This is a genomic window from Microcoleus sp. D2_18a_B4 (assembly GCF_036702475.1).
Lineage (GTDB): Bacteria > Cyanobacteriota > Cyanobacteriia > Cyanobacteriales > Microcoleaceae > Microcoleus.
Map to the genome: position 1 here is coordinate 164,895 of NZ_JAUBTL010000003.1, position 57,671 is coordinate 222,565.

The 57,671-nt window shown below is 45.8% G+C and carries 48 protein-coding genes (2 of these 48 cut by a window edge); 17 read left to right on the forward strand and 31 right to left on the reverse strand.

The window, feature by feature from the left end; all coding sequences use genetic code 11:
* Both QUB04_RS03180 and QUB04_RS03185 read right to left on the reverse strand, forming a co-directional pair.
* Positions 1-71, reverse strand: the beginning of a protein-coding gene (locus QUB04_RS03180) for an isoprenylcysteine carboxylmethyltransferase family protein (RefSeq protein WP_333280881.1). The gene continues 445 nt to the left of window position 1, outside the view; the window shows 71 of its 516 coding nt (coding positions 1-71); it begins with the start codon at positions 69-71; the stop codon falls past the left edge of the window.
* A 162-nt stretch (positions 72-233) separates the two neighbouring features.
* Positions 234-1,178, reverse strand: a complete 945-nt coding sequence (locus tag QUB04_RS03185) for an aldo/keto reductase (protein ID WP_333281026.1) — start codon at positions 1,176-1,178, stop codon at positions 234-236.
* A 150-nt stretch (positions 1,179-1,328) separates the two neighbouring features.
* Here QUB04_RS03185 and QUB04_RS03190 point away from each other — a divergent pair, with 150 nt between their 5' ends.
* Together QUB04_RS03190 and QUB04_RS03195 are read left to right on the forward strand one after the other, a co-directional pair.
* Positions 1,329-2,762 carry a BCD family MFS transporter gene (locus QUB04_RS03190; protein ID WP_333280884.1) on the forward strand — a complete coding sequence of 478 codons (1,434 nt, stop codon included), beginning with the start codon at positions 1,329-1,331 and terminating at the stop codon, positions 2,760-2,762.
* Positions 2,763-2,858: 96 nt separating this feature from the next.
* Positions 2,859-3,692 (forward strand): inositol monophosphatase family protein, encoded by an 834-nt coding sequence (locus tag QUB04_RS03195; protein WP_333280888.1) that lies wholly within the window; start codon positions 2,859-2,861, stop codon positions 3,690-3,692.
* 505 nt (positions 3,693-4,197) lie between these two features.
* Here the strand turns inward: QUB04_RS03195 and QUB04_RS03200 are convergent.
* The 6 genes from QUB04_RS03200 to QUB04_RS03225 all read right to left on the reverse strand — a co-directional run bounded on the left by QUB04_RS03200 (position 4,198) and on the right by QUB04_RS03225 (position 9,533).
* Positions 4,198-4,779 carry an NAD(P)H-dependent oxidoreductase gene (locus QUB04_RS03200; protein ID WP_333280892.1) on the reverse strand — a complete coding sequence of 194 codons (582 nt, stop codon included), beginning with the start codon at positions 4,777-4,779 and terminating at the stop codon, positions 4,198-4,200.
* A gap of 314 nt (positions 4,780-5,093) precedes the next feature.
* Positions 5,094-5,726, reverse strand: a complete 633-nt coding sequence (locus QUB04_RS03205) for a retron system putative HNH endonuclease (protein ID WP_333280894.1) — start codon at positions 5,724-5,726, stop codon at positions 5,094-5,096.
* Positions 5,723-6,976 (reverse strand): AAA family ATPase, encoded by a 1,254-nt coding sequence (locus QUB04_RS03210; protein WP_333280897.1) that lies wholly within the window; start codon positions 6,974-6,976, stop codon positions 5,723-5,725. The genes QUB04_RS03205 and QUB04_RS03210 overlap by 4 nt, the downstream gene beginning before the upstream one ends.
* A 52-nt stretch (positions 6,977-7,028) precedes the next feature.
* Positions 7,029-7,904 (reverse strand): ChaN family lipoprotein, encoded by an 876-nt coding sequence (locus QUB04_RS03215; protein WP_333280900.1) that lies wholly within the window; start codon positions 7,902-7,904, stop codon positions 7,029-7,031.
* A gap of 561 nt (positions 7,905-8,465) precedes the next feature.
* On the reverse strand, positions 8,466-8,627 hold the full coding sequence (locus QUB04_RS03220; RefSeq protein WP_333280903.1) for a cupin domain-containing protein: 162 nt from the start codon (positions 8,625-8,627) through the stop codon (positions 8,466-8,468).
* Positions 8,628-9,257: 630 nt separating this feature from the next.
* Positions 9,258-9,533 (reverse strand): hypothetical protein, encoded by a 276-nt coding sequence (locus QUB04_RS03225; protein ID WP_333145777.1) that lies wholly within the window; start codon positions 9,531-9,533, stop codon positions 9,258-9,260.
* Positions 9,534-9,693: 160 nt separating this feature from the next.
* On the opposite strand from QUB04_RS03225, the gene QUB04_RS03230 reads away from it, so the two are divergent.
* The 4 genes from QUB04_RS03230 to QUB04_RS03245 all read left to right on the forward strand — a co-directional run bounded on the left by QUB04_RS03230 (position 9,694) and on the right by QUB04_RS03245 (position 12,953).
* Positions 9,694-10,332 carry a peroxiredoxin gene (locus tag QUB04_RS03230; protein WP_006632618.1) on the forward strand — a complete coding sequence of 213 codons (639 nt, stop codon included), beginning with the start codon at positions 9,694-9,696 and terminating at the stop codon, positions 10,330-10,332.
* Positions 10,333-10,632: 300 nt separating this feature from the next.
* Entirely contained in the window at positions 10,633-11,217 is a 585-nt protein-coding gene (locus tag QUB04_RS03235; protein ID WP_333280906.1) for a Uma2 family endonuclease, read from the forward strand.
* Between the two features lie 210 nt (positions 11,218-11,427).
* A complete protein-coding gene (locus QUB04_RS03240) occupies positions 11,428-12,402 on the forward strand; it encodes a cysteine synthase A (RefSeq protein WP_333146687.1) in 975 nt (324 codons plus the stop codon).
* Between the two features lie 251 nt (positions 12,403-12,653).
* Positions 12,654-12,953 carry a (2Fe-2S) ferredoxin domain-containing protein gene (locus tag QUB04_RS03245; protein ID WP_333280909.1) on the forward strand — a complete coding sequence of 100 codons (300 nt, stop codon included), beginning with the start codon at positions 12,654-12,656 and terminating at the stop codon, positions 12,951-12,953.
* A 14-nt stretch (positions 12,954-12,967) separates the two neighbouring features.
* On the opposite strand, the gene QUB04_RS03250 is transcribed toward QUB04_RS03245, so the two are convergent.
* The 8 genes from QUB04_RS03250 to QUB04_RS03285 all read right to left on the reverse strand — a co-directional run bounded on the left by QUB04_RS03250 (position 12,968) and on the right by QUB04_RS03285 (position 22,042).
* Positions 12,968-14,200, reverse strand: coding sequence for a hypothetical protein (locus QUB04_RS03250; RefSeq protein ID WP_333280913.1), 1,233 nt, complete (start codon positions 14,198-14,200; stop codon positions 12,968-12,970).
* A 62-nt stretch (positions 14,201-14,262) separates the two neighbouring features.
* Positions 14,263-15,540 (reverse strand): transposase, encoded by a 1,278-nt coding sequence (locus QUB04_RS03255; RefSeq protein WP_333280916.1) that lies wholly within the window; start codon positions 15,538-15,540, stop codon positions 14,263-14,265.
* 233 nt (positions 15,541-15,773) lie between these two features.
* Positions 15,774-16,154, reverse strand: coding sequence for an HNH endonuclease (locus tag QUB04_RS03260; protein ID WP_333280920.1), 381 nt, complete (start codon positions 16,152-16,154; stop codon positions 15,774-15,776).
* Positions 16,155-16,291: 137 nt separating this feature from the next.
* Positions 16,292-16,915, reverse strand: coding sequence for a heme-copper oxidase subunit III (locus QUB04_RS03265; protein WP_333201321.1), 624 nt, complete (start codon positions 16,913-16,915; stop codon positions 16,292-16,294).
* Positions 16,916-17,058: 143 nt separating this feature from the next.
* A complete protein-coding gene (gene ctaD, locus QUB04_RS03270) occupies positions 17,059-18,864 on the reverse strand; it encodes a cytochrome c oxidase subunit I (RefSeq protein ID WP_333280923.1) in 1,806 nt (601 codons plus the stop codon).
* A gap of 78 nt (positions 18,865-18,942) precedes the next feature.
* Positions 18,943-19,944 (reverse strand): cytochrome c oxidase subunit II, encoded by a 1,002-nt coding sequence (locus QUB04_RS03275; protein ID WP_333280926.1) that lies wholly within the window; start codon positions 19,942-19,944, stop codon positions 18,943-18,945.
* A gap of 221 nt (positions 19,945-20,165) precedes the next feature.
* Positions 20,166-20,924, reverse strand: coding sequence for a class I SAM-dependent methyltransferase (locus tag QUB04_RS03280; RefSeq protein WP_333280929.1), 759 nt, complete (start codon positions 20,922-20,924; stop codon positions 20,166-20,168).
* 104 nt (positions 20,925-21,028) lie between these two features.
* Entirely contained in the window at positions 21,029-22,042 is a 1,014-nt protein-coding gene (locus QUB04_RS03285; RefSeq protein ID WP_333281028.1) for an LD-carboxypeptidase, read from the reverse strand.
* A 73-nt stretch (positions 22,043-22,115) separates the two neighbouring features.
* Here QUB04_RS03285 and QUB04_RS03290 point away from each other — a divergent pair, with 73 nt between their 5' ends.
* Together QUB04_RS03290 and QUB04_RS03295 are read left to right on the forward strand one after the other, a co-directional pair.
* On the forward strand, positions 22,116-23,549 hold the full coding sequence (locus QUB04_RS03290) for a carotenoid oxygenase family protein (RefSeq protein WP_333280933.1): 1,434 nt from the start codon (positions 22,116-22,118) through the stop codon (positions 23,547-23,549).
* Between the two features lie 713 nt (positions 23,550-24,262).
* A complete protein-coding gene (locus QUB04_RS03295) occupies positions 24,263-25,084 on the forward strand; it encodes an SDR family NAD(P)-dependent oxidoreductase (protein ID WP_333280936.1) in 822 nt (273 codons plus the stop codon).
* A 502-nt stretch (positions 25,085-25,586) separates the two neighbouring features.
* On the opposite strand, the gene QUB04_RS03300 is transcribed toward QUB04_RS03295, so the two are convergent.
* Together QUB04_RS03300 and QUB04_RS03305 are read right to left on the reverse strand one after the other, a co-directional pair.
* Complete coding sequence (locus QUB04_RS03300; RefSeq protein ID WP_445301029.1) at positions 25,587-29,006, reverse strand: CHAT domain-containing protein; 3,420 nt, start codon at positions 29,004-29,006, stop codon at positions 25,587-25,589.
* An 85-nt stretch (positions 29,007-29,091) separates the two neighbouring features.
* The gene (locus tag QUB04_RS03305; protein WP_333280942.1) at positions 29,092-32,271 is read right to left on the reverse strand and encodes a CHAT domain-containing tetratricopeptide repeat protein; all 3,180 of its coding nucleotides are present in this window, start codon (positions 32,269-32,271) and stop codon (positions 29,092-29,094) included.
* A gap of 150 nt (positions 32,272-32,421) precedes the next feature.
* On the opposite strand from QUB04_RS03305, the gene QUB04_RS03310 reads away from it, so the two are divergent.
* Positions 32,422-32,685 carry a hypothetical protein gene (locus QUB04_RS03310; RefSeq protein WP_333280946.1) on the forward strand — a complete coding sequence of 88 codons (264 nt, stop codon included), beginning with the start codon at positions 32,422-32,424 and terminating at the stop codon, positions 32,683-32,685.
* A 278-nt stretch (positions 32,686-32,963) separates the two neighbouring features.
* Here QUB04_RS03310 and tsaB read toward each other — a convergent pair whose 3' ends face one another.
* Genes tsaB through QUB04_RS03330 form a run of 4 tightly spaced genes read right to left on the reverse strand, consistent with a single transcriptional unit; the run spans position 32,964 to position 36,075 of the window.
* Complete coding sequence (gene tsaB / locus QUB04_RS03315; RefSeq protein WP_333280948.1) at positions 32,964-33,863, reverse strand: tRNA (adenosine(37)-N6)-threonylcarbamoyltransferase complex dimerization subunit type 1 TsaB; 900 nt, start codon at positions 33,861-33,863, stop codon at positions 32,964-32,966.
* Between the two features lie 2 nt (positions 33,864-33,865).
* The gene (locus tag QUB04_RS03320; RefSeq protein WP_333280951.1) at positions 33,866-35,578 is read right to left on the reverse strand and encodes a serine/threonine-protein kinase; all 1,713 of its coding nucleotides are present in this window, start codon (positions 35,576-35,578) and stop codon (positions 33,866-33,868) included.
* Between the two features lie 27 nt (positions 35,579-35,605).
* On the reverse strand, positions 35,606-35,866 hold the full coding sequence (locus QUB04_RS03325; protein WP_333280955.1) for a hypothetical protein: 261 nt from the start codon (positions 35,864-35,866) through the stop codon (positions 35,606-35,608).
* Complete coding sequence (locus tag QUB04_RS03330; RefSeq protein WP_333055539.1) at positions 35,827-36,075, reverse strand: Ycf34 family protein; 249 nt, start codon at positions 36,073-36,075, stop codon at positions 35,827-35,829. Before QUB04_RS03330 ends, QUB04_RS03325 begins: the two co-directional genes overlap by 40 nt.
* Positions 36,076-36,183: 108 nt before the next feature.
* Between QUB04_RS03330 and QUB04_RS03335 the strand changes: the two genes are divergently transcribed.
* Together QUB04_RS03335 and QUB04_RS03340 are read left to right on the forward strand one after the other, a co-directional pair.
* Positions 36,184-37,437 carry a CCA tRNA nucleotidyltransferase gene (locus QUB04_RS03335; RefSeq protein ID WP_333280958.1) on the forward strand — a complete coding sequence of 418 codons (1,254 nt, stop codon included), beginning with the start codon at positions 36,184-36,186 and terminating at the stop codon, positions 37,435-37,437.
* A 241-nt stretch (positions 37,438-37,678) separates the two neighbouring features.
* Positions 37,679-38,659, forward strand: coding sequence for a site-specific DNA-methyltransferase (locus QUB04_RS03340; protein WP_333280961.1), 981 nt, complete (start codon positions 37,679-37,681; stop codon positions 38,657-38,659).
* A gap of 11 nt (positions 38,660-38,670) precedes the next feature.
* Here the strand turns inward: QUB04_RS03340 and QUB04_RS03345 are convergent, their stop codons facing one another.
* The 5 genes from QUB04_RS03345 to QUB04_RS03365 form a co-directional block, all read right to left on the reverse strand.
* Entirely contained in the window at positions 38,671-39,264 is a 594-nt protein-coding gene (locus QUB04_RS03345; RefSeq protein ID WP_333280964.1) for a restriction endonuclease, read from the reverse strand.
* 6 nt (positions 39,265-39,270) lie between these two features.
* The gene (locus QUB04_RS03350; RefSeq protein WP_333280967.1) at positions 39,271-39,630 is read right to left on the reverse strand and encodes a DUF952 domain-containing protein; all 360 of its coding nucleotides are present in this window, start codon (positions 39,628-39,630) and stop codon (positions 39,271-39,273) included.
* 19 nt (positions 39,631-39,649) lie between these two features.
* On the reverse strand, positions 39,650-41,242 hold the full coding sequence (locus tag QUB04_RS03355) for a CocE/NonD family hydrolase (RefSeq protein ID WP_333280970.1): 1,593 nt from the start codon (positions 41,240-41,242) through the stop codon (positions 39,650-39,652).
* Positions 41,243-41,587: 345 nt separating this feature from the next.
* Positions 41,588-42,040, reverse strand: coding sequence for a cupin domain-containing protein (locus tag QUB04_RS03360; protein ID WP_333280973.1), 453 nt, complete (start codon positions 42,038-42,040; stop codon positions 41,588-41,590).
* 211 nt (positions 42,041-42,251) lie between these two features.
* Positions 42,252-43,022 (reverse strand): cysteine hydrolase family protein, encoded by a 771-nt coding sequence (locus QUB04_RS03365; protein WP_333280976.1) that lies wholly within the window; start codon positions 43,020-43,022, stop codon positions 42,252-42,254.
* A gap of 209 nt (positions 43,023-43,231) precedes the next feature.
* Between QUB04_RS03365 and QUB04_RS03370 the strand changes: the two genes are divergently transcribed.
* From QUB04_RS03370 to QUB04_RS03395, 6 genes are all read left to right on the forward strand, one after another.
* Positions 43,232-44,641: an amidohydrolase gene (locus QUB04_RS03370; RefSeq protein ID WP_333280979.1), complete on the forward strand. Its 1,410-nt coding sequence runs from the start codon at positions 43,232-43,234 to the stop codon at positions 44,639-44,641.
* A gap of 113 nt (positions 44,642-44,754) precedes the next feature.
* On the forward strand, positions 44,755-45,888 hold the full coding sequence (locus QUB04_RS03375) for a serpin family protein (protein WP_333280983.1): 1,134 nt from the start codon (positions 44,755-44,757) through the stop codon (positions 45,886-45,888).
* Positions 45,889-46,019: 131 nt separating this feature from the next.
* Entirely contained in the window at positions 46,020-47,222 is a 1,203-nt protein-coding gene (locus QUB04_RS03380; protein WP_333280987.1) for a glycoside hydrolase family 10 protein, read from the forward strand.
* 155 nt (positions 47,223-47,377) lie between these two features.
* Positions 47,378-48,052 carry a TIGR02117 family protein gene (locus tag QUB04_RS03385; protein WP_333280989.1) on the forward strand — a complete coding sequence of 225 codons (675 nt, stop codon included), beginning with the start codon at positions 47,378-47,380 and terminating at the stop codon, positions 48,050-48,052.
* Between the two features lie 126 nt (positions 48,053-48,178).
* Entirely contained in the window at positions 48,179-48,952 is a 774-nt protein-coding gene (hisA, locus tag QUB04_RS03390; protein WP_333280992.1) for a 1-(5-phosphoribosyl)-5-[(5-phosphoribosylamino)methylideneamino]imidazole-4-carboxamide isomerase, read from the forward strand.
* A gap of 184 nt (positions 48,953-49,136) precedes the next feature.
* Positions 49,137-50,507 (forward strand): cation:proton antiporter, encoded by a 1,371-nt coding sequence (locus QUB04_RS03395; protein ID WP_333280995.1) that lies wholly within the window; start codon positions 49,137-49,139, stop codon positions 50,505-50,507.
* Between the two features lie 309 nt (positions 50,508-50,816).
* Here QUB04_RS03395 and QUB04_RS03400 read toward each other — a convergent pair whose 3' ends face one another.
* The 4 genes from QUB04_RS03400 to QUB04_RS03415 form a co-directional block, all read right to left on the reverse strand.
* Positions 50,817-51,824, reverse strand: a complete 1,008-nt coding sequence (locus QUB04_RS03400) for an ADP-ribosylglycohydrolase family protein (protein ID WP_333280998.1) — start codon at positions 51,822-51,824, stop codon at positions 50,817-50,819.
* A 227-nt stretch (positions 51,825-52,051) separates the two neighbouring features.
* Positions 52,052-54,883, reverse strand: a complete 2,832-nt coding sequence (locus QUB04_RS03405) for a PAS domain S-box protein (RefSeq protein WP_333281002.1) — start codon at positions 54,881-54,883, stop codon at positions 52,052-52,054.
* Positions 54,884-54,924: 41 nt separating this feature from the next.
* Entirely contained in the window at positions 54,925-55,929 is a 1,005-nt protein-coding gene (locus tag QUB04_RS03410) for a BMP family protein (protein ID WP_333281005.1), read from the reverse strand.
* A 203-nt stretch (positions 55,930-56,132) separates the two neighbouring features.
* Positions 56,133-57,671 carry the 3' portion of a glutamine synthetase III gene (locus tag QUB04_RS03415; protein WP_333143841.1) on the reverse strand. It continues 636 nt past the right edge of the window, so only the last 1,539 of its 2,175 coding nucleotides appear in the window; the start codon falls outside the window, past its right edge; its stop codon occupies positions 56,133-56,135.

Below are 57,671 nucleotides of genomic sequence, written 5' to 3' on the forward strand. Positions count from 1 at the left end.
ACTAAATATTCGCCACGGCTGTTGTTGCGCCAGCCTTCGCGCGTGAAGCCCCAGTCAGTTAAGATTTTCATAATTGAAGGAAGAGGGAAGAGGGAAGAAGGAAGAGGGAAGAGGGAAGAGGGAAGAGGGAAGAGGGGAGAAGAAAGTGAACTGTAGGTTGGGTAGAGTGAAGTAAAACCCAACCTACGGCGAACAGTCAACAGCGAACAGTCAACAGTCAACAATTAACAAATTTATTCTCGCCAGGGACGTGTCATTAATTCTAATTGATTGACTTCATCTTGGCTCAAATTCCAGCCTAAAGCGCCTGCATTTTCTTGGGCTTGTTTGGCGGTTTTGGCGCCGGGAATGGGGATGACTCCGTTTTGGCATATCAACCAGTTTAGGGCAACTTGGGCGGGCGTGCGATCGCGCTTTCTGCCCATTTTCCGCAGGGTGGACATGACTAATTCGATTTTTTCGAGGCCGCTTTTACTGAAGCGGGAGTCCATTTTGCGGGCTCCTGTAGGTGGTTCTTGGGCTGTATATTTGTCGGTAAGCAATCCTTGGGCTAAGGGGCTGTAAGCTAAAATTGTGACGCCCAATTCGCGGGCTGCACTCACAATTCCTTGTTTTTCTACTTGCCGCGACAGCAATGAGTAACGGACTTGATTTGTTGCTAAGGGAACGCCTCTGGCTGCTAGTATTTTGTGGGCTTGGCGCATCTGTTCTACTGAATAGTTGCTGACTCCTACTGCTTGAATCCTGCCTTGTTTTACTTCATCCGCTAAGGCGTTCATCAGGGTTTCTTGACTCAGCAAAAAAGTGAACGGCCAGTGCACTTGGTAGAGGGCTATTTGTTCTACTTGCAAGCGTTTTAAGCTGGCACTCAAGGCTTCGGAAACTGATTTTCCTGTAATCCGCCAAGGTACGGGGCCGAATTTGGTGGCTATTTGCACGGGTTGGGTGGTTTTTTTGAGAAACTGCCCCAGCAATTCTTCTGACAAGCCGTTACCGTAGACTTCGGCTGTGTCGAAGAAGTTGACTCCGCTGTCTAGGGATGTTTTGAATGCTGCTTCGACTTCGGCGGCGCCGTAGTTGCTGCCGTAGTTCCAAAATAGTTTGTCGCCCCAAGCCCAAGTTCCGACGCACAGGGGAATGACGGCTGGGCCATTTTGTCCTAGGGTAATGGTTGTCACGGTTGGTAAATCCACAGTTATTGATTCTCTTTATTTTTATATGAATTTATACGAATAATCCCGATCGAGCTTCTAGCCGGGGGAGGAAAGGCGGCTGGTGGCGATATCTCAGTTACTATAAGTGCAAATGATGTGTTTATTTGAGTAGTTATGTCGATCGACCGTTTGCCAGATTCAAGATTAACAGATTCCGCGACTCCTGCTATCAAGAGAGTTACCCTGCTGACTATGTTCCGGTTGGGTTTGTTTCAGATGGGATTGGGCATGATGTCGATTTTGACCCTGGGGGTGCTCAATCGCGTCATGATTAAGGAGTTGGCGATTCCGGCTACTGTGGTGGCTGGTACGCTGGCTATGCACCAGTTTGTCGCCCCGGCTAGGGTGTGGTTCGGGCAAATGTCTGATGCTAAGCCTTTGTTTGGCCATCACCGCACGGGTTATGTGTGGATGGGCGGGGTTTTGTTTGTGATTTCTGCTTTTTTGGCGGTACAAGTGATGTGGCGCTTGGGCAGCAGTTTGGAGGCTGTGGGGTGGACTACTCCTACTTACGGTTGGGTGGGTTTGTTGGGTTTGACTTTTGCGCTTTACGGTATTGCTATTTGTTCGAGTTCGACTCCTTTTGCTGCTTTGTTGGTGGATGTTTCGGATGAGGAGGATCGATCTAAGTTGGTGGGTGTGGTGTGGTCGATGCTGATGGTTGGTATTATTATCGGGGCGATTATTAGCAGTGGTTTGCTGAAGCAAATTGATGGGGATGTGCCACGGGAAGTGTTGCAGGCTTCGATTAATGGTTTGTTTGTGAAGGTGCCGGCGCTGGTTTTGCTGTTGGTGGGGATTGCGACATTTGGGGTTGAGAAAAAGTATTCGCGGTACGGGGCGCGATCGTCCGCAGTGAATCGAGAAGATAAAATTACTCTGGGAAGTGCGCTGCGGATTTTGACTGCTAGCCGCCAAACTGGTTTGTTTTTTACTTTCCTGCTGATTATGACAATTTGCTTGTTTATGCAGGATGCGGTTTTGGAACCTTACGGCGGGGAAATTTTTAAAATGTCGATTTCGGAAACAACTCGGTTGAATGCTATTTACGGTACTGGTACTCTAATCGGTTTGGCTACAACTGGTTTTTTAATTGTGCCGCGCATTGGCAAGCAAAATACGATTAGGTTGGGCTGTTTGTCGGTGGCGACTTGTTTTGGTTTAATTATTTTATCTGGATTTACTGGTAATCCAATTGTGTTTAAGTCGGCTTTAATGTTTTTTGGTTTTGCTTCGGGAATTACGACGACTGGTGCATTGAGTTTGATGTTGGATTTGACTGCTGCAGAAACTGCTGGGACTTTTATTGGTGCTTGGGGTTTGTCGCAGGCGATGGCGCGGGGTGTGGCGACGATTAGTGGCGGTGCTATTTTGGATTTGGGCAGAAGTTTGTTTGGGGTGCCGATGTTGGCTTATGGGTTGGTTTTTGCTGTGCCTGCGGTGGGTATGATTCTGGCTGTTTGGTTGTTGGGTAGGGTGGATGTTCGGGAGTTTCAGGATAATGCTAAAAGTGCGATCGCGACTATTCTGGAAAATGACTTAGACTGATATTTTGTCAGTTGGCAGTTGGCAGTTGTCAGTTGGCAGTTGGCAGTTGTTATTGCAATAACGAATAACGAATCAGGAACCAATAACCAATAACTAATGACTAATTTTTGGAATTCAATTTTAACTTTTTCTCAGACTACTGTCCAGACAGTCGGCGAGCAGTTTTTGAAAGATTTCGGTTCTGCACAAGCAGATGAGAAGGATGATGGGAGTTTGGTTACGCAGTCTGACAATTGGGCGGATGCGGAAATTAGAAATGCGATCGCATCTGCTTTTCCCAGTCACGGAATTTTGAGCGAGGAAGGAGAACACGTTTTCCCAGATACGGAATGGTGTTGGGTTGTCGATCCTCTGGATGCTACGACTAATTTTGCTCGGGGAGTTCCGATTTGGGGGATTTCTTTGGGCTTATTGTATCGCGGAACTCCGGTTTTTGGCTGCGTGCATTTGCCACCAGTTAATCAATCTTTTCACGGTTTTTATGCAGGGGATTTGGCGGGCGACAATGTATTGGCAAATATGCCTCAAGGTGCGTTTTTGAACAATCGACCGATTTGTCCCACTGCTGATAAAATGAGCGGAAATCATATTTTTAATTTGTGTTCCCGGAGTGTGGGAATCGGGCCTCATCTTCCGAGTAAAATTCGGATGTTGGGCATGGCTAGTTACAATTTTTTGACGGTGGCTTCGGGTGTGGCTATGGGAGGGGTGGAAGCGACTCCGAAAATTTGGGATATTGCCGGGAGTTGGGTAATTGTGAAAGCTGCGGGTGCGGTTTGGCTGCCGCTAGAATCGCAGGGGATTTTTCCGCTGGAAGTGGGGAAGAATTACGGGAGGATTTCTTATCCGACTTTGGTGATGAATCGGCAGGAGTTGGTGTCGGTGTTTTTGCCGTTTGTGGAGGCTTGGAAGAAGAAAAAAATGGGGTAATTTAGGTGAAGCAAAGCTATCCCGTAGGAAATCGAACAATTATTAAATAAAACTGCAGGGCAGGCGTGACGGAGGAGTCTCCCACGTCTGCCGTGCTGTTTGGAAGAAATATACCGACCGATGACCGATGGTTCAAGTATGCCTACTCTTGTCTATTTCTGCCAATCTGCGATCGGGTGGTTTTATTTTACGTCGATAGGGTGATGCGGTTTCGGTACAATTTGTGGTAATGTTTTCACGAGCTATTATCTCTCGGAAATAAAATTATACCCGTTTTCAAGTAGAGGCACAAGGGAAAATAGATTTACTGCGGTGTTGGAAAAAGTAGATGAGTGGTATGGCTAGGTCGAAGAGTTAGCCTGTGGGAAGATACAAGGATAAACTTTGGCAGAAACTCGGAAAAGTCTGCGGTTGGCGATCGCACTTGATGCAGCCAGCCAAATAACAGATACTGGGATTGGGACACAATATTGCTGTGTCCCTACTGCAAAATGAATTTATTGCCTCATGCGATTAATTTCGACAGCACATTAGACAACTTAGCACCGAGATTTTCAACAGAGTCCTGCTGTTTGGCATCTTTCATCGTACCGTCAGCATTAAATGCTTCAAAAGCTTGGGGAATTGCTTTCTGATCCGGGAGCACCAATACGTTAATATTCCCCAGGATCGATCGCAAATGCACTAATCCCCGCAAACCGCCCATTCCGCCTGGGGAAGCACTCATAATTACCGCTACTTTGCCAGTAAATGCCACCAATCCCGGTTCACCCGGTGCTGGGCGCGATACCCAATCGATCGCATTTTTCAACACAGGCGTAATTGAACTGTTATACTCAGGAGAAGCTATCAAAAACCCGTCATGCGCTACCATCAATTCCTTCAATTTATGGGCATTTTCTGGCACTCCCTCTTTTGCTTCTAAATCTTCGTCAAATAGCGGCATCTGCAAATCGCGCAAATCTACATAAGTAACTTCTGCACCCGCCGCCGTAGCCCCAGCCGCCGCAACTTTTACCAGCAGTTTGTTATAGGATGCTTCGCGGGTACTTCCGGCAAATGCAAGTATTTTTGGTCGAGTGTTCACGGTATTTCCTGATATTTTGACAAGATAATCTTGACATTTCCAAGCTAAATTTTAGCAAAGGAAGGGGCTCGCTGTCTCTTTCATTAAGATATATTAGTTAAATAAATTGTCGCCACTAAAAAACCGGGCAGGCGTGACTGAGGAGTCTCCCACACCGGGCGCGCGGTTTGTAGTAAATATAACCGACCGATGACCGATATGTAAAGTGTGCCTTGGTGCATCGAGTTCCTGCAATCTGCGATCGGGTGATGCGGTGGGGTTTAATTTTTATTAAGTCCGATTATCGATCGCGCAATCTTTAGGTAACATTAAACTTAAGAAACACCAAAATAATTTTTTAGAAAACACAAAACAGCAGTACAAAAAGGCTGGTATCGCCCTTCCCCATTCATTTGTTGACAAACTTGAGCTAATAATTCTGCCTCTTCCTGTGTTATTCCTTCCAGTGCTTCAAATGCTTGCTTTCGTCCCTCTGTTAAGTCAAAATGATTGAGTCCCAAAACTTTAATGGTTGTTTGAGCATCTTTTTGATGAGCTAAATTATTTGCAGTTGGCAGTATCTCACCAGTGCTAGAGTAATCAAAAAATTCTTCACAGTTGGCTTGTAGTGGCGAAACCCCGATCGCAAGATTCTTCTTCTTATTGCCACAATACTCTGGCCAATTTGGATATCTGCCACAAGAGCCTAGCATATTTGTGTAATCAAGAGATAATTCGGAATCAGTCTTGCTCTGGGGGGCTAGATGTTCAATATGGCTATTGCTTTGCTCAACTCTCATACAGCAGTAGCAGCAAATATAGCCTTGTTCACTTAGCAAAGAAATGTGTACCGCTTTTTTCTCAGGGTTGGAAAGATATTTGTAATCATAGTTGACACCGAGAGACTTCTGTGTAGCCTTCCAGTCGGAAAAATTTTTAGGTTCTTTCCCCTTTTGAATATATTTCATTTAGTGAGAATTTCCTTGCGTTGAATTAGCCAATCTGCTCTCACAAATTCAGGATCTTCTTCTCCCATTCTGTGTGCTAATTCTTGGCGAAATTGCCGTGCCTCTCCGAGTTCGCCATTGTCTATCAAGCGAAACAATTCACGTAAAGATTCTATAATTTGCTGCGGACGTTCGGGAGTTCCCATAAGCGTTTCTAGAATCCGATTGCTATCTTTCCCAAAGGATGGTACTCGATCGATCGCAATTCCTTCAGATGTTGACCTCAAAAGATGAACCCATTTGAGATCGCTGATTACCTGTGGCGAATGAGTCGTAATTATAAACTGGCAATTTGGGAATGTTTTTTTCAGATTCGGAATAATCGCCCGTTGCCATTTTGGGTGCAAGTGTAGCTCAATCTCGTCAATCAAAACAACGCCGGAACCCTCAAGCGGATTGCAATCTGGATTCGGATTTGCGATCGCCAAACGCCTTGCTAAATCTCCTGCTAGTGCTAACAAGCATTTTTCACCATCGGATAGTTGATTGACGATCAGTTCATCGCCTTGTTTGTCTGCCGTCATTCGCAAAGGCGATCGCCTAACCCGTAAATTTGAAAAGCCGTCTAGTAAGTTAGCGATCGCATATCTGACTGCTTCTAGTTCGCGATCGCGATACTGATCGGAATCATTTAGTCGTACTTCGTTTTCTAAATCTTCCCGATCTCTAAACCATTCAAAAAAGCGCCTAAAATCGATTTGCCCTCCCGTGAGAACCTCGTCATAAACAGTTATCTGCTCAAACGAATGTTTCGTCCTAATCTTCAAAGGAATATCAAGTACGGCACGGTTAGTTGGGTAGTAAACAGCCAGAGGCAATGCTGCGTAAGAATTAGCCTCTAACTGACTGTGTATGCGATCGACAACTCTTTTTAATTCCCCAAGGTTGCTGCTAGTATCCTTGCTTCGCCCTTTACTGACCTTGGTTAAAGACCATACCACTTCCGACCAGTCATTGATTGAAATTGTAATTTCGTTGTGAGTTTCTTTGCATCCTTTTTTGATATCATCTTCGTTGAAAGAACGTCCATTACTATTGGGAGTTTGAATTCGCTTTGTCAGCCACGAGAGAAGAATAGCCAAACACTCAAGTATGCTGGATTTTCCCACACCGTTGATACCGATGAACACGGTCGGCTCATCTGTATCAAACTCCAGGGTCAAATCGCTGATGCCTCGGAATGAGTTCATTTTTAGACGCTTGACTTTCACGATTTGGTTCTCGCTCTGGCTTAGTGGGTTATATTTTTGAGATCATATCAAATCAATGCTTCCAAACAAAGTCAGCAATGGGTCTATCTGCCGACAAAGGAAGATTTTCAGTGTAATTGAATAAAACCGATCGCACTTTTACATTCCCGACTCCCAAACGCCTCTCGACGCGACTGGGAATGCCGTAACCGTAAATAATGTGCCCTTTTCCCGCCAACACCACAACTTGATAGTCGGGGTTTGCTTGGACAAATTCAGCTATTTTTTCCGCCATAGTTTCGTCCCACAAAACTTGGGCTTGCAAGAATCTTTCAAAAGCCGTACTATTTCCCTGTGCTGCCTTTTGGTGTTGCTGGAAAACTTCTAGCAGCAGTTGCCGATATTCGGCGTTGTCGGTGCGAATTTCGGATATTGGCGGAATGTGCTTTTTTTCCTCCGCAGTGAGGCTTTCTAAACCTTGACGGGCAACTTTTCTCGTTACTTCGGATGGTGTATTTAAGGCGAGGACGGGTAGTTGATTTTCTTTGGCAAACCGCAAAATGGGGGCGTAAGATTCCCAGGGAAAACGCCATCTGCGATCGTACTCTGTTTGCTCGACTAATTGCTGTTCAGTCAGTTTACCTGCTAAGTAGTTGTCGATCGCACTTTGAAAGGGACGCTGAAACATTTCCATCGCGATCGCAATTTTCCGATTTTGCCGCTGCATTTCTCGGATAATCGCCAGTTGAGCTTGGTGGTCTTCCGCGCTATCGTGGGTTTCTCCCAGATACACGACTTTTGCCTTCACCAACTGTTGCAGAATCTCTTGGTTCGTGTAAGTCTGTCCAGGTTGAGGGTTCGCCGTCGTTTGGGCTGTCACTGCACTGCTGCACAGCAGAAAGATACTCAGCGACAAGGCGCATAGTTTGATGAGTTTGGTTGTTTTCATACAGATATTATGCCGTTTCTCGCAGCAGCAAGCACAGCCGGACTCTACTATTTTACCTGAGCAGCTAGAAAGCTCAATGCTTAATTTAACTTCATAATTATCCGCAGTTACTTCTAAAAATGTAAAGTTTAGTTGCAGGTACTTGCGCTTCTAGAAGAAGGTGATAAATTAATAATATGAAGCGAACAAAAAGCTTCTCCGACAGATACCAAATCTAGATACCGCAGCGAAGTTCACAATAGAATCTAAGGAGTAAAAACGCTGTTTAATCTCACATCTGTCTCATCAAAAACCAATAGCAGCACCCACCAACAAAGCTGATACTTCCTCAACTAATTAGAGGGGAGCAATGCAAATGAATCCGAGGATTATTGCAACTCCACATCGAAGTTGAAAAAAGAGGAAATCACTCGGTACATATGGCTGGGTGCTGTTGTTGTTAAAGTTGTTGTTAAAAGAGATTTTCGGTTTGTGATGTTTTTTTCAGTAGAGGCACAGCCTCTAGATATGCGTTACCGGGCAGAGCCTGGTAACAAGCATACAAGGAGAAAAACTAGAAAATTACTGGAAAATTGTCTCGTCTTCCTTTCGCCACGCGGGATCGACAATACAAATAAATATTAGTGGCTTTGTGCCACAGTTGTAAATAAACTGCTTGGCGTTTGGGGGAATGTAAACTGCATCTCCGGCTTCCACGAATTGATTTTCGTCGTCGATGTGCATTTCTGCTACACAAAACTTGGCTAAACTTATTAAGTCTCACCATTCAATCAGAATTACTTCTGAAGGGTCTGCTTCCTGTTTCATCCAAGGGAGTCGGCCCGCAACTTGTCCACAGGCGTTAATTCGGGCGTAGCCCACCCTAATTGGTTGAAGCTTTTAGCTATGAGTCATCCACTATTTTCAACCAATTTAACGAAGCGCGGACTCCCGTTCGACCTTGTAACAGGCTGGTCAGTTTTGACAAAACCGTGGTTTACAAACCAGATAATTAAGCCTTTTGTAGGCATTGGTGTAATCATACTGCCCAAAATGTTAATCAGTCAAGTTAAGTATGACCAATTTTTGTAAACTGACTTTCTGAGTAAATGCGCTGGTTCAAGAGTGTTCTGTCAGGGATTAACTTGCCTTCACTTTCAAAGGCGCCGTAACTAACGAACATGAGGACTCCTACTAATGCGTGCGAACTCTGCCACTTTCCACATAGAACTTTCTCTCAGCGCTCAACTGTGGATAAGTTTGGGAAACTATTTGGCACTTAAGTTTTGCTCCTTAAAATCTCTTTACCACAACTTAAGTTTAATTGAAAGAGCAAGAGATGTTAAGAAATATGTAAAGCGGCGGCCGGATTTTTTAACCGTAAATTCCCGAATGCCCTCGATAATCAGGACAGTCGATCGCATCTTCAGATAAAGCTATAGTAGGCTGAACGGGACACTTGAGGTGGTAGTCGCCGGTGAAAAATACGCAGTTAGCACAAGGGATTTGGTGCATCCGCTGAGCTCGGCGCATGGAGTCGGTGACAGTACGCCCGACACTCAAACACAGCAAAAAAACTATGCCCCAGGCGGACACAAAACACAGCGGGACTAAAATAGGCTGTATTGCCTTAAGCAAAAAGTAAAGCATAGCAAGAAAATTTAGCGGTATAAGCCACACATACATTACAGTAGTGGAATTGCCGATCGATCGACCAAAAAGTTTAGAATCCTTTACAGCTCGATCGAGAAACCGGGCAATTATGGGATGATAAGGAACAGTCCTTAAATAAAATTAGAGGAAATCCGTTATGACTCTGCGATTAGGCGACACAGTTCCCAACTTTACCCAAGCTTCGTCTGAAGGCGAAATCAATTTCTACGACTGGGCTGGCGATAGCTGGGTCGTGTTATTTTCTCACCCGAAAGACTATACTCCAGTTTGCACCACAGAACTCGGTGCAGTGGCCCGTCTAAAGTCTGAATTTGAAAAGCGGGGCGTCAAAACCATTGCCCTCAGCGTCGATGATGTGGATTCTCACATGGGCTGGATTAAAGATATTGAGGAAACTCAAAATGTTACCCTCAATTATCCGATTTTAGCAGATGGCGATCGTAAAGTCTCCGACATTTACGACATGATCCATCCCAACTCGCTAAACAACTTAACAATCCGCACAGTTTTTGTGATTGACCCGGAAAAGAAATTGCGTTTGAGCATTACTTATCCGGCGAGCACTGGTCGGAATTTTAATGAAATTTTGCGAGTAATTGATTCCTTGCAACTTACCGACAAATACAGCGTTGCGACTCCGGTTGATTGGAAAGACGGCGACGATTGCGTCATCGTACCTTCGATTACCGACCCGAAAGAGTTGGAAGAGAAATTTCCTAAAGGTTATACGCCGATTAAGCCTTATTTGCGGATGACTCCTCAGCCGAATAAATAGGTTTAGCATTCCTGGACGCAGAACCTAATTAGGTAAGGTGTGCACTGCACACCTTACCTCTATAATTCGCACGTAATATCAAATCCGTTGACATCGGAATTATTATCTCTCTCTTCTCTTTCTCTGTGTCCTCTGTGCCCTCTGTGGTTTAATCATTCCGATACAACTGGAATTTATCACACACCAGCTTGTAGCTAGGACTTGAGTCCTTAATCCTGATTTTTGAGCACTCAAGTGCTAACTACAAACAAAGAAATTGTGCAATCTTGTGTAAACACTTTAGATTGGAGGAAAGGCCAAATGCTGTCATCAACAATTGTGTTGCGAATACCGCCAAAATTGCAAATGACAGACGACGAGTTTTTCGAGTTCTGTCAAATCAATAGTGAGTTACGAATTGAACGCAACAAATCGGGAGAATTGCTAATTATGCCCCCTACTGGTTCGGAGACGGGAAACCGAGAAGGTAATATATTTGGGCCGCTGTGGGTTTGGGCAGAACAAAATGGTACTGGTTTAGCGTTTACTTCGAGTACAGGATTTACTCTGTCCACAGGTGCCCAAAAGTCGCCGGATGCTGCTTGGATAAAATTGGAAAGATGGAATGCTTTGTCACTAGAACAAAAGCAAAAATTTGCCCCTATTTGCCCGGATTTTGTAGTAGAACTCAGGTCGGCTTCTGACAATCTCAAGCCCTTGCAAGAAAAAATGCAAGAATATATGAGAGAACCCGGAGTGCAGTTAGGCTGGTTGATTGACCGAAAAAATCGCAGAGTTTATATTTACCGTCCTGGTTTGCCAGAGGAATGTTTGGAGAATCCTGCTACCGTTAGCAGCGACCCCGTTTTGCCGGGATTCATACTCAATATGAGCAAGATTTGGTAGAACTGGTAGCAATAAATATCAACTTCTTGTAAAAATTAATAATATAGCAATCCTAAATGATTCAGATAAATTTGTAGGGGTAGTGCTACCCCTACTCCCCGTGCCTACCCCCTATCTATCGGGCAACCACGGGGAGTAGGGGTCGGATTGCCCCTACAATAATTATGAGAATGATTTAGGATTGCTATAGGATACACACACGCAAAAAATATGGATATTAAAAACGGCTTTGTAGGCACAATCGGCAACACACCACTAATTCGCTTAAACAGCTTCAGCGATGAAACTGGCTGCGAAATTCTCGGTAAAGCAGAGTTTCTCAATCCCGGCGGTTCTGTAAAAGATAGGGCTGCTTTATACATCATCAAAGATGCAGAAGAAAAAGGCTTGCTGAAACCGGGCGGCACTGTTGTTGAAGGCACTGCGGGCAATACTGGCATCGGTTTGGCCCACATTTGCAACGCTAAAGGTTACAAATGTATGATTGTGATTCCCGATAACCAATCTCAAGAAAAAATCGATGCTTTGAAAACCTTGGGCGCTGAAGTTCGGACTGTTCCCGCTGTTCCTTACAAAGACCCGAATAATTATGTCAAATTGTCGGGAAGATTGGCGGAGGAAATGGAGAATGCAGTCTGGGCAAATCAGTTTGACAATTTAGCCAATCGCCGAGCTCATTACGAGACAACTGGGCCGGAAATTTGGGAACAAACAAACGGGAAAATTGATGCTTGGGTAACAGCTACTGGTACTGGCGGCACTTTTGCTGGGGTAGGAATGTTTTTGAAAGAAAAAAATCCTGCTGTTAGAATTGTCTTGGCAGACCCGATGGGCAGCGGGCTTTACAGTTATTTCAAAACTGGGGAAATTAAGACTGAAGGTAGTTCGATTACTGAGGGAATTGGCACTACCCGCGTCACTGCAAATATGGAGAATGCCCCGGTAGATGACGCCATCCAAATTCACGATACGGAAGCTGTCCGCGTGATTTACCAACTGCTGAGGAAAGAAGGGCTGTTTATGGGCGGTTCTGTGGGGATTAATGTGGGGGCGGCTGTGGCTTTAGCGAAGCAAATGGGGCCGGGACATACGATTGTTACGGTACTCTGCGACGGCGGGGCTCGGTATCAGTCGCGTTTGTTCGATCGACAATGGTTGGCTTCCAAAGGTTTGTCACCAGATTAACCGTAGGGTGCGCTGAAGTCTTAAGCTGTCCCGCATCTAAATTGTATTTTTCGGGCGGGCGGGACGCCCACGCCACGATAATTTGAGGAATTCAAAGCGATTGAATGCAATTCAAGTTTAATGAGTTGTGGGATGGGCTTCTAGCCCGTCCAAAGTTTTTAACGACTTTCCTACAATCTGGGCATATATGGCTACACCTATTCCCATGATAAAAAGGTAGCATATATTCAGCCGACTGTCAACTAAAAAATATGAAAATTATCCAATCTTCTAGACAAGTTCTCGTTTGCCAGAACCGCACTTGTCGCAAGCAAAATTCAGCAAAGGTACTGGCAGCTTTTCAGCAATTGTCGCCCTCAGAAGTTGAAGTGGTTGCTAGCAGTTGTTTGGGACAGTGCGGCAACGGGCCGATGGTATTGGTGCTGCCAGAAGAGGTTTGGTACAATGGTGTTTGCCCTGAAGAAGTTGCGGCCATAACTGAGCAACATTTGCGGGGAGGAAAGCCGGTGGAGAGGATGCTTTATCGCAAGTTTCACCGACTTTCTAAGTAGTCGATCGCCCTCGTTTAAAATTCTTCCGCAAACAACCGGCGGAGAATTTCCGTGACTTCGGCGCAAAATCTGGCGTCGAGTTCGATCGCTAGGCGATCGACACTGCTGGAACCGCCTACAGGTTTTTCTGCCCGCAAACTCATGGCTAAAGTTCTGAGTTTTGCCGGCTTTCCCGCCGCTTTCGGCCGCTCGTCAACAAACCGCACTAAAGCCACATAAACTGTTTCTAGGGTTCCCCTGATCGAGCTGAGTCCGTAACCCAATTTTGAGATAATTACTGGAGAAGTGATAAGGCTATCCATCCCCAAAGTTTTAATTGCTACGTCCACATATCGAGCGCTGTCATGTCCCATTGCTCTGACAATGCTTTCTAAGCTGTTCCACTGAGATGCTTTCATGCGCGATCGCTGTTCGATGTGGAAGTGCCATCCTAACATGGAAATTAGCCTGGTCAAATCATAAGCAGATACGGTATTACTTTGTTTGGTACTGTTTAATGCCGCACTTAGCAGCACTTGTTTTTTGGTGAGATCGAAGATTTTTGGGTTGTTGTGATAAGGATTTTCGCCGTAATCGCCGCGAAAAATTAGGTCATTATTGCCAGTAGCGCTCTTCAGCCATTGCTCTAATCCTATGCGAGTATCGAAGCGTTTGAACATCGCAGCTAAGGAGTTTGAACTACCTATATTTGAGGCATAGCTAATCATGTCTTTTGCTACATCGTAAAAGTAAAAATCGTGTCTTAGCCCGTTGCCATCTCTAACAACGCAGTTGTCAATGTCGCAGTCGGGATATTTGCTATTTACTTGACTGACGATATTAAGGAGTGGGATAATTTTAGTGGCACTCCACTGCTCAGCTTTGGTAAGTGCGTTTTTTCCCAGCCACTGCGCCTGAATTTTGCCGTCTACAAAAGTACCAATGCAAACGCAGGCTTCCTTAATATCTGCGTGCAAAAAATTTAAAGCTTGAGAGTTAATTTGAGGTAGTTCTCCCAGGCTGGGAAACGGGGTAGGTTTGAGGGGATTATTGGGGCCGGGAATAGAGCTAATTACTTTTAAGCCGTCGGGTTTCTGTTTGAGATAATCGGGATAGTTTTTAATTTCTTGTTGGTAAGGGGATTTTTCAATGCCCCGGTCTAAAAAAGCTAGTTTGTTGATGTTAGCTTGGGCATCTATTTGCATTTGGAGGTAGTTTTTGAAGATGCGCGCTCGGTCTTTTGCGAGTTCGAGGGAGGTGAGGTTCATGATAATTGTTGGCAGCTTGTTACGAATAAGTAAATCACTATAGCTGGTAAAAGTATAGTCATTTATGACATGACATGGGAGGCATTAAGTCCCTCCCCTTTCACTTTCACTTCGAGCGGATTGACCCGCCTTGGCTGAACTACGCAGCTCCCTATCCCATTGCTAAACGCATTTGGGATTGCTTTTCTCAAAATATTGTAAGATCCGTTAATATCCGCATTGATTAATTGACCGACCGATGTTTTGTACAATCCTCTCTTAATTCGCTTGCCACTAAATTCGACATCATTAGCGCCAGTCTTCCCATAAACAGGGATTGGGTCTAAAGCTAGAAAGTTCGATTTAGAAGTATAGGATTCTTCTTGCACAATCACCCTTATCCCAACCAATTCAGCTTTGTATTCCAACATTTCAATTAATCGGGAATGAGGAACACTTACGAAGTTCTGATTGGTTTGCTTCCCTAAGCTAATCTCGCTCTTCCATTGTAGGTTTTTTCCAATTATTAGCGTCCCAATCTTTCGTGCGACGAGAAGATTAATTATAAGCCTGCTGGAGGAGTGCAAGTAATTATCTACTTTTTGATTGCGACAACGAGTTAGGCGTTGAATACGGGATGATGTCTTGCTACTTCCTTTCAATTGAGATTGTAGTTTTGCCTTACGCTTGTTGTAGAACTGATTGATCGATTTCAATGGTCGCCCGTTAATCAGGAGAGGGGTAAAACTCGACTGATTTGAAGTTAACGCCACTAAATTATTTAGTCCCAAATCGATACTAGCTACTGCTTCTGTTTGAATCTGTTCGACGGTGGACTCCGGTTCATTATAAATTACCTCAATTACATAGGAATCACATTTGGGAACCAGCCTAACTTGGCAAATTCGATCGGGTTTTATTTGGGTTTTTATTGAGATTTCTGTACCCGAAAGCTTAATAACTCCTTTCTTCAATTCCTTGCTACTAATCGCCTGAATCGTATAGACAAGAATATTTCGACCCTTGACTTTATCTTTGTACTTCGGTAGTTTCGGGCGACCAGTAAATTTAGAGGAATCAACTTTGTAAGCTTTGACAGCTTCAAAAAACGATTTCCAGTTCTTGTCCAATATCATCAAGATTTGTTGACTTACCTTGGCTGGCAAAACCTTGTAGGCTTGATGAGACTTCATTAAACGGTTCATCTCGTTGTAATTAATGTAACCCCATCCATAGACAAAACTCTGACGAATGACGTAGTTAGCGGCATTGTAGAGATTCTTGGATTTAAAAGCTAATTCATCAATCTGGGCGAAACGGTGTTCCGTAGATTTAATGATGTGCCTCTCTGCTAGTTGCATCCCGACTCTCCATTTTTTAACTAGCGCAACAAGTTTTTATTTTACTTTCTTGACTATATGGTACTACCATTGTTTATTGATGCTTACAATCTTAATGAAGTTTTATGATAGTAGGATTTACGCAAACAAACCGGGTTTATATGTTAAATTTTGGGTTAGGGAATGAAAAATTAATGAAGAAACCGGACCTCAGACAGTAACTGCGTCCAGGAATATATACCTAATTTCTGACCCTACGATCGAGCTTTTTTGCCGCGTACTTGAATGCGTTTGTCGGTTTTTTGTTTCTTAATCCAAGAGACAAATTTCTGGAGTTCAGGGTTATTTTTGAGCTTTTCCAGGGTGTTGAGCTCTTGGGCGAGGTGTTTGTTGTCAAAGAGAGAGTGAATTTGGCGGTGACAGGCGGAGCAAATGTCGATTGTCGGGCTGGGATCTTCGTTTTTCCGCTTGGTGTTTTGTTTGGGGATGAGGTGATGGGCGGTTAATGCTTCCATTTGTCGATCGCACAATTCGCACTGCATAATTTTCTCAATGCTGCTGGATAGGAGAATTGCTACTTTTAGTTTATAGCCTTTCTCAGTAACATGGGGCATGGGGCATAGGGCATAGGGCATAGGGCATAGGGCATACCTCACCACGCTTGAGAACCGCTATAGCGCGATCCGCTTTGATTCATGTGAATGAAGGTCGAGCCTACTTCTGCACAAAAAAAACCCCCTAAAAAAGGGGGCCTCCAAGCAGAACCTAGGCGTCACAAAATATACAGCAGCAAAAACAAAACAATCCAAATCACATCGACAAAGTGCCAGTAAATCTCAGTCGCTTCGATTCCAAAGTGGTGCTCGCTAGAATAATGGCCTTGCGCGCGCGATCGCCACACCACCCCCGCCATCAGCAGCACTCCAAACGTAACGTGCAAGCCGTGAAAAGCAGTCAAAACGTAAAAGCAACTGGCATACAAATTCGTCGTCAAGCCAAACTCTAAATGAGTGTATTCGTAAACCTGACCTGCCAAGAAAACTGCACCCATAGCAATAGTTACGAGCAACCAATTCCGCATTCCGGTGGCATCATTTTTTTTGATTGCAGTATCAGCATTGTGAATCACAAAACTGCTAGCAATCAGAATTACCGTATTGATTCCCGGCAGCAATAACTCTCGCCCTGGCGTACCTTCAGGAGGCCACACGGGGGCCATCGCCCGATAAATCAAATACGCGGCAAACATACCGAAAAATATCATGCCTTCAGCGCACAGGAACACAATTACACCTAACATTCGGTGGTCGGGATGCTCGACACCGTGTGCTTCTACTTCGCCCTCGTGGTGGTAATTTAGGGCTGTTTTTGTCGGATCGATCGCTGGAATTTGCATAAGAAATTGGTAATGAAGAAGTCAGTTGTCAGTTGTCAGTTGTCAGTTGTCAGTTGGCATTAGTCATTAGTCATTAGTTAACAGTCAACAGTCAACCGTCAACCGTCAACAATGCCCAATGACTAATGCCTGATGACTAATAACTATTCGCCATCTTGACTTTCATCAGCAGGAGAATCAACATCTATCTCTGATTCAGGAGCGACCAAAGTGGCAGTACCGCCAAAGAAAGTTGAAGCTTGAGCCTCCGCAACAGGAATACCTGTTTTCTGGGCGTTGCGAGTGGCATTTTCCCTCAACTTAAGTCTGAGACGTTCCCCTGTATTCTGAATTTTTTCCATGCCGTAATCGTAAGGCCCCGTTGCCAATACCGGCACTCCTTCAAAATTTTCGATCGGGGGTGGCGAAGTCGTCATCCATTCCAAACTCAAAGCTTGCCAAGGATTGTCACCTGCTTTCGGGCCGTACCTCCAGCTCCAAATCACATTAATGATAAACGGGATTGTAGACACTGCCAGCATATAAGCACCGACAGTACAAATGACATTAATTGTGGTAAATTTCGGGTCGTACATTGCTACCCGCCGAGGCATTCCTTGCATACCTAAAGCGTGCATCGGCAGGAAAGTTACAGTAAAGCCAACATAAGTTAAAACAAAGTGAACTCTACCCCAAAATTCATTAATCATCCGCCCCGTCATTTTGGGGAACCAGTGGTAAAAAGCAGCGTAAATTCCAAACACTGAGCCGCCAAATAGCACGTAGTGTAGGTGAGCGACGACAAAATAAGTGTCGTGAACGTGAATGTCGAAAGGTACGGAAGCCACCATGATCCCGGTGATGCCGCCGAGGACAAATGTTGAGATAAAACCCATCCCAAATAGCATCGCGCTGACAAGCCGGAGTTTGCCTCCCCAAATTGTTGCCAACCAGCTAAATATTTTAATCCCTGTTGGTACGGCGATGATCATAGTCGTGATCATAAAAAACATCCGCAGCCAGCCGGGGGTGCCGCTGGTAAACATATGGTGCGCCCACACGATCAACCCTAAAAAGCTGATTGCGAGACTGGAATAGGCGATCGCCAAATAACCAAAAATTGGCTTGCGGGAATGCACCGGCAAAACTTCTGAAATCACCCCAAAAAAGGGCATAATCATAATGTAAACTGCCGGGTGCGAATAAAACCAGAATAAATGCTGGTAGACGATGGGATCGCCGTTGCCGGTCGGGTTAAAAAATGCCGTCCCCGCTAACAAGTCAAACGACAGCAAAATCAAAGCTGCGGCTAACACTGGAGTAGCAATCAAAGTCAGCGCTGAAGTCGCAATCATCGCCCAACAAAACAAGGGCATATCATTGAGACCCATGCTCGGAACGCGCATGGTGAAGATGGTAATGGCAAAATTCACCGCCCCCAAAATCGAAGAAGTTCCCAGAATCAAAACGCTGAGAATCCAAATTTCTTCCCCCGCTTGAGCAGTAACTAAGCTCAAAGGCGGATAGGATGTCCAACCAGCCTGTGGAGCTCCTACCAAAAAACTGCTCAACAGCAACACGCCACCTACGGGAATCATCCAAAAGGCAACGGCATTCAGCCGGGGAAATGCCATGTCTTTGGCCCCGATCATTAAGGGGATCAAAAAGTTAGCAAATCCGGCTCCGGCGGGTACGATCCACAGGAAGATCATCACCGTCGCGTGAACCGTAAATAAACTGTTGTAGAGTTCGGGGGTGACAAAATCGGAGTCGGGGGTGGCGAGTTCTGTTCGCACCAAAGTTGCCATCACGCCGCCGATTAGATAGAAAATAAATGTTGTGACTAGGTATTGAATACCGATGACTTTGTGGTCGGTATTAAAAGTGAAGTAGTCGCGCCAATGTCTATCGGCGGGCGCTGTTCCGCGAGCCTCAGTGTTTGCACTTTCTTGGAACTGTGCTTGTGTCATAGTTATTAGTCATTAGTTATTAGTCATTAGTTATTAGCTAAGGATCGAAGACCCAGTGCCAGGAACTAATGACTATTTTTAGTGATGAGTTGGGTGAAGTTGTTCTAGGGTTTCGGAATTAATTTTTATTTCCCTGACGTAGGGAGCCAAAAATTCTCCGTCTGACAATTCCCCAGGATTGACTGCAACTGCTTGCTCTAAGTTTTGACTGCTAGCAACTTGCTGGCTTTGCAGCCAACCGTCGAATTCTTCGGGCGTGTGAACGACTGCTACAGCTTTCATCGCTCCGTGATAAGCGCCGCACAATTCAGCACAAACAACCCGGTATTCGCCGGTTTTAGTTGGTGTAAATCTCAGTTCGCTCGGCCGCCCAGGAATTGCATCTTGTTTGAGGCGAAATTCTGGCAGCCAAAATGCGTGCAGCACGTCTTGAGCAGAGATATTTAGCTGTACGTCGCGGTTTAGTGGCATATGCAGTTCGCCAGAACTAACGCCGCTTTCTGGATAGCTAAAAATCCAGGCGTACTGCAAACCTGTGACATTTACAACTAAGTCTGCTGGTTTGTCTTCATTTTCTGGGGAAGCGCCTACGCCTAAAGCAACAAGTTTTCTAGACGGAATTTGAGGGGCGTTTTGGGGTGTATCTGAGAGTGTGGCTGCGATCGCACTTCCCCGCATTTTAGAGTGCGCTTGCATCGTGCCGTGGTCGTGATTGCCCATCGGATCGAGGCCTCCCATTGAGTTGTAAATCTCAAAACTGTAGACTCCGATTCCTAAAATAATCACCGCCGGCACGGCTGTCCAAAGAATTTCTAAGGGAAAGTTGTCATGCCAAGGCGGCCCGTCTGTGTTGTCTCCTTGACGGCGGCGATATTTAATTGCAGCAACGATGAGAATTCCCTGGACCATGATAAATAGTCCAGTGGAAATGGTCATCATTGTATTGAATAGTCCGTCTATCTGGGATGCTTCGTCAGAGGCGGCGATCGGCATCAAACCGTGATTCTGCCCGTACCAGAGACTGATCAGAGTCACTCCGATGCCGGCGAGCATGGTGAGGATGGAACTTGGAATGTTCACGCTGGTACTTCTTAATAGCGACACTTCTTCGCTTGAAAAATGAAGGAAGCGCCTCTGGGTTATCAATTTTTAATTGTAAATGGTATTTTTAGTAAAATGTCTCTCTTAAGGGTTACTTAAGGCTTAGTATGTTTGACCGATCGCCCGCGCGCCTCAAAAATACGTCTTTTGTACCTTGACAAAAATGAGTAAAAATGGTAAAGAATCGCTCTGTTTCCCGGCTAAATTTGAGATTTTTTCTCAAACACCATCAAATGCTGCTGGGGCAAGATATCTTTTGTCTCTTTCCATACTAAACCTACGGCGGCCATTTCTTTTTTCACCTGCTTCTGCGTCATTTTGTGCAAACCTTTAATGGGAATCAGCGGGTTTTCGCCCCGATACTCGATCGATACCGTGCGGCCTCCCGGTTTGAGTGCTTTCACAATTCCTTGCATCATTTCTCTGGGATATGCAAATTCGTGATAAGCATCGACCATCAAAACTAAATCTACGCTGTTTTCCGGTAAATTCGGATTGTCGATACTTCCCAAAACTGGCTCAACGTTAGCGATATTTTTTTCTTGTTTATTCAATTCTAGAAAATTAATCATTTCCGGCTGCACGTCAACTGCTAAAACCTTTCCTTCTGGAACTAAGGGAGCGATGCGAAAGCTAAAATATCCTGTTCCTGCTCCAATGTCGGCTACAATATCGGTTGGTTTTAAATCGAGATTATTGACTAATCGAGCTGATTTTTCTTCCATGCCGCGAGACGGTCTTTCTAGCCAACTAGCGCCTTGATATCCCATGACTTGGGCAATTTCTCGACCCATGTAAAATTTGCCGATTCCGTCGGGATTGTGGACTGTTCGCTGCTGATAAATGGAGTCGCTGTTGGCGGTTTTACTTGCTGCTGCACAGGCATTGAGTGGCAACAGGCAAAGAATTGTCAAGATTATTACTGTTAAGGGTTTAATTAATTGTTCAGCTTTTTTCACGATATTTCTGATTTTGTGTTTAAATTTATTTCTCGTTCCCGGGCTCTGCCTGGGAAAGCAGATCCAGAGGCTCTGCCTCGGTAATATCCAGAACAGTTCAAGATTTAGCTGACAGCGGATTCTAACAATTTAATTGTACCAGAGTCAGCGTCGATTTCGACTTCTTGACCGATCGGCAAAGTGAACTGCTCCCGGATGTGTCCCACCATTGAACCGTACCACGCGGGAATCTTCAAAGGGCGAATGTGGTCGGACAAGACTTGAGGTAAGGTTAGGGACTCTTGGGGTTTTTCAGCTTCGCACTTGGTACACTGTCCGAAAATAAAACCTGATATTTTATCAAGAATGCCCGCTAATTTAAGCTGCGTCAACATTCTATCGATGCGATAAACTTCTTCGCCAACTTCCTCAACAAACAAAATACTATTTTCCCACTGCGGTAAATATGCAGAACCCACCATTGCTGCTATTACTGATAAATTTCCACCGATTAGTTTTCCCCTAGCTGTTCCGCCCCCGATTGTTTGAACTTGCACGGTTTGGGAGTTTTGCATGGTCACAGAGCCTCCGTCAAACAAAACTTTCTTGACGTAATTTACTGTGAATGGACTCCAAGTTGACACACCTAAAGGGCCGTGAAAAGTAACCATATTAGTTTTAGCATAAATCGCCAATAACAGCGCGGTAATATCGCTGAATCCCATAATAATTTTGGGGTTATTGCGGATAATATTGTAATCCAGGATCGGCAATATCCGAGCACAGCCCCAGCCGCCCATCCCGGTAAAAATAGCTTGCACTGAGTCATCGGCAAAGGCTGCGTTGACATCGGCGGCGCGATCGGCATCCTTGCCTGCTAAATAGCCGTAGCGATCGTAAAAATGCTCTCCCAATTTAACTTTTAAACCCAGGTTATCGAGAACTTTAAAAAATGGCTGCACTTCTTTTTCGTAGTTGAAAGCGGCAGGATTGATTAAAGCTACAGTATCGCCGACTTGCAGGCGGCGCGGCTCGATCGCACTTTTGGGAGATAGGTTAGTTTGGGCGAGTGGCAAAAGCTGAGTACCAATAGCAGTCAGCCCAAAACTTCTGAGCAGAGCGCGGCGGCGGAGAGTCATAGGTGTTAGGTAATTTTTGCTATAATTGTATAGCAAAATTTCTGTCATATCAGTTTAAAATTGCGAGTTTACAATGAAAACCGACACTAAAATCTCCGCTAAAAAATCTTGGGCTAAATCTTTAGCGCGTCCGGCTGCAGAGTTTCCGCTGACTCAGCTATCGGTTAAAAGCGGTAAAATTCCCGAAGGATTGCGCGGCAGTCTTTACCGCAACGGGCCCGGACGTTTGGAACGTGGCGGTGTTGCTGCGGGACACTGGTTTGATGGCGACGGTGCAATTTTGGCAGTACATTTTACCGATGTCGGTGCTACGGCTGTTTATCGCTACGTGAAAACAGCGGGATATCTAGCTGAAGAAAAAGCTGATAAATTTCTCTACAGTAATTATGGCATGACAGCACCGGGCCCTGTGTGGTTGCGGTGGACTAAAACTGTTAAAAATGCTGCCAATACTTCTGTTTTAGCTTTGCCCGATCGCCTTTTGGCATTGTGGGAAGGCGGCTTGCCTCACAGCCTCGATTTGCAAACTCTGGAAACTCGCGGAACGGACGATTTAGGAAGTTTAGAGAGTGGATCTTCTTATTCCGCTCACTGCAAGCGCGACCCGATTACTGGCAATATTTTTAACTTTGGAACTACACCGGGTGCCAGTACAAAGTTGAATCTGTATAAAAGCGATCCTACAGGCAAAATTGTGCAACAAGCAACTGTTGCTTTAGATGGAATTCCCCTGATTCACGATTTTGTTCTGGCTGGGAAGTATCTAATATTTTTTGTGCCGCCAGTACGAGTAAAATTTTTGCCCGTGTTAGCTGGAATTAGCAGTTTCGGCGACTCTTTTGAATGGAAACCGGAGTTAGGAACGCAGATATTAGTTATTGACTCGGAAACTCTATCTTTAGTTAGTCGCGGCGAAACCGAACCTTGGTATCAGTGGCATTTTGCTAACGGTTTTGTCAAGGAAGATGGTTCGGTGGCGGTAGATTTTGTGCGCTTCGCTGACTTTCAAACTAATCAGCGACTGAAAGAAGTACCGACTGGTGAAACTAGCACCGATGCGGAGGGTACTCTTTGCCGAGTGCATCTCAATCCTCTGACGGCGAAAGTGACAGGAATAGAAGAATTGTTGGATAAACCTTGTGAGTTTCCGGTTGTACCTGCTGCCGAAATAGGGCAAGACGCACGATATATTTATCTGGCAATGTATCGGCCTGACGTTGATATTGTACCGGAACGTTATGGTGCGATCGCCCGTTTCGACACGCAAAGCCGCAATCTCACAATTGCCGACTGTGGCGAAAATCGCTATCCCGCAGAGCCCATCTACGTTCCAGATATTTCCTCGGAGAAAGGTTGGATAGTAACAGTTATTTATGACGGCAATTCTGATAGCAGCGAAGTCTGGATATTTGACAGCGACGGACTTTCCCGCGAACCTATTTGCAAGCTAGAATTGCCTGGTGTCATACCTTTGGGCTTTCACGGCACTTGGAAATCGGCAGTCTGAGAAAATTGTAAAGAAGTGTTGCGGAAGATTTATTAAAAATTGTTGCCGCTTCTCTGTCAAGTTGTTAAGGTGTGTGTAGATAGGAAATTCTCATATCTAGGAGGTGTGGAATTGATAATCTGCATTGCTCAATTATCCTGTGCCAATTCGCACGAATCCCCGGCGATTGTAAGTCGCGCCGGCACAGGATATCGTCTGCCTCTGCGGACTAAAAAAAGAGGGGTAATTAAGCCCTGGCGAATAACCCATCCGGGCGAATATTCCCGGCCAGTTTATTCGCAGCTACACAGGCAAAGTCCGCCTCTGCAGACTGAAGGAAACCAATACCCGGCGAATAAATTCGCGGCTACACAGGCAAAGTCCGCCTCTGCAGACTGAAGAAAAAGCGGTAATAAAGCCCGCTTTGACATGATTCTCGACTAGGTTTGCCCATCTCAGGTTTGTCTGCTTGAATGAGGTTAAATGACCAGATAATTGACTGATTTCTGGCAAACCCAAAGTTTAGTTCAACTCACGCGCACGTTAGCGATTCAACAGTTTTTGGTTTTGAGTTAACCCCACAAGTAAATGAGGTCTATCGGAACAAGATAGCCTTTCCCCAAATTATGAATTATGAGTTGTTACCGCCAAAATATTCAACTCATAACTAATAATTCACAACTCACAACTGATAACTCCGTGCCGCGGTGAGCATCTACCAAAAGGTTTAATCTATGCAACTTCAAGGAAAAACAGCTCTTGTTACAGGAGCTTCGCGCGGAATTGGGCGATCGATCGCCCTGGAATTAGCGAGACAAGGAGTCAAACGCTTGTTGATTGTGGCGCGCAACCGCAAGCAATTAATTGAACTGGCAGAGGAAATCGATGTTTTTGGCACAGAAGTAGTGCCGTTAGCTTTGGATTTAACTCAGTCAGTAGCGGTGAATATTGCGATCGCCCAAGCTTGGCGAGATTGCGGCCCGATTCACCTGCTAGTCAACTGTGCAGGCGTCGCGCACCAAGCATCATTCTTGCGTTCCCCGCTGCCGTTAATCGAGGAAGAAATCGCCTTAAATTTGCTCGGAACCTACACAATTACCCGCTTGATAGCTCGGCGAATGGCGACTCAAAAAGAGGGAACCATCGTCAATGTTTCGAGCTTAATGGGAAAAATTGCCGCTCCCACAATGGCGACTTATTCTGCTACCAAATTTGCCATTTTGGGATTCACCCAAGCTTTACGCAGCGAGTTAACTCAGTACAATGTTCGAGTCACAGCTTTGCTGCCATCCCTAACAGATACCGACATGGTGCGAGACTTAGAGCAATTCCGCTGGGTAGTGCCCACAACTCCCGAAAAAGTTGCCCTAGCACTTGTCGCGGGATTGCACAAAGATGCGCCGGAAATCTTGGTAGGATGGCAAAGTCATCTAGCAGTTTGGTGTCACCGAATTGCGCCTTGGTTGCTGGATTTTGTGTTGCGGATGGCGACTCCCGAACTTCGGGATAAATCGCGGGGCCGCAAATTGCGGGAGGCTTTAGCTAGCGGGCGATAAACCCTTTTATGGGCGGGCAAGATGCCCACCCCACAAGAAAACTCATTCTTTGTGGAACGGGCATCTTGCCCGTTCCGGGCTCTTCGACCATTGGTGTAAACTTAAGCTGTCAGCCCGCCCACCCGGTAGTCCGCCAGGGAATGAATTCCCTGTCTCATAGCGAAAGTCCTCTCAAAGAGGACTGAGAAGAAGAATTTTTGACGTTGCTGATTCACGGTAGGAATCAACTTTTCGCTTGATGTTGCAAAACTCACCCGACTTGTCTTATAGCAATTGGGAAATCTGAATTCCTACCTGTATTCAGCAACGCCGAATTTTTAAACTCATTAGTCCTCTTCAGAGGACTTTAGCTATTAGACAGGGAATTCATTCCCTGTCGGACTGTCGGACTGTCGGACTATCGGACTATCGGACTACCAATTTAACGTTAAGTTGACACCAATCGGCATTGCCCTGTCCCTAGAAGGGTTATGTACTTACTTACCAGCAAAAGTCCTGTATATCATTTCCACTCCCCTTGCAAGGTAAAAGCAGCCCAATAATAAGGAGATTTCCATTTTTCCTGCTGCATCATTTCCATCTGCGCCGCCCTCAAAGCTGCCGCCGACGCTAACTTTTGTTGCACCATTTTTTGATAAAACTTTTGCATTAACACAGCAGTTCCTTCATCATCCACATTCCACAAACTCACCGCCACCCGCTGCGCCCCCGCATACATAAAACCCCTCGTCAATCCCACCATTCCTTCGCCTTTAATATTCTGTCCCTTTCCCGTCTGACAAGCACTTAAAACCACTAAATTTGCTGACAGTTTCAAGTTGAAAATATCCGTGAGGCGCAAAAAACCATTGACAAGATTGCCCTTGTCATCTACGGTAGACATCACAATTCCTGACAGTTCGGGATTTTTGCTGTTGGCTATGCCGTGGGTGGCAAAGTGAACGATTTGATAATTAGCTAAACTGCCGTCAGTAGCAGTAGTGCGATTGGCATCAAAATCAATCTTTTGACGGATAGAATCTGAGGGGAATAAGCTGGATATTGTTTGGGCTTCTTGGCGGCTAAATGGTAGGCGTTCGGGCGGCCATTGCCGATTAGAAGCACGAAGCGATTGATTTAAACCGAGGTTATTTGCTTCTAATTTTTCTGTTGTTGCTTGGGTGATTTTTCCTTTAATTCTTTCATCGTCTGGACTGAAAACCGGATCGGCTAAAATTGCTAAATTTCGGCTTGGTGGTTTTCTATCTCCGTAATTTTGCCGGAGAATGGCGAGAGTTGAGGCAGAAGGCAGAGTGATAATTTCATGTTCGATAATTAAGGGAACATTGGTATTTTCTCCAGCGGTTTTGGCAAGAGTTAAAGCTTGAAAAGGAGTATAGTGCAGCACGCCGTCGGGAACAATTAATAAGCGTTTATTGCCTAATAGGGCTGCTGCGGGTTGTAAAATCACTTGACCCAGATTTGCACTTGCTTGGGCAACCTTTTGGGGAATATTTCTGTAAACTGGGCTAGTTATTGCCTCTAGGAAGTCCTTAGCTGCTGTTTCAATGTCAACCTGTTTTGGTAATTCATAGCTGGTTACTCCTGTTGATGTCACAACCCACAAATAACTGCGGTCTTTGCCGAGGGAATACTGCAATAAAATCGTGTTGTCATCGAGAATCTGTTTCTGAATTTCTGGCAGTGTTAAAGGTTGGGGTTGGGTGAGGGCAGCATAGCGGGGGCTGGCGGTACGAATCTTAGTTTGAAGTTGCTGATATTGTTGCAAAAGTGCGAGGCGCTGTTTGTCGATTTCATCGACTTTAGTTTGATTGGGGTTGGGGCTGCTGATTGCTTCGATTCGCTGCTTTTCAATGGCTTCGAGTTGCTGTTGCAAGCTGTTTTCTTGTTGCAGTAAATCGGGGGAAATGCCTTCGCGAATGTTGGCGTTACTTTCTTGGAGGAGTTCGAGGAGGCTACGGGCGCGAGAACGTTCGCTGGCTTCTAATGCTTTTGTATCGTAACCGGATTTAGGATTAGTTTTATGCAGTTGCATTAACAAATTGATGTAGAATTCGTAGTAGTCCTGGACTGTCGCAAAGTATGAGCGGCGAAGTTCTGGGCTGGCAATTTTGGTGCGGAGGTTTTCGATTATTTTGAGAGAGGATTCAATGTCGTTGAGGGCTTCGGTAAGATTGTTTTGGTCACGTTTGGCATAAGCCATGCTGTAAAGGGTGACAGCTTCCCCGCTGCGATCGCCGATTGCCCGACTCAGGGTAAGCGATTGGCCCAAATACTCTAGCGCTTTCTGTTTTTCTCCTAAATCATCGTAGACACCGCCGATGCTGGTGAGGGTGGTAGCTTCCCCAGAGCGATCGCCTACTGCCCGACTCAGGGGAAGCGACTGGCTGTAATACTCTAGGGCTTTCTTTTTTTCTCCCAATTTTGCGTAGACAGTGCCGATATTGTTGAGGGTGGTAGCTTCCCCGCCGCGATCGCCTACTGCGCGCAAGAGGAGCAGGGACTGGCTGTAATACTCTAGCGCTTTCTGTTTTTCTCCCAAATCATCGTAGACACTGCCGATGTTGTTGAGGGTGGTAGCTTCCCCGCTGCGATCTCCTACTGCCCGTCTCAGGGGAAGCGACTGGCTGTAATACTCTAGCGCTTTCTGTTTTTCTCCCAAATCATCGTAGACACCACCGATATTGTTGAGGGTGCCAGCTTCCTGTGTGCGATCGCCTACTGCCCGATTTAGAGACAGGGACTGGCTGAAATAATCTAGCGCTTTCTGTTTTTCTCCCAAACCATAGTAGATACCGCCGATGTTGTTGAGGGTGGTAGCTTCCCCACCGCGATCGCCTAATGCTCGACTCAGGGGAAGGGACTGGCTGTAATACTCTAGGGCTTTCTGCTTTTCTCCAAAATCTGAGTAGATACTGCCGATGTTGCTGAGGGTGGTAGCTTCCCCGCCGCGATCGCCTACGGCCCGAAATAGGGGAAGGGACTGGCTGTAATACTCTAGTGCCTTCTGTTTTTCTCCCAAATCTGAGTGGACTAAGCCGATGTTGTTGATGGTGGCAGCTTCCCCCCCGCGATCGCCTACTGCCCGACTTAGAGGCAGGGACTGGTTGTAATACTCTAGCGCTCTCTGTTTTTCTCCCAATTGTGCGTAGACAGTGCCGATGTTGTTGAGGGTGGTAGCTTCCCCAGCGCGATCGCCTACTGCCCGTCTCAGGGGCAGGGAATGGCTGTAATACTCTAGCGCTTTCTGTTTTTCTCCCAATTGAGAGTAGACTAAGCCGATACTGGTGAGGGTAATAGCTTCCCCACGGCGATCGCCTACTGCCCGAAATAGGGGAAGCGACTGGCTGTAATACTCTAGCGCTTTCTGTTTTTCTCCCAAATCTGAGTAGACACTGCCAATGTTGGTGAGGGTGGCAGCTTCCTCACGGCGATCGCCTAATGCTCGACTCAGAGGAAGCGACTGGCTGTAATACTCTAGCGCTTTCTGCTTTTCTCCCAAGGCTGAGTAGACACTGCCGATGTTGTTGAGTGTGCGAGCTTCCCCACGGCGAGGGCCTACTGCCCGAAAAAGGGGAAGCGACTGGCTGTAATACTCTAGCGCTTTCTGTTTTTCTCCCAATTCTGAGTAGACACTGCCGATGTTGTAGAGGGTGGTAGCTTCTCCACGGCGATCGCCCGCTTCTCGATACAGCTTTAATGCTTTTTCCAACTTGACGATCGCACTTCTTAAAGCTTCCGCCGTTCCTTGATTGGAGAGTTCTAATCCTTCGTTTAATGCTTTTGTAGCAGCCTCGCTACTGTTAGTTTGTGCTGTTTGTAAGACTTTACCAACTGGCACGGCTGCTGCCACTGGCTGACTTAACTGAATCGAAAGTGCGATCGACATACCAGCCAAAAACCATTGAGTGCGATCGAACATAGCCACCCCTTTTGTATTTTTGTCAATCTTACTCACTAGCCCGCTTAGTGTAAAGGCAGGAAGAAGTGATATTATGTCCGCTATATCATTTCCATTCCCCTTGCAAGGTAAAAGCCGCCCAATAATAAGGCGATCGCCATTTTTCCTCCTGCATCATTTCCATCTGCGCCGCCCTCAAAGCTGCCGCCGGCGCTAACTTTTGTTGCAGCATTTTTTGATAAAACTTTTGCATTAACACAGCAGTTCCTTCATCATCCACACTCCACAAACTCACCGCCACCCGCTGCGCCCCCGCATACATAAAACCCCTCGTCAATCCCACCATTCCTTCGCCTTTAATATTCTGTCCCTTTCCCGTCTGACAAGCACTTAAAACCACTAAACTTGCTGACAGTTTCAAGTTGAAAATATCCGTGAGGCGCAAAAAACCATTGACAAGATTGCCCTTGTCATCTACGGTAGACATCACAATTCCTGACAGTTCGGGATTTTTGCTGTTAGCAAGGCCGTGGGTGGCAAAGTGAACGATTTGATAATTAGCTAAACTGCCGTCGGTAGCATTAGTGCGATTGGCATCAAAATCAATCTTTTGACGGATAGAAGCTGAGGGGAATAAGCTGGATATTGTTTGGGCTTCTTGGCGGCTAAATGGGAGGCGTTCTGGCGGCCATTGCCGATTAGAAGCACGAAGCGAGCGATTTAAACCGAGGTTATTTGCTTCTAATTTTTCTGTTGTTGCTTGGGTGATTTTTCCTTTAATTCTTTCATCGTCTGGACTGAAAACCGGATCGGCTAAAATGGCTAAAGTTTGGCTTGGTGGTTTTCTATCTCCGTAATTTTGCCTGAGAATGGCGAGAGTTGATGCAGAAGGCAGAGTGATAATTTCATGTTCGGCAATTAAGGGAACATTGGTGTTTTGTCCAGCGGTTTTGTCAAGAGTTAAAGCTTGAAAAGGGGTATAGTGCAGCACGCCGTCGGGAACAATTAATAAGCGTTTATTGCCTAATTGGGCTGCTGCGGGTTGTAAAATTACTTGACCCAGATTTGCACTTGCTTGGGCAACTTGTTGGGGAATTTCTCTCTGGATTGGGCTAGTTATTGCCTCTAGGAAGTCCTTAGCTGCTGTTTCAATGTCTGCGCGTTTTGGTAATTCATAGCTGGTTACTCCTGTTGATGTCACGACCCACAAATAACTGCGGTTTGTGCCGAGGGAATATTGCAATAAAATCGTGTTTTCATCGAGAATCTGTTTCTGAATTTCTGGGAGTGTTAAAGGTTGGGGTTGGGTGAGGGCAGCGTAGCGGGGGCTGGCGGTACGAATCTTGGTTTGAAGTTCCTGATATTGTTGCAAAAGTGCGAGGCGTTGTTTGTCGATTTCAGCGATTTTAGTTGCGTTGGGATTGGGGGTGCTGATTGTTTCGATGCGCTGCTTTTCAATGGCATCGAGTTGCTGTTGCAGGCTCTTTTCTTGTTGCAGTAAATTGGGGGGAATACCTTCGCGAATGTTGGCGTTACTTTCTTGGAGAAGTTCGAGGAGGCTGCGGGCGCGAGAACGTTCGCTGGCTTCTAAGGCTTTTGTATCGTAACCGGATTTAGGATTAGTTTTATGCAGTTGCATTAACAAATCGATGTAGAATTCGTAGTAGTCCTGGACTGTGGCAAAGTATGAGCTGCGGAGTTCTGGGCTGGCAATTTTGGTGCGGAGGTTTTCGATGATTTTGATAGAGGATTCAATGTCGTTGAGGGCTTCGGTAAGATTGTTTTGGTCGCGTTTGGCATAAGCTATGTTGGAAAAGATGGTAGCTTCAAGAGCGCGATCACCTACTGCCCGAATCAGGGGCAGGGACTGGCTGTAATACTCTAGCGCTTTCTGTTGTTCTCCCAATTGTGAGTAGACTCCGCCGATGTTGTTAAGGCTGCGAGCTTCCCCACTGGGATCGCCTACTGCCCGAATCAGGGGGAGGGACTGGCTGTAATACTCTAGCGCTTTCTGTTGTTCTCCCAAGTCATAGTAGACTAAACCGATGTTGTTGAGGGTGGTAGCTTCCCCCCTGCGATCGCCGACTGCCCGCAATAGGGGAAGCGACTGGCTGTAATACTCTAAGGCTTTGAGTTGTTCTCCCAATTTTGAGTAGACACTGCCGATGTTGTTGAGGGTGAGAGCTTCCCTGCCACGATTGCCTACTGCTCGAAAAAGGGGAAGCGACTGGTCAAGAGACTCTAGCGCTTTTTGGTTCTCTCCCAAATCTGAGTAGACACCGGCGATGTTATTGAGGGTGGTAGCTTCCCGGTCGCGATCGCCGACTGCCCGGCTCAGGGGAAGCGACTGGCTGTAATACTCTAGCGCCTTCTGTTTTTCTCCCAAATCTGAGTAGACAGCGCCGATGTTGTTGAGGGTGGTAGCTTCCCCACCGCGATCACCTACTGCCCGTCTCAGGGGAAGCGACTGGCTGTAATACTCTAGCGCCTTCTGTTTTTCTCCCAAATCTGAGTAGACAACGCCGATGTTGTTGAGGGTGACAGCTTCCCCACCACGATCGCCTGTTTCTCGACTCAGGGGAAGCGACTGGCTGTAATACTCTAGCGCCTTCTGTTTTTCTCCCAAATCATCGTAGACTCTGCCGATGTTGCTGAGGGCTGTAGCTTCCCCGCTGCGATAGCCTACTGCCCGCAATAGGGGAAGCGATTGGCTGTAATACTCTAGCGCTTTGTGTTTTTCTCCCAAATCATCGTAGACTCTGCCGATGTTGCTGAGGGTGACAGCTTCCCCACGGCGATCACCTACTGCCCGTCTGAGAGGAAGGGATTGGCTCAAATACTCTAATGCTTTCTGTTTCTCTCCCAAGTCTGAGTAGGCATTGCCGAGGTTGTTGAGGATAGTAGCTTCAAGGAAGCGATCGCCTGTTTCTCGACTCAGGGGAAGCGACTGGCTGTAATACTCTAGCGCTTTCTGTTGTTCTCCCAATGCTGAGTAAACACTGCCAAGACCAAGGAGGCTAACTGTTTGCCCTCTATTGTCGCCCGCTTCTCGATACAGCTTTAATGCTTGTTCCAACTTGGCGATCGCACCTCTTTTTGCTTGGGCCGTTCCTTGCTCGTAAAGTTGTACTCCTTCTTCTAAAGCTTTTTCAGCAGTGTCGCTACTGTTAGTTTGTGCTGTTTGTACGACTTTACCAACAGACACGGTTGCTGCAACTGGCTGACTTAACTGAACCGAAAGTGCGATCGACATACCAGCCAAAAACCATTGAGTGCGATCGAACATAACCACCCTTTTTGTATTTTTGTCAATTTTACTCACTAGCTCGCTTAGTGTAAAGGCAGGAAGAAGTAAGGGCGATCGGCATATTTGCTAGAGTGAACGAGTAGTGCGATTCCCTGCCGCATAGCTACGCCGCGCGTACTTTTTCCCAGCATGAACAACATCCTAACTACCCCCGATCCCGTAACAACCCACTGGGATTGCCCCGAATGCGGCGGCACCGGTACCCTCAGCCCAGAAATTTGCCCTGTTTGTCTCGGAGCAAAATACATCGATCTCGCTACCATAACGAACTGGATGCTCGATTTTATGGAATCTCGCGGCTGCGATCGAGCTGAGATCGATCGATTGCGAACCGAAAACCCAGACCCGCTAACATTAACTTTTTGCCTCGAACTTTGTATTGCCCTTAAATAAACAACGATATCAAGTCTGCTTAATTGCTTATAAATCATTTACTGGCATCGGCCATCGGGCATTGTCGGAAAAAAAACGCACTCTACAAGTTGATTTAACTTATATCTTGCACCATTCTCAATTAGCCTTTTAGGAACAGGCAAGATGCCTGTTCCACAAAGAGTAGATTCTCTTGTGGAACAGGCATCTTGCCTGTTCTTGAGAAGGGTGCAATATGTGAGTTTAACTGAAACGAAATAATGCCCAATTCCCTATTCCCCATGCCCTATTCCCAATATTCAGTGTCCCTTAACCGGATGTTGCCCGTAAAAAGGCAAAGCATCCGACCAATCAGGACGACTTCCCATTTGCCACTCCAAATAAGCCAATTCCAACACACTAGAAACCGACGAACCCAACTCGCTGCCAACTTCAATTAACTGATAAGAATTCCCCCAATTATCCAGCTTTTCCTGCCAAGATTCAGGAGTCATCACCGTCTCAGTAAACAACTCAGTTAAACCTGAATCTTTGTTAACTGAATAAACCGCCCCAAACAATTGTCCCCGCTGTGCAGGCATTTGCAGCGCGATATCCTGTCTCAAAAGCCCCTCCTTGTAGGGGCGGTGCCCCCGTGCCCGCCCTGGTTGGGGCACGGCGGTTTCATTTTCTTGTAGGGGCAAACCCCCCGTGGTTGCCCCGATGCCTGAAATGCCCAGGAAATCATCTGTGGGTGGGGGCGGGCACGGGGGCACCGCCCCTACAAAATCGCGGGGGGGTTCCGTATTCAAAAGCCCCGCCTTAGCAACGGGAGGTTCTGCACTCAAAAGCCCCCCCTTAGCAAGGGGGGGTTGGGGGGGTTCCGCCCAAGCCACAGCCGCCAAAGTTGAAACCGCAAAAACCGGAATATCCAACTGTTGAGCCAAAGTCCGCGCCGTCACCATACCCATGCGAGTCCCCGTGAAACCTCCGGGCCCCTTCGCCACTGCAATAAAAGCCAAATCCGCCCAAGTTTGCGGCCCAATAAACTCGACTAAATACTGATGCAAATGAGTGGCTAAATCGCGATCCAAATTCCAAGTTTGGCAGCGAGAATCCCCGGCAAAATTGCTGATGGCTAAACCGAGTTCGCGACTAGCTGTGTGCAGGGCTAAGCCGTATTTTTTAACTGATGTTCCGTCTTGGGGATTGCTATTCACGATTACTGATAATTTTCCTTAACAAAAAACAGGGGCAAAGCCACAACTAAGCAACCCAAAAGAATGCCAAATATTCCCGTATTTAAAATCCTGGAATTACCCATGCCCCCAGTCACCAAAAACAGCACTACTAAACTTGCAAATAAATTTTTATTGGCAAATTCTTTGTGTTGGGAAACTTGATGCTTCACCGTCATAAAACCCGACGTAACTATTAGCGCAAACCACGAATTAAAAATTACTATTTGAGAGCCAAAGATAAACCAAACTAAGGCAAACATTAGCGCATCTATCCAAAAATCCTGAGTTTTCAACTTAGGCAGCCAAAATTCTTGGGTAGTAACAGGGGCGATTTTCTTGAGTAATTGATTGTGTTGCAGCCGCACGAGTTTGTTTCTCAATTTAATCTTGGGATCGATTTGCAATACTTGCTTCCACTCCGGGCGGCGAGAATTGTTGACTCTTCCCAACAGCTTCACGGCTGCGACTTTATTTAACTGCAAATCGGTGAGTCGGGTGGCAATTATTTGAGATAAGTGCGGATAGTAAACGGGGTTGTCTTCGGTTCTGTTGATGACGATATTGAGCTGTTGCTTGGCTTGACTGACTTGGATTGTAACATTGTAGGGGGCGAGATCCTCTTGTAAAGCTTGCTGAATTTCGGCTTGCTGTTGGCGAGTGAAAAGCGAGACACCGGGCGCAGGTGTAACCACCCGTTCTGCAGGCGTTTCCGGCGCGTCTAGCACCGGTTGTGCGTCTAAATACACCGGTTTGGGGTTCAAGTGCCGGATGACTGCTGATGCTGAACTGTAGCGCCGATTGGTGGCACTTTGAAGCATGGTGTCGAGGATGCGGCCGAAATCATCGCTAACAGCAGTCTTCAAATAATTTCGCCAAGCCCAAGAATCCTCTGTACTGTCGAATAAATCGAAGGGAGGAATTTCAGTCAGCAAGTGAATGCAGGTAACGCCCAAACTGTAGATATCGCTGGCAAAAACTGCTTTCCCCATCAATTGTTCTGGGGCTGTATAAGCAGCACTGCCGATAATTGTACCTGTTTGCGGCAACCCGGTTGCTGTTACTTTCTTAGCTGCACCAAAGTCTACTAAAACAATATCTTTTTGGAAAGGAGAGGGTTGATAGGAATTTTCTAAGGCGGGTAAAGGAGTTGGAGTTAGCCGGCGGCGAATAATATTTTCTGGTTTGATATCGCGGTGAATGACTTTGGATTTGTGGACGAAGTGGAGCACTGGCAATAAATCGTTGAGGATTTGCCGAATTTGAGTTTCGGTGAATGCTCCTTTTTGTTCTAATTCTCTGGCTAGGTTTTTGCCGTCTATAAATTCTTGTACTAAATACTGTCTCCCGTCTTGTTCAAAATGCGCGATCAATTCGGGAATCTGCGGATGTTTTCCCAAGGTTTCTAGCTGGGCTGCTTCTTGGTAAAATAGTTGAGCGGCTTTTTCGGCTGCGGTATTTTGCGGAAAAAATTGCTTGATTACGCACTGCGAAAAAATCAGGGGTTTGGTTTCATCAACTGCTAGAAATGTTCGGCCAAAGCCTCCTTGCCCGATCGGCTTTATGGTTCGGTAGCGAGATGCTGATGGCGTTTCTGCGTCAAGAGTTAACAACAATTTGGAGCCACAACTTTGGCACAATTCTGCATCCCCTGGGTTTTTCGGATTCTGACAAGTTGGGTTTAAGCAATAGCACATTGGATTTTAGATTTTAGATTTTAGATTTTAGATTTGTAATTGGGAATGGGGAATGGGGAATTGGGCATCGGGCATCGGGCATCGGGCATTGGGCATCGGGCATCGGGAATTGAATATTGGGAATTGAATATTGGAAATGGAAAATTGAAAATTGGGTAAAAAGAAGAAACAAGAAAAGGAGATCGTTTTATTTTTTTCCTTCTTCCTTCTTCCTTCTTCCTTCTTCCTTCTTCCCTCTTCCTTCTTCCTTAAGTCGGGACGAGTTCGCCTGGCCGCAATGAGGCCCATTTGCCGGTCTCTTGCTTGAAACTTTGACACCCAACTACATCCCATTCCATTTCAATTTCGTCTTGGCGGGGACGGATGTTGACGTTGATTGTGGGTTCTACGGGGTCGAAATCGGGTGTTTCGGTGAGGTGAAGCTGTTCGTGCTGTTCTTCTACGGCGTGGTAGGTGAAGCAGCGGTCTACATAGTGGCAGTTAATACAAATACACATTCTTGATATCCTCTGTGCATTTCAAAAAGATTGGTGAAATTTGAGCTTTCTGTTAATCTAGCGTAGCAAGAGTTTAATTGTTTGTAAGGAAAGTAGATTTTTGTTGCGATGCCGATTAATTTGCCCTCTTCATTATCTCCTGATACTTGGCCGTTTGATTTGGAACTGCTGACACCGCCTGCTTATCTGGTGGGCGGTGCGGTGCGGGATGCGTTGCTGGGGAGGCGATCGCACTATTTTGATTTGGATTTCGTTATGCTAACACGGGCCGTGAAGACTGCTCGAAAAATTGCCGATCGCACGAATGGTGGATTTGTCTTGTTGGATGCGGAACGCCAAATTGCACGGGTGGTGTTTGCGGGCGGTACGGTGGATTTGGCGCAAGCGGAAGGGGGGAGTCTGGAGGGGGATTTGCTGCGCCGGGATTTTCGGATAAATGCGATCGCCTGCAATCCTTTTACGGGAGAAATCATCGATCCTTTGGACGGTCAAACTGACTTGCGCTTGGGTGTGCTGCGGATGGTTTCGCGGTCAAATTTGGAGGACGATCCGCTGAGGTTATTAAGAGGTTACCGCCAAGCGGCGCAGTTGGGTTTTGCGATCGAACCTGAAACTCAATCGGCGATTCGGGAATTAGCGCCGCTGTTGAGTCGGGTAGCGGTGGAACGGGTGCGGACGGAATTAGGTTATTTGTTGAGCAATCCAGAGGGTGTTCCTTGGATTTGTCGCGGTTGGGAAGATGGTTTGTTTTCGATTTGGTTTGAAAGTGCGATCGACCGTTTTGATATTTTGACAAAAATTGATGCGTCTGCTGCCAAGTTAGCGGCAATTTATCCAGATTTGGGGAGAGAATTTTCGCGATCGATTCGAGATACGATTAAAACGCCGTTGTTGGCGGTTGCGAAGTTGGCTATTCTGGCAGATTCCGACCCGACAATTGCTGAAACCCAGTTGCAGCGGTTGAAGTACAGCAATGCGGAGATTAAAAGTGCGATCGGGCTTTTGAAATACTTGCCAAAATTGCAAGCAAAACCTATCGCGGAAATGTCTTTGCGAGAACAGTTTTTTTTGTTTCGGGATGTAGGAATAGTATTTCCAGTTTTAGCGGTTTTGGCGGTGGCTGCGGGAGTTGCGGTTGATGAGATTTCACTGTTAATTAATCGCTATCTGGATGCTGATGATATTATTGCTCATCCTACCCAATTAGTTAGCGGCAATGATTTAATGGAATATTTAAATTTGCCCAGAAGTCCGCGCATCGGTCAATTGTTAATGGAGATTCAATTAGCGCGGGTGGAGGGGAGAATTGCGAGTCGCGAAGATGCGCTGAAAATGGCGGCAGAGTTGGTTGATGTTAATTGATATTTGGCAATTGTCGCCACAGTCCGCCAGAATTTTAAACCCCAATATTTGTAGGGGCGGGTTCGCCAACAATATTTGCCTAAAACCGATAATCTCGTAAACCCGCCCCCAACCCACGGTAAATCGCAATCTATCTTTTTTAAGATACAATGGTTCAAGTGCGATCGCTCCAATAATCTCTTGACAATCGTCGCTACAATTACTATTATTGAAGTGATGCTTATTAAATAAAAATTATTAAATGCAACCTTTGAGTCTGATATCACCTGTGATTTCCGCCGAACGGGGATTGCGAGAGGTTTATCAAAGCAAATACGGCATTCTCTACCAAGAAGACTGTCTCAAGTTTTTAGGTGCTATTCCCGATTACTGTGCAGATATTGTCTTTGCAGATCCGCCCTTTAATCTCGGCAAAGATTACGGTAACGGTACGAGCGATATGCTGAATTCCAGCGATTATCTTGCTTGGTCAAAACAGTGGCTTAAAGAAAGTATTCGAGTGCTTAAACCGGGCGGAAGTCTATTTATTTTCAACTTACCTAAATGGTGCATTGAGTATGGTGCATATTTAAACCAAGAGGGAATGAACTTTCGTCACTGGATAGCTTGTAGAATGCCTAAAGCCTTTCCTCGCGGCAAGAAAATGTCTCCCGCACACTACGGATTGCTTTACTACACAAAAGGCGAACCAGGAGTTTTCAATAAAGTTTATACGCCGATTCAAGTCTGCCGGCATTGCGGAGGAGAAATTAAAGATTACGGCGGACACCGCAAAAAATTAAATCCTCAAGGTATTAACTTAATGGATGTTTGGGATGCTCCCGAAGATGTCTGGGAAAATGCTTCGGAAGATATTCGAGAAGAAAATCTGTGGACTTTTATTGAGGAAATGTGGACAGATATTCCGCCAGTAAGACACCGACAGCACAAGAAAAGGGGAGCCAACGAACTAGCTCCAATCATGCTGGAACGTATCATTGCTATGGCATCGAATCCGGGACAAGTTGTAATCGATCCTTTTGGAGGTTCTGGCACTACATTTTATGCAGCAGAGAAGTTGGGTAGGTATTGGCTGGGTACAGAAATCGGCGATATTGAACCAGCAGTGAAGCGGTTACAAGACTTGGCAAATGGAAAAGTTGAAAACTGGGAATCAGCAAGGGGAAAGACCAAAAATAAAGTTAAACAAAACGAGTCAATCCAACTAGAATTGTTTTCTTGACAACTAACATTTTATATTAAAGCGCGACCATCTGTGCCTTTAGTAATTGTAGGTACGCTCCAATCAAGGGCATCATGTTCAATGACAAATATGGCTAAAAAACCTTCTTGTATGTTAACAGCACGCCAGACATCAAAGTAAGGCTCTAGCTCCTCATAATTGCCAATTCTATCAGTCAAATAAGGGTAGAGTTTGCGGCTGGGCAGAACTAATGCCGTACCCAAAAAAATCCCTCGTAAAATACCGAGAACCAGTTTATTAACAGCACGGTGACTTGATGAGATATTTCCTGTTTCCCATTCAAAGGCAAATAAATGATTGTCTAAGATTTTGGTAGCATCTACTCGTCCAGGGGCTCTAGTTGCAAATCTGATTTGAGTTTCAAGCTGCCATCCAAAATTGTCCTGAAGAGCAGCCATACAAGCATTTTTGATAGGTTTGACACCGTTTCCGTGCCTGGTTGGATTGATCGTAAAGTTTGATGCACCCACAGGCCAGGCGATCGCGTCAATAGCAATCCGTATTTCATTTTTAATAACTCCCCATTCTTGTGACTCCTCAAAGTTACCGCGACTAATAAGTGATACTTCTTGAACTATCTTCACCGCGTACTAAGCCTGTTCATTTATACTTGCTGTTAGTTCTTCCGGCAATTCAAACTTGCCATCTGCACCCGGTTCAAACTCAACAACTTTCAACACAGCATCAACATTCAGCGGCCCGTAAATGTGCGGGTAATTCTCACCCGCCGCCAATTCATACTTAAGTTCAGCTTGCACTTTGTCCGAGTCAATCCAAAGCAGCAGCAATCCTGTTTGTCCCACAAAAAATTTATTAGCAGATCTAAGAACTTGTGTCAGAGTCGAACAGTGGATAAATCCTTCAGTATCTAGCGTATCGCCGCGATAGGATTGAACTTGTTTTGCTTCTTCCCACTGTTGGCTGCGGGTGATGTGAAAAATAATGCTCATAATTGAATAAGTTCTAGGTTTAATTGACAATTGGCAGCAAAATTTGAGAGGGACAATGCCCGCCACAACTTACTGTCAGCGTGATAATTTTAGCATCGATCGCCCGCGCTTCACCGCCCGGCGCACCCGTTCCCGGATTCACGTCGTAAGCGGGAAAACAAGCCGCACTCACACTCAGACGCAACGCATTACCTTTGGCAATTTGCATACAAGTTGCTTGCAGCACAATTTTTACAGGTGTTTCATCTGAATTCACCCGCACGTAACCTTGAGTAAAATTGTAGACGCTGCCGCTATCTTTTACCTCAGAAAGTATCGCACACAAATCAAAAGTTGGCGCATCGGCGGTACAAAATACTTCGACAATTATATCTCCAGCTAAGTGCAAATCGGCTGTTAGCGGTGCCGAAGTGTATGTTAAAACATCGGTACGGCAGTCAATAGTCGATCGCTCCATCGCACCGGCAGGAAATGCAGCGTGACCTCCCAAGGATGGTACCGGCCGCCAAGGGTCATGTACGAATATATCATCAATGCAAACCTCCGCGCAACTATCTGTTAAAATACCCCCATCTTCTCTCATCGCGGCAAGTCCGGTACTTGCTAAAAAATAAGATTTATGATTATTATTAGGCCATTTATCAAATTTTAGCCAATCATTTCTCCCCATCTCAAATAGGGAAATCGGTCGCTCGTCTAATATTCCTGTATCCACTCCTTTGAGGAAGCGATCGAACCAGCGAATTTGCAACTCATCCACAGGATTTGAAGCTGCAAAACCATAATCCAATGCTCCAACTTTTCGCCCCCAAGGTAAATGCGCCCAAGGGCCAATTATCAAATGCTGCGGACAGGAACTGCGGCTCGCCATTTCCTTGTAAAGATGGATTGTTCCCCGCAAATAAGTATCAAACCAACCCCCCACGTGCAGCATTGGCAAGTCTAAATCTTTGATGTTTGGCGATAACTTTTCCCAATAGTCGCTCGGTCGATAATTATCCAACCAATCGTGATAATATGAGTCTGGCGCAAGATTTTTAAGAATCTCAGGACGCGCCGGGACGGTATCGTATAGCGGGAGATTTCTGGAAGCTGCATACAAGGCTTGATAGGCAGAAATATCGTCTTTTAAGCGCGCGGTTTCTGCGGCTAGCTGAATTGCCCAGCCGAGATTTGATTGCAGGCAAAATGCGCCGCCTTCATAGGCCCAATCTGCGTATAAATTGCCGCCTACCATTGCCGGACAAATTGTGATTAAAGCGCTCGGTTTAGCAGCCGCCGCGTAGAGTTGAGTCATGCCTTGGTAGGAAAAACCGTACATTCCGACTTTGCCGTTACTTCCCGGCAAATTAGCTGCCCAATTGACGCTATCAAAACCGTCTTGTGTTTCGTTAACAAAGGGGTTAAATTCGCCTTCGGAAGTGCCGCGTCCCCGCACGTCTTGGATGACAACGATGTAGCCGTGTTTGGCGTACCATGCGGGATGGGAATATACTACTGTAGATGCGATCGCCCTTCCGTAAGGTTGCCGCATTAACAATACTGGAAATTCGCCCGCAGCATCGGGGCGGTAGATGTCAGCATCTAAACGCAGGCTATCTGTAGTTAGCATTGACGCTGTTTCTTTCGGGCGAAGTTTCAGCATAAAGCCTAAAAAACATCAACTAAAAAAGTTCGTAGTAACTGAGATGTTGCACCATTCTCGATAAGCATTTTATGAACAGGCAAGATGCCTGTTCCAAAATAAAATTCATCTCTTGTGGAACAGGCATCTTGCCTGTTCTTGAGGGGCAGGATGCCCAACCCCTACTCCCCACAATAAAATTCACTCTTTGTGGAACAGGCATCTTGCCTGTTCTTGAGAATGGTGCAACATCTCAATAGTAAGGGCTTTAGCTTTTTCTCTAAGCACTCAAGTTCTTACTACAAACTTAGAACTCAAGTCCTTACTAAAAACCTAGCACGATACGAGTACATCCGATCGCCCAAGAACTCTCATATCTTCCTCATCGAGTTCGACTGGTGTACCGCTGCGAATTAGTTCCACAAAATCCTCATTCGGCACCATGATGCACAAAGTGTACAAACGTCCACTGCCCGTATTCTCAATTACGTGAGTGCCTGTTGGAGGCACTAACAAACTATCTCCCGGTTGAATACTAACTGTTTTGCCGTCGCAGGTTGCTTGCCCTCTTCCTTTGATTACAAAAAACATTTCTACTGCAAATTGATGGCGGTTGGGAGGAGTTTTGCCCCCCACATCGAAAATCTCCACGCAAACTGTTAATGAAACATTAGCTATTACCGGATCGAAGACGATAGCTAATCTATTAGTATCGCCCGGACTGATGCGAAATGCTTGGTAGTCTTTCGGAGACTTTATAACAGGAATCACGCACTGGTTTGTCATTTTTTTATTGTTAGTTGTCAGTGGTTATGTTTCTGTTGTCATTAATGAGAATCCAGAGTCATTAGTCCGCCGCTCAACCTCCAAAGTTTATTAATTTCACAGGAGAGTTCGCTGTCAGAGCAGGAAGCGAGATATAGGCTTTGCTGTGCGGGACTCTCGCACTCCTAAAAAACGCTTTTTATACTCCAGAGGGATACTCCCCTGATGACTGCTATTTAATTGCTTCTAACATAGCCTGAGAATCCGACAAAAAGCCAAAACATTGTTTAACGTTATAAAGAGTAGCTTGCCAGCAATAGTCGGGAGATGTCGTAGCTGTACAATCTTTGACTAAAATACAGTCGTAACCGAGGAAATTAGCATCTTGCAGGGTAGCCATGACGCACTGATCGGCGTTTACTCCTCCGAAGAAAAGTGTAGTTCGGCCGAGGTTCCGCAAGATACTATCTAAAGGAGTATCCCAAAAGCCGCTCATTCGATATTTATCAACACAAATATCCTCCGGTTTGGGTTTTAATTCATCGACAACCTGCGCCGCCCAACTCCCTGCCATCAGTACAGGTGCGTTGTTTTTTGGCAGCGGATCTCCCAAACCTACGCCGTCGCCTGTGGGATTGTAAACGTGACGGGAAGCTGCACTAATATTGAGCAAATCGGGGCGGTTTCCCCAGTTTATCCAAATAATTGGTACTGCGTGCGATCGCAATTTTGGGAGCAAATTTGTTAAAGGATTAATTGGAGTTCTGGCGGGCGTTACATCTACGCCAATATGTGCTAGCCAACCGTCGGGATGACAGAAATCGTTTTGCATATCTATCACCAACATTGCTGCTTTTGCTAAGTCCAAACGCAGGGTTTTAGTTTCTGTTTCCAGGGTAACAGGTTGAGGCGCGATCGGCGATCGGGTGATATCAGCAATTTTGGCATCAACTTTCCAAGCATTCGGCGGTACACCCAAGGTGCGAAGAGAATCAGGATTCATATAGATTGTGAGTCAAAAACAATTTCAATCTTATAACTATTTGATGGTTACTAAGTTGTCATATCTTAAATCTTTGTTATAATTAAGTATCCGTGGCAACTTTTTGAGAATCTTTAGGATTTATTAACTTTATTACAGGCGATCGCAAATGTTAACGCCTGGGAATCATCAAATAAAAATCACGGTAAATTTATAAAAAGGGTAAATCTATGAGCTTTACAATTCAAAATGCTTTAATTCCGGTTGAGAGCGGTTATGAAACCGCAGATGTGCAAGTGGTGGATAATTGCATAAGTGCGATCGGGCCAAATTTAGAACCTGCGGAAACAGTTACTAACGGCAAAAATAAGCTGCTGCTGCCCGGTTTTGTCAACGCGCACACTCACTCTTCAGAAATGTGGCAACGGGGCATTATTCCCCCTCTGCCGCTGGAGTTGTGGATTGCCGAATTATACGATTTTACACCTCTCGATCCCGAACAAGTTTATTTGAGTGCCTTGGGAACTGCGGTAGAAACATTGCTGTCCGGCGGTACAAGCGTAGTCGATCATTTAGTTTTGATTCCGGGGCAAGAATTAGAGACAATCGCCGCCGCAGTTCGCGCTTATCAAGAAATCGGCATCCGCGCTTTTATCGGGCCATTAATTCAAGATGAATCCCTGACAGCGGGAATGCCTGCGGGCGATACTGGCATCAAACACGCGGCTTACATTCGATCGACTAAGGCAACTTTGGAATTAATGGAAACAGCCATAAAACAATTTCACAATCCCGAAAAAGGTGTTAATATGTTGTTGGCCCCGACGGGAATTCAACTGTGTTCTGATGCTTTGTTTGAAGGCTGCATCGAATTGAGCGGTCGCTACAATCTTTGTCGGCACGCCCACCTCTTGGAAACCTCCGCTCAAAAACAGTTAGCTCACGAAAAATACGGCTGTAGCGCTGTCGAACACCTGCAAAGAATTGGTTATTTGAGCCCCCGAACTTCCTTAGCGCACTGCGTTTGGCTGGACGATTCCGACATTGCTATTATGGCAGAAACTGGAGCAACAGTCGTACACAATCCCCTCAGCAACTTGCGCCTGGGAAGCGGGATTGCACCGATTTTGAAATACCGTCAAGCGGGAGTCAACGTATCTTTTGGCTGCGACGGCGCTGCTAGCAATGACTCTCAAGATTTGCTGGAAGCGATTAAAATTGGTTCGATTTTGCACAATATCACGGATTTGGATTACCGCCAATGGATTACACCGCGCCAGTCTGTAGAAATGGCCTCCCTAGGAGGAGCAAAAGGCTTGAATCTCGCCGATGAAATGGGTTCTCTGACAGTCGGTAAAAAAGCAGATTTTGTGCTGTATGATTTAACCAGTTTATCATTGCTGCCACGCACCGATCCGATCGGATTGCTGATTTTGGGACGCCCGACTAATGCGGTAGACAGCGTTTGGGTAAACGGCAAGCAAATTGTCGCCGAAGGTAAGGTGAAAACGATCGATGTTGATGCTTTGAGGCGGGAATTATTCGATCGCAGCGAGTGGACGAGCAAGCGTCAATCGCAAACAGTAAGTGAAATAGAAGCCCACTATCGAAAAGTCATGAACCTGCAAGGTTATTCTTAAAAAATTAACCAATAGAATATGATATCATGTCCGGTTGAATCACATAATTAGCGCCGGTACTAAAAATTAACGCAATCAACCTCACAAATCCCAATTACTCAGAAGCTCTAGCCATGACACCCCCTAACAACCAGATCAATGTAGACGCTAGACTTGTTGAAGCTAATACCAAATTTGGCTTTAACTTGTTCAACACCCTCAGCAAACAACAGCCGAATCAAAATATCTTTATTTCCCCTACTTCTGTCGCCCTCGCACTGTCAATGACATACAACGGAGTAAGCGGAGAAACCAAACAAGAAATGACAAAAGTTCTCGAATTAACGGGAATGACGCCCCAAGAAATCAACGCAGCAAATCAAGGTTTGCAAAATAGTTGGCAGAAAGTTGATCCCACTGTCCAAGTATTAATTGCCAACTCGCTTTGGGCGCAGCAAGGCTTCTCCTTAAAACCAGAATTTTTGCAAATAAATCAAGAATACTACCAAGCTAATGTTACCGAACTAGACTTTATAAATCCGCAAGCTCCCAGCATCATTAACAACTGGGTAAGCCAAAAAACTCAAGGAAAAATTGATCAAATAGTCGAGGAAATTAGCCCTGCTCAAGTCTTGTTTTTGATTAACGCAATTTATTTCAAAGGCAACTGGCAAACGCCCTTTGATAAATCTCAAACTGCCAACAAAACTTTTTCTTTAAGCGACGGCAGTTCAAAACAGCATCCGATGATGTCTCAGACAGGCATTTATGGGTACTACGAAACAGACAAATTTGAAGCAGTTAGTTTACCTTACGGCAAAGAAGGTTCTCTGAGTATGTATATTTTTTTGCCCAGGCTCAATAGCAACTTGGAAACTTTTTTGCAGCAATTAACAGCCGAAAACTGGAATAAATGGATGCAAGAATTTAGAGAAATAAATTGTATAATTGAAATACCCCGCTTCACAAGGGAGTATAAAGTTGAACTCAAAAGCACACTCATAGCTTTGGGAATGGCAGGAATTTTTGAGATGTCAAAAGCCGACTTTTCTCCGATGACTGATGACAACGTAGCAGTAGCTTCAGTAAAACACAAAACATTTGTCGAAGTGAACGAAGAAGGTACAGAAGCAGCCGCAGTGACTTCCATCGAGTTATTCAGAAGTTTGCCTTTTCTAATGAATGTAAACCGTCCATTCTTTTGTGCCATTCGAGACAATACTACAGGAACAATATTATTTATGGGTACCATCGTTGACCCCCAATAATATTAAAAATAGTAGGTGAGTCAGGAAATGTTCGAGTAACTTTTAATAAAATAACCCTCGCTGGCGCACCCTAACAAGCTAATTCTACGGTAAAATATCAGTCTAAAAATAATCATATTTGCGACAAATTGATGATTAAACTGCACAAATGGCAGCGGATACTGGCTTTAATAGTTGTTTTTACGATCGCCCTTACCTCCTCCGCCATATTATCCCCGCGTCTCTTAGCTCAAACCCCGCCCACAACCCCAACAACCGAATTGCGCGGCGTCTGGCTGACGAACATTGACAGCGACGTTATCTTCTCCCGCAACAACATCATTGACGCTGTAAATCGACTGGATCAACTCAATTTCAATACCATCTATCCCACAGTTTGGCAAGGAGGGTATACGCTTTATCCGAGTGCGGCAGCCCAACGAGTATTCGGACAGGCGATCGACCCATCCCCCGGATTGAAAGACCGAGACATCCTCAAAGAAATTATAGCACAATCCCGCCAAAAAGGTATAGCAGTAATCCCCTGGTTTGAGTTTGGTTTCATGGCTCCAGCCGAATCAGAATTAGCCACACTTCACCCCGAATGGCTGGCGCAGCGGCGCGACGGTTCAACTATTTGGAAAGAAGGCAAACACGATCGAGTTTGGCTGAATCCCTTTCATCCCCAAGTGCAGCAATTTATCTTAGATTTAATCCTAGAAGTTGTCGATAATTATGATATAGATGGCATTCAATTTGACGACCATTTTGGCTTGCCAGTAGAATTTGGTTACGAGCCATTAACAGTGTCAATGTATCAGGAACAAATCAAAAGTCCTCCCTCCGACGACCCCCGCGAAACCTTCTGGGTGCGCTGGCGCGCTGACAAAATTAACGACTTCGTGGGCAGAGTTTCCCGCGCCATCAAATCGCGCAAAGAAAAATGTATTGTCAGCTTATCTCCCAACCCTTTTCACTTTGCTTTACCCGCCCACTTGCAGGACTGGTTTACCTGGGAAAGACGCGGCTACATCGACGAAATTGTGTTGCAGGTTTATCGCAGCGATATCAAGCGTTTTAGTGCCGAACTGGAACGGGAAGAAGTTAAATTGGCTAAACTTAACATTCCAACTGCGATCGGCATTTTAACTGGTCTTAAAAATAATTCCGTGCCCCTCAAACAAATTCAAGAACAAGTGCAAGAAGTGCGAAAAAGAGATTTCGCTGGCGTGTCGTTCTTTTTCTACGAAAGTTTGTCGAATTGGGCGAGGGAAACCCCCGAACAGCGCAATTTGGCATTGCAAGAATTCTTTCCCACAAAGATGCAGCGCCCGCCATCCGAAGGCAGAATTTGAAACGGGAGCATCTCAATGAAAGCAGCCAAGCCCAAAATTGGAGTTAGGAGTTAGGAGTCAGGAGTCAGGAGAAAAGAGTCAGAAGGAAGAAGAAAGGAGCCAGAAGAAGTGTTTTTACAAATATGAGATGCTCCCATTTGAAACCCACGCTTAAAATGAGAAAAAGCATACAGCGCTTAGGAATTGTCATCTTATTTTTGACCGCTTTCTTAACAATTGGCTATCTCACTCCCAGAAAGTGGGGAAATTACTCGCAAACAGATTGCACAATCTCTCTATACATTTCCAACCAAGGCATCCACACCGAAATCATTGTTCCAGTTAAAAATGAATCTTTTGACTGGAATCAATTTTTACCGCTAACACAAATAGGGCGGGAGGCGACTTCTGATTATCAATATTTGTCTTTTGGGTGGGGAGATAGAGCTTTTATGCTGGAAACTCCAACATCCGCAATCATCAACCCAGTTACGGCTTTCAATGCGCTATTTCTCCCTACTCCGTCTACGGTGCAAGTACAAGGTTATCGGGTTTGGCCCCAAAATAAAGAAACAAAATGTGTTAAACTTAGCGGGTCTAATTATCTAAACATTGTGAATTTCATTAAAAATTCATTCCAACTAGACGCAGGAGGTAATAAACTAAAAATTAGTTATGGCTACCACAACAGTGATAGTTTTTATGAAGCAAATGGCAGTTACTCTATTTTGAGAACTTGCAACGACTGGACGGCAGAAGCTTTGCAAAAAGCTGATGTCAATACTCCTTTATGGTCAACGCTTTCTTCTGCGGTTATGTTTCATTTAAATAGCGGCTGCGAATGTATATAAGAAGGAAGAGGATCGATGTGAAGAAGGAAGAAGGAACAAAAATAAACTATTCCCAATTCCTAATGCCCTGTTTGGCCGATGCCCGATGCCCCATGCCCGATGCCCAATTCCCCATTCCCAAATATTATGAATGTAATTCCAGCGATCGACTTATTGGATGGAAAATGCGTCAGATTGTATCAGGGAGACTACGCGAAGTCTCAAACTTTTAACGACAACCCCGTCGCAGTCGCCAGAGAGTGGGTAAATGAAGGCGCAACCATGCTGCATTTAGTAGACCTCGACGGCGCCAAAGCAGGTCATCCAGTCAACCAAGCAGCCATTGAAGCGATCGTCCGATCAGTAGACGTTCCCTGTCAAGTAGGTGGGGGAATGCGCGATCGCGCCTCCGTTGCTGGTATCCTCAATTTAGGCGTGCGGCGCGTCATTCTCGGCACTGTCGCCGTCGAACAACCGCAATTAGTCGGCGAATTGTGCGCCGAATTTCCCGATCGAATTCTGGTCGGCATCGACGCCAGAAATGGTAAAGTTGCTACTAGAGGCTGGCTAGAAACTTCGGAAGTTTTAGCAACAGAATTGGCGCAAAAAATGGCCGAGTTAGGGGCGGCTGAAATTATTTACACCGACATTCACCGTGACGGTACTATGGAAGGGCCGAATTTGGACTCTTTGCGCGAAATTGCTAACGCTATTTCGATTCCGGTGATTGCCTCCGGTGGCGTTAGTTCGATCGCAGATTTGTTGAGTTTGCTGGCTTTGGAACCAATTGGTGTCAAAAGTGCGATCGTCGGTAGGGCAATTTATACCGGCGATATCTTGCTAAAAGAAGCAATTCAAGCAGTCGGGCAAGGGCGGTGGCAGGATGTACCGCCAGATTTGGGTTCTTCAAGTTTTGCTTGATAGTCATTAGTCATTAGTCATTAGTCATTAGTCATTAGTCATTAGTTATTAGTCAACAGTCAACAGTCAACAGTCAACAGTCAACAGTCAACAGTCAACAGTCAACAGTCAGCGTAGAATCGTCTTTCTTACCATCATCGTACCCATGTTTTTGAACCATACAATTACAGCTTTAAGTTCTGGGATGGCATCCCTAGTTGCTCCCATACCTTTGTTAGCAACAGTCGAGGCAGAAAATTCGCCGATCGTCCTCAGCGGAGTTTTGCTCACTTTGGTAGTGATTTATCTCGCCAGTAAATTAGGCGCGGAAGTAGCGAGAAACTTCGATTTTCCGCCGGTTTTGGGTGAACTTGTAGCAGGGGTAATTGTTGGCGTATCTGCTTTACACCTAGTCGTTTTTCCCGAAGCAGGGCTGTCAGCCTCAGACTCAGGGATTATGACAGTTCTGCAATCGATTAATCATCTGTCTCCTGCCGCCCTCACCAGTGTGTTTGAATCGCAGAGTGAAGTCATTTCAGTGCTGGCTGAAATAGGCGTGATTATTCTGCTGTTTGAAATTGGCTTAGAGTCGGATATCAGACAACTAAAAGAAGTGGGGGCTCAAGCCGTCGTTGTCGCTTGTGTCGGCGTGGCAGTTCCCTTTGCCGCTGGTACTGCGGGCTTGATGATAATTTTCCACACGGCGGCGATTCCGGCGATTTTTGCGGGGGCTGCTTTGACGGCAACCAGCATCGGAATTACATCTAAAGTGTTGTCTGAACTAGGACGGCTGAAATCTAAAGAAGGTCAAATCATTGTCGGTGCGGCGGTGATTGATGATGTGCTAGGAATTATTGTCCTGGCTGTTGTCGCCAGTTTAGCGAAAACCGGTGAGATTGATGTTGTTAATGTCATCTATTTGATTGTCAGTGCAACTGCCTTTCTGCTAGGTTCGATTCTGTTGGGCGGTGTGTTTAACAAAAGCTTTTCTGCCGTCGTAGAGACACTCAAAACTCGCGGCAATATAGTCATCCCGGCATTTATCTTTGCTTTCTTCATGGCGTTTCTGGGCAATGCAATTCATCTCGAAGCGATTTTGGGTGCGTTTGCGGCTGGTTTGGTGTTGGATGAAAGCGAAGCCCGCGAGGAGTTGGATGAATTGGTGAAACCCATCGCGGATTTGCTGGTTCCTATCTTTTTTGTAACGGTGGGAGCTCGGGCGGATGTGGGGGTTTTGAACCCAACAGTGCCGGATAATCGGGCTGGTCTTTTGATTGCCGTATTTTTGGTTGTGGTTGCGATTTTGGGCAAGCTGGTGACTGGTTGGGTGGTGTTTGGTCTGCCCGGAATCAATCGATTGGCGATCGGAGTGGGGATGATTCCTCGGGGCGAAGTTGGGTTAGTGTTTGCCGGCATCGGTTCGGCGAGTGGGGTTTTGGATAAACCGTTAGAAGTCTCGATTATTATCATGGTGATTCTGACGACATTTTTAGCGCCGCCTTTTCTGCGGGTTGCCTTTGGTGATACGGTAGAGCCTCCTGCTAGTGGGGAACTTTCTAGCGAGAAAACCGTTTGATATCAAATCCGCCCTTCATCGGAATTATTCATCTCTCTGTTCTCTGACTCTGCGTTCTCTGCGTTCTCTGCGGTTTAATCATTCCAATGCAACCGGAATTGATATGATTGAGGGAATTTGAGTCTGGGCGATCGACTGATTGAGAAACAAAGGTCGATCGTCCAAATTTATCTATAGCAATCCTAAATCATTTGTGAATTTCTTACTCCCTCCCCTTAGTAAGGGGAGGGTTGGGGTGGGGTAAAAAATTTACGACTCCTACAAGGATTGCTATAGCCGTAATCATAAGTCCTAAGTTGTGAGAAGCGGCTACAACTTGACTTTTAAGTGATAACAATTGTCAGCGAGTTTAATCAGTTCGCCCAGACCCCAGGTACCCCGATCGTTCAAAAATTCCGCTAGCTGATTCGGGATGGCTTCTAGGCCCAGAAATGCCCCGCTGATCGCACAAGCCATTGCTGCGGTCGTATCCACATCGCCACCGACGGCGATGCTAGTGCAGAGAGTTTCCCAGTAATCTTGAGGCGTTCTCAAAAACGCATATAAACTCCACAAGACGCTACCGACTACAAAAGGGGAAATTCCTTGCCAAGAGTGCTCGTAGTTTAACGGGAGTCCAGCTCTAGAAATCAACTCTACGGCTTCTTCTGGGGGCAATTTGACCCACTCAATCAAATCTTTGAGCAAAGCAGCAAAGGAAGGATCGACTTCTCCTACCCATTCGCTCAGTTGACCGAGAAATGGCTCAGTTTCTATCATCATGTCAGATTGAAGGGCGATCGCCACAGCCCCCGCGATCGCCACAGCCCCCGCAGAACACCGCGAATCTTGATGGGTGATGCGCCCTTGATCGCAAGCAGCTTGTACAAGCTGGGACGGGTCATCGTAGAATATTAAGCCGATCGGTCCAGCCCTCATCGCACTGCCATTACCAGCATTGGGAGCAGGAGTACCAGCTTCTTGCCAAGCAACGCCCCGTATCAGGCGGTTTGCAGCTTCTTCTGTCGATCGACCGCGCCCGACAATGCGCTGTTGAGCGAAAATGTCAGCAATACGGGTGGCGTAGTCGCTGGGGTAGAATTCGCCACAAGCGACGTAGCTTTGGAGGAGTTCGCGGGCGAGTTGAGAGTCGTCGGTGTATTGACCAAAAGGCAAGCCGAAGCGATCGCGATCTTTGATTTTTTTTAGTCTAACTTCGTAGTTGACAAAGTTTTGGCAAACTTCCGGCGGGTAGCCTTCTACTCTACAGCCTATAGCGTCGCCGAGACACTGACCGATCAGACAACCTCTAAATTGTTCCAGACGCGGGACTGTCATTTATATAGCTATAAGTAGGTCGATCTAATCTTATGTTAAATCCCGGACTTCTTAAAGCCTGCTGTCGCGAGTCAGAGCGCCCGCTGCTGGCACTAACTACTTGTCTACCTCCTTTTTTTCTTGAATTTGAGCTGACCACTTTTCTTTTATTTACACAAATAATTTAGATCCGATATAATAGTTTCCAACCTACTTAATAAATGCTATATAGAGGAATGCGATCGCAGTTATTTACCCACGAGTCCTACAGCACCGCTTTGCAAAACAGGAATTTCTATTCGGAACTCTGCTCCTTGATGGGGTTGAGAGAAGCACTGAAGTAAGCCACCGTGCTTATCAACTACAATTTGATAGCTGATAGATAGCCCTAATCCAGTTCCTTTACCCGTTGGTTTTGTGGTGAAGAAGGGATTGAACACCTGTTTTCTAACAGCTTCCGTCATCCCAGGCCCATTGTCTTGAATTTGAATCACCGCGTTTTTACAATGACCGGGCTGAGTTTCGTTTGTGACTAGCTTAGTCCGAATAGTGATGCGACTGGGATTATTTTGGATGTCTTTTAGAGAACGCTGATTGTCGTAGTTTTCTAAAGCATCAATCGCATTTGCCAGAATATTCATAAAGACTTGGTTTAACTGTCCGGCATAGCACTCTACTCGCGGTAAGTCACCGTACTTTTTGACAATTTCAATAGCAGGATGATCCGGTTTTGCCTTCAGCCGATTTTGCAAAATCATCAATGTGCTGTCAATTCCCTCGTGGATATCAACTGGCTTCATTTCTGCCTCATCCAGCCGCGAGAAGTTTCGTAGCGACAGGACAATTTGACGAATGCGATCGGCTCCTACCTTCATTGAAGTCAGGATTTTGGGTAAATCTTCACTAATGAAGTCCAGCTCGAACTCTTCAATTTTTTCCTGAATTTGGGTATTAGTTGGATAGGTTTGCTGGTAAAGCTGAATCAACTTTAGTAAATTTTGCGTGTAGTCGGCAGTATGGCTCAGGTTGCCATAGATAAAGTTGACTGGATTATTAATTTCGTGAGCAACACCAGCAACCAGTTGCCCCAAACCTGACATTTTCTCTGCCTGAATAAGCTGTGCCTGAGTTTGCTGTAAGGTTTTGAGTGCAACCTCAGCTTCCTCTTTTGCTTGCCTTAACGCAGCTTCGGCTTGCTTGCGCTCAGTAATATCGAGTGTGAAGGAGCCAACTCCAACAATCTTTCCAGCCTCCCCTACTAAAGGCGTATTGAACCATTCGCAAATAATGGTTTTGCCGTCTTTCGTAATATTTTCGTTGACGTTGTAGCGTCCTCTGGTCTCACTCAACAGCTCGTTCAGAACTCGATCGACTACCTTTCTGGCAGACGCAGGCACAATTAATTCTGCGGCATGGTGTCCGATCGCCTCTTTCGCCGTGTAACCAAAAATCTTCTCTGCCGCTGGATTCCAGGCCGTGACTTTAAAGTTTAAATCCCATTCCAAAACGGCCAGTGAAGTTTGGCGGAATAGAAAAGATAGCCGCTGCTGCGAGGCTTTGAGTTCTTCTTCTACTTGTTTCCGTTGAGTAATGTCAATCCCTGTTTTGATGATGTACTCAATTTCACCTCGATCGTCCAGTAAAGCAGTATCTGACCAGGCAATAAGTCTGAGTTGTCGATCTTTGGTCATCCAACTGCCTTCATACTGCTGGGGAAAATTACCAGATTGTAAAGACTCAAAAGTAGTTTTGGCTTGTCTAGCTAAGTCTGAGTTGGGGAACAAGTCCCAAATGTAGCGCCCTTTCACTTCACTAAACGAGTAATGAGTCATTTGTTCGCAAGCTCGGTTAAAGCGAACGATTTGTCCCTGCGGGTCGAGCACAACTACCAGGGCACCTGCAATTTCAAGAATAGCTGAAACAAAATTGCGTTCCACTTCAACTGCTTTAATCAGTTCCTCTAACTGGGTTGCCATATTGTTAAAGGCGATCGCCAATGTCCCCAGTTCGTTTTGGCTGTCGATGTTGACCCGTGTCTCTAATTGCCCCGCACTGAGTTCAGTAGCTGCCGTGGTTAAGCGCTGGAGGGGCACCACAATTTGCCGAATAAATACAAAGCCAATGCCAACAGCGACGATCGTCACCAGCGTCAATGAGCCTCCCATAATTGAGAGCATTTGGTAAACGGGAGCATACGCCTCAGCCGTTGGCAGTTCTACAACCACAGTCCAATTCACGCTCCGAACTAAGGCACTAGCTCCCAATACTTCTACCTGCTTTAGACCCTGATAAACGTTAAGGCGCTTAATATCTTCGGATGCTTTCAAGAATTGAAAGAAAGGGCGCTTAGAAATATCTTGAAGTTGAAATGTTTCTGGGTTACTACCCTTTTGAGCAATGACAAAATTACGCTCATCAACTACATAGACATAACCCGTCTTGCCAACCTCCGTTTGGGAAACAATAAACCAGAGAAAGTTGAGATTTATCTCTGCTAATAGCACCCCATCCACCTCATCTCGCTCATTCCGAATCGGAACCGCCAGAATGGTTTTTAGTTGGTGGGTTTGAGGATTAATTTCTACAGGACTGACATAATCTTCCTGTTGTTTGAAGGCACGAATAAACAGTGGCGAATTGGCGGGATTTTCTAACTTGAGCGGTTCGTAGGGTGCAACTGACGCAACAACTTGTCCCTTCCGGTTCAAAATGGCAACGGCTTCATAAGCATCATTATGACGAATCAACCCTTCCAACAGGCTCTGCTGCGCTTGAGGTTGAAAGTTGGTGAGTCCTTTGACCCTAGCTAAATAGCTCAGTTTTCGTTTCAAGTCATCTAGATAATTATCAATCTGCCCTGCTGCTGTCTGACTACGCGCTTGTTGGAGCGATCGCGATTGCTGGATCTGCGCCTGAAAGCTGAGGTAGATCAGCAAGCCACCAGTGGGCAGTAAGCTCAGGAGAACCAAAAATATCAAACCATAGCGGAGCTGATGTGCAATAGAAAAGAAGCGTTGCCAAGGATGAGAACGGGAGCTTCTGGCGATCGGCAGAGCGCGATCGTTGCGTTGATTTTGCATCGGACTTAGGATCAATTTTGGTAAATCAATTAATCGGCGCACTAAGGAGAAACATCGATTTTGCCAGTCGTCACAGCTTCTCGGATAATCTTGAAAGTGTCCTCTTCCTGAGACGTGAGACTACCACGGAAAGGGGCAAAGTCATAGATTTTTTCCTTGAGCCCAAACTTGTAAAGTTTTCCTTCCCAGCGACCTTGCTGGGTTAATACGACCGCATTTAGCACCAGATTGGGAATGTCCTCCAGAACGCTAGTTAGGACTTTGCCGGGAGCCAGTTCGTACTGATCCTTTCCCCAACCAATCACAAGGACTCCTGGCTTTTGCGTAACGGCTTTTAGGGCGGCTAATCCTGCCTCATCCGCGTTGATTGCCAAAACATCTACTCCAGAGGCAACCATATCCGTTGCGACTTTGGTGGCTTTGTCCGTATCACTCCAAGTGTTGAGAAAAGCAGTCGAGGCTTGAACAGAGGAATTCGTTGCCTTCACTCCCCGCCTAAACAAAGCTTCTTCTTCTTTGTAAACCGGATAAGGTGCACCCACAATATAGCCAACTTTATTGCTTTTGCTCTTCATGGCAGCCAAAGCGCCTGTGAGATACCCCACCTCACCCGATCGAAAGGCAACAGCCCCCAAATTTGTGTTATTCCCTGGATACGTTGTAACCAAGGCAAATTTCGTTCGAGGAAATTCTTTAGCGACCTTTTCGGCAGCTTTGATATAGCCACCACTGGCGGCAATTACCAGGTCATAGCCGGACTGGGCATATTTGCGAATGGCCGCTTCACTATGTTCACCGTCAATATTGTCAGTAAAGTCTACCTGAGCATTAAATTTATCTTTGATTAGATTCAATCCTTCAAAGCAGGATTGAGCCCAACTGTTATTATCTTTAGGTCCTATGGTGACCATTGCCACTTTAAAGCTGCTAGAGGTGCTTGCTTCAGGGGAAGAGTCTACGTTCGGAGTCGATCGACTGCAACTGATCGCAAAAAATAGAGCTAGAGCCACCAGAGCCATTTGTTTCAAGAAAGATTGAATTCGCATAATAGCTTTTCGCACCAATATTAGTTTTTATACGCCGATGAAATTATTGAACGATATCTCAACAATCTTCACAACTCTTACTGTAGCTGGCATTTAATGACTCTGGCCGATTCAGCGTACCACTCATTTAACCTCAAAAACAAGTAAGGACACGGCAGTGCCGTGTCCTTACAAATCTAACCTGCAATTAACCGAATTCGCGATTACTTAACAAACAGCATTTCTTGATAAGTAGGCAGTGGCCACAAATCATCAGCCACCTCACCTTCCAGAGCATCCGCATACTGGCGAACCTCATCCATCAAAGGACGAATTGTTTGCGAAGCATATTGCATATGGTCTTCTGTCGAAGCAAAATCGTGCTTGCTCAAAGCATCACTCAACTTGCTCGCAGTATCCATCATGGACTTAACCAGCACCGCTACTTTTTCGGCACTTTCCTTTTCCAGCTCAATCCCAATCTCTTTCAATTTAGAAATCGTGCCGGAAAGTTCAGCTAAATACCTCACCGCTGCGGGGTAAATAATGGTTTTTGCCATGCTTGATACCAGTTTTGCTTCGACTTCAATTGCCAGCAAATACTGCTCAGCATAAACATCGTAACGGCTTTCCAATTCAACGGGAGTCAGAACACCTGTCTTTTCAAACAAGTCTTCAATGTATCCTTCCTTCAATACGGGCAAAGCATCTGCCGTAGTCCGCAAGTTAGCTAAACCCCGTTCCTCAACAGCCATTTTGTGCCATTCTTCCGAATAGCCATTGCCGCCAAATATAACCGCGCCGTGCTCATCCATCACTTCTTTCAAAACAGTTTGGATGGCAGCATTCAGTTCAGTTCCGTTAGCCAAATCGCTTTCTAATTTGTTAGCAATCCAGTCCAAAGAATCTGCAAGAATTGTATTCATCGCCACCAGCGGCCCGGAAACAGACTGACCGGAACCTACTGCACGGAATTCAAATCGGTTTCCAGTAAAGGCAAAGGGCGAAGTCCGGTTTCTGTCCCCAGCATCCTTCATGAAAGTAGGCAGTGTTTCTACACCTAAGTTCATAATTCCCCGACATTGAGAGTCCTTAATTTCTCCCCGGCTAATTTGCCCGAAGATATCTTCTAATTGCGAACCCAAATAGACAGAGATAATTGCTGGCGGAGCCTCATTTGCACCCAATCGGTGGTCGTTGCTGGCAGTCGCAACTACGGCGCGCAACAGCGGCCCGTATTTGTGAACTCCGCGAATCACAGCGCCGCAGAATACTAGAAATTGTATGTTCGAGTGCGGTGTATCGCCTGGGTCTAATAAGTTTCCTTGGGTGGCATTGCCGACCGACCAGTTGACGTGTTTGCCAGAACCGTTAATGCCGGCGAAAGGCTTCTCGTGCAGCAAACACATAAAACCGTGTTTCTTCGCAGTGTTGCGTAGAATTGTCATGGTTAATTGTTGATGGTCGCTGGCGACGTTTGCAGCTTCAAAAACTGGTGCAATTTCAAACTGACCGGGAGCTACTTCGTTGTGGCGGGTTTTGGCAGGAATTCCCAGCCGGTACATTCTTTCTTCTACTTCTTGCATGAAGACTTGAACGCGCTCTGGAATCGCTCCAAAATAGTGGTCGTCAAATTGCTGACCTTTCGCAGGAGGTTTGCCAAAAAGGGTGCGACCTGCTAGCAGTAAATCGGGGCGACTGGTGGTGAAATTGGCATCTACCAGGAAGTATTCTTGTTCGGGCCCGCAACTGGAATTGACGGG

What these genes read in the sequence shown, in the direction of transcription:
- QUB04_RS03290 (WP_333280933.1), top strand. Translation starts at nt 22,116, where the DNA reads ATGAAAACCGACACTAAAATCTCCGCTAAAAAATCTTGGGCTAAATCT.
- QUB04_RS03350 (WP_333280967.1), bottom strand. Translation starts at nt 39,630, where the DNA reads ATGAGCATTATTTTTCACATCACCCGCAGCCAACAGTGGGAAGAAGCA.
- QUB04_RS03335 (WP_333280958.1), top strand. Translation starts at nt 36,184, where the DNA reads ATGCCGATTAATTTGCCCTCTTCATTATCTCCTGATACTTGGCCGTTT.
- QUB04_RS03305 (WP_333280942.1), bottom strand. Translation starts at nt 32,271, where the DNA reads ATGTTCGATCGCACTCAATGGTTTTTGGCTGGTATGTCGATCGCACTT.
- QUB04_RS03320 (WP_333280951.1), bottom strand. Translation starts at nt 35,578, where the DNA reads ATGTGCTATTGCTTAAACCCAACTTGTCAGAATCCGAAAAACCCAGGG.
- QUB04_RS03195 (WP_333280888.1), top strand. Translation starts at nt 2,859, where the DNA reads ATGACTAATTTTTGGAATTCAATTTTAACTTTTTCTCAGACTACTGTC.
- QUB04_RS03410 (WP_333281005.1), bottom strand. Translation starts at nt 55,929, where the DNA reads ATGCGAATTCAATCTTTCTTGAAACAAATGGCTCTGGTGGCTCTAGCT.
- QUB04_RS03300 (WP_445301029.1), bottom strand. Translation starts at nt 29,006, where the DNA reads ATGTTCGATCGCACTCAATGGTTTTTGGCTGGTATGTCGATCGCACTT.
- QUB04_RS03360 (WP_333280973.1), bottom strand. Translation starts at nt 42,040, where the DNA reads ATGACAAACCAGTGCGTGATTCCTGTTATAAAGTCTCCGAAAGACTAC.
- QUB04_RS03220 (WP_333280903.1), bottom strand. Translation starts at nt 8,627, where the DNA reads ATGCACATCGACGACGAAAATCAATTCGTGGAAGCCGGAGATGCAGTT.
- QUB04_RS03225 (WP_333145777.1), bottom strand. Translation starts at nt 9,533, where the DNA reads ATGCTTTACTTTTTGCTTAAGGCAATACAGCCTATTTTAGTCCCGCTG.
- QUB04_RS03330 (WP_333055539.1), bottom strand. Translation starts at nt 36,075, where the DNA reads ATGTGTATTTGTATTAACTGCCACTATGTAGACCGCTGCTTCACCTAC.
- QUB04_RS03400 (WP_333280998.1), bottom strand. Translation starts at nt 51,824, where the DNA reads ATGACAGTCCCGCGTCTGGAACAATTTAGAGGTTGTCTGATCGGTCAG.
- QUB04_RS03365 (WP_333280976.1), bottom strand. Translation starts at nt 43,022, where the DNA reads ATGAATCCTGATTCTCTTCGCACCTTGGGTGTACCGCCGAATGCTTGG.
- QUB04_RS03205 (WP_333280894.1), bottom strand. Translation starts at nt 5,726, where the DNA reads ATGAAATATATTCAAAAGGGGAAAGAACCTAAAAATTTTTCCGACTGG.
- QUB04_RS03380 (WP_333280987.1), top strand. Translation starts at nt 46,020, where the DNA reads ATGATTAAACTGCACAAATGGCAGCGGATACTGGCTTTAATAGTTGTT.
- QUB04_RS03285 (WP_333281028.1), bottom strand. Translation starts at nt 22,042, where the DNA reads ATGACTCTCCGCCGCCGCGCTCTGCTCAGAAGTTTTGGGCTGACTGCT.
- QUB04_RS03245 (WP_333280909.1), top strand. Translation starts at nt 12,654, where the DNA reads ATGAAAATTATCCAATCTTCTAGACAAGTTCTCGTTTGCCAGAACCGC.
- QUB04_RS03240 (WP_333146687.1), top strand. Translation starts at nt 11,428, where the DNA reads ATGGATATTAAAAACGGCTTTGTAGGCACAATCGGCAACACACCACTA.
- QUB04_RS03405 (WP_333281002.1), bottom strand. Translation starts at nt 54,883, where the DNA reads ATGCAAAATCAACGCAACGATCGCGCTCTGCCGATCGCCAGAAGCTCC.
- QUB04_RS03250 (WP_333280913.1), bottom strand. Translation starts at nt 14,200, where the DNA reads ATGAACCTCACCTCCCTCGAACTCGCAAAAGACCGAGCGCGCATCTTC.
- QUB04_RS03370 (WP_333280979.1), top strand. Translation starts at nt 43,232, where the DNA reads ATGAGCTTTACAATTCAAAATGCTTTAATTCCGGTTGAGAGCGGTTAT.
- ctaD (WP_333280923.1), bottom strand. Translation starts at nt 18,864, where the DNA reads ATGACACAAGCACAGTTCCAAGAAAGTGCAAACACTGAGGCTCGCGGA.
- QUB04_RS03395 (WP_333280995.1), top strand. Translation starts at nt 49,137, where the DNA reads ATGGCATCCCTAGTTGCTCCCATACCTTTGTTAGCAACAGTCGAGGCA.
- QUB04_RS03265 (WP_333201321.1), bottom strand. Translation starts at nt 16,915, where the DNA reads ATGCAAATTCCAGCGATCGATCCGACAAAAACAGCCCTAAATTACCAC.
- QUB04_RS03230 (WP_006632618.1), top strand. Translation starts at nt 9,694, where the DNA reads ATGACTCTGCGATTAGGCGACACAGTTCCCAACTTTACCCAAGCTTCG.
- QUB04_RS03375 (WP_333280983.1), top strand. Translation starts at nt 44,755, where the DNA reads ATGACACCCCCTAACAACCAGATCAATGTAGACGCTAGACTTGTTGAA.
- QUB04_RS03295 (WP_333280936.1), top strand. Translation starts at nt 24,263, where the DNA reads ATGCAACTTCAAGGAAAAACAGCTCTTGTTACAGGAGCTTCGCGCGGA.
- QUB04_RS03215 (WP_333280900.1), bottom strand. Translation starts at nt 7,904, where the DNA reads ATGAAAACAACCAAACTCATCAAACTATGCGCCTTGTCGCTGAGTATC.
- hisA (WP_333280992.1), top strand. Translation starts at nt 48,179, where the DNA reads ATGAATGTAATTCCAGCGATCGACTTATTGGATGGAAAATGCGTCAGA.
- QUB04_RS03255 (WP_333280916.1), bottom strand. Translation starts at nt 15,540, where the DNA reads ATGCAACTAGCAGAGAGGCACATCATTAAATCTACGGAACACCGTTTC.
- QUB04_RS03355 (WP_333280970.1), bottom strand. Translation starts at nt 41,242, where the DNA reads ATGCTAACTACAGATAGCCTGCGTTTAGATGCTGACATCTACCGCCCC.
- QUB04_RS03340 (WP_333280961.1), top strand. Translation starts at nt 37,679, where the DNA reads ATGCAACCTTTGAGTCTGATATCACCTGTGATTTCCGCCGAACGGGGA.
- QUB04_RS03190 (WP_333280884.1), top strand. Translation starts at nt 1,329, where the DNA reads ATGTCGATCGACCGTTTGCCAGATTCAAGATTAACAGATTCCGCGACT.
- QUB04_RS03310 (WP_333280946.1), top strand. Translation starts at nt 32,422, where the DNA reads ATGAACAACATCCTAACTACCCCCGATCCCGTAACAACCCACTGGGAT.
- QUB04_RS03260 (WP_333280920.1), bottom strand. Translation starts at nt 16,154, where the DNA reads ATGCCCTATGCCCTATGCCCCATGCCCCATGTTACTGAGAAAGGCTAT.
- QUB04_RS03385 (WP_333280989.1), top strand. Translation starts at nt 47,378, where the DNA reads ATGAGAAAAAGCATACAGCGCTTAGGAATTGTCATCTTATTTTTGACC.
- QUB04_RS03325 (WP_333280955.1), bottom strand. Translation starts at nt 35,866, where the DNA reads ATGGGCCTCATTGCGGCCAGGCGAACTCGTCCCGACTTAAGGAAGAAG.
- QUB04_RS03235 (WP_333280906.1), top strand. Translation starts at nt 10,633, where the DNA reads ATGCTGTCATCAACAATTGTGTTGCGAATACCGCCAAAATTGCAAATG.